Below are 56055 nucleotides of genomic sequence, written 5' to 3'. Positions count from 1 at the left end.
AAAAGGCCCAGGTTGACCGGGTAGAGGGAGTCGTCGTTGAGCATGACCAGGGCGCCGAAGAAGTTGTTCCAGCTTCCGGTGAAGGAGAACAGGAAGATGGTCATGAAGCCGGGGGCGAGCATCGGCAGCGAGATCCTGCTGAACATACGGAGCTCGCCGGCTCCGTCCACCCGCGCCGCCTCGAGGACCTCGTCGGGTACGTACCCCTCGGAGAAGACCCGGGCGAGATACACACCGAACGGGTTGACCAGGGCGGGCAGCAGGATCGCCCAGTAGGTGTTGACGACGCCGACCTTGGAGGCCAGCAGATACATCGGCAGCTGGATCACCGTGGCGGGCACCAGGACACCGCCGAGCACCAGACCGAACAGCTTCTCCTTGCCACGGAAGTCGTACTTGTCGAAGGCGTAGCCCGTGGCGGTGCACAGCAGCGCGGAGGCGGCCGAGCCGACCACCGAGTACAGCAGGCTGTTGCCGAACCAGCGCAGGTAGATGCCGTCGTTGAAGGTCAGGACGTCATGGATGTTCACGAACAGGTTGAAGTCCCCGAAGGAGAAGCCACCGGTGGCGAACAGGTCACGGTGGTTCTTGGTGGCCGCGAAGAGCAGCCAGCTGACCGGCATCAGCATGTAGAACGCGGCGAGGAGCAGTACCCCGTTGACCACGCCCTTGGAGAGCAGCACATGCGTCGGGCCGCGCCGCCGGCCGGCTGCGGCGGGTCTGCGCTCGGAGGGAGCGGCCGGCGCCTGGGCGGGGACGGATTCCTTGGTGACCGTGTGAGTGCTCATGCGGACTTCCACCGGTTTCCGAGCTTGGTGACGACGTACGAGAGCAGCACGCCGAGGGTGGCGAGCATCAGGGAAGCGGCGGCGGCGAGTCCGTAGTCGTGCTGGACGAAGCCGGCCTTCCAGATGAACAGGGTCGGCGACCACTCGGTGTCCACCGATGAGGTGCCCCGCTGGTTGAAGAGCTTGGGCTCGGTGAAGAGCTGGATGGCGCCGACGCAGGTGAAGAGCACGGTCATGACGACCGCGGAGGCGATCATCGGCACCTTGATCTGCAAGGCGGTACGGATGGCTCCGGCGCCGTCGACGACGGCGGCCTCGACGAGCTCACGCGGTACGGCCTGCAGCGCCGCGTAGAAGATCACCATGTTGTAGCCGATCCACTGCCATGCGGTGAGGTTCACCATGGAGGAGAGCACATTGTCGTCGCTGAAGAAGTTCCACGAACCGCCGAGGGCGCCGATCCAGTCGAGCACCGGGCTGAGACCGGGCGTGTAGAGGTAGATCCACAGGATCGAGGCGATCAGACCCGGCACGGCGTGCGGCAGGAAGAGTGCCAGCTGGAAGAACTTCCTGGCCCTGGCGACCGCGGAGTCCACGAGCAGCGCGAGTCCGAGCGCGGCGCCGATCATGACCGGGATGTACAGCGCGCAGTAGACCGCGATGTGCAGGAAGGACTCCCGGAAGCCCTGGTCGGACAGGGCGTTGGTGAAGTTGGCGAAGCCGGCGAACACCCGCTCGGTGCCGCCGAATCCCAGCCCGGAGGAGGCGCGCTCCTGGAACAGGCTCATCCACACGGCATAGATGATCGGAGCCGCCATCACGGCGGCGAACAGCACGAAGAACGGAACGATGAACAGGGCCGCGGCACCGCGCTGTTTGCGCTTCAGCCGGGACGTGCTCGCGCGGGGTGTGCCGGCTCGTGACGGTCGCACGGCCTTGGCGAGTGGTGCTGCCACGGTGGGCTCCTTGGCGGATGGACGCTGCGGGGGAGGGTGGTCGACGGGGTCCGGCCGCGGTCAGGCGCGGCCGGACCCCGACGGGTCACTTGGCGAGCTTGAGCCCGCGGTCCTCGATGCCCGACTTGGCCTTCTGCTGGCCGGCCTCGACGCCGGCTGCGAAGCCGCCCTTGGCGGACGCGTCCTGCACCGCCGTGTAGACGTCCATCTGGTTCGGACCCCAGGTCCAGCCGGGGACGATGGTGTCGACCTGCTCGGAGGCGAGCTTGTAGATGTCCTGGTCCTTGAAGTACGCGGTGTCGAACTGGGACGCGGCGACCTCACGCATCTCCGGGTTGGCCGGCAGCGCGCTGCTGGGGGACTTCTTGTCGCTCAGACGGGCCTTGACGGCGTCGCCGTTGGTGGTGACCCACTTGATGAACTCGGCGGCGGCCTCGGTGTGCTTGCTGCCCTTGAGTACTCCGTAGGAGGTGCCGCCGTAGTTGCCGATGGCGGGGGTGCCCCAGTTCGGCATGGGCCCCGCGGCCCACTTGCCCGCGAGGTCGGGGAGCGAGGTCTTCATGCCACCCGCGGACCAGGAGGCGCCGAGGAAGCTGAGCGTCTTGCCCTCGACCCGCGCCTTGGTCTCCTCGGGGCTCCAGCCGGTGAAGGTCTGCACGAGGTCGTCCTTGATCAGACCGTCCCAGTAGCCTGCGGCCTTCCTGGAGCCGGCGTCGTCGACGGCGGGCTTCCAGGCGTCACCCTCGGTGGAGAACCACTTTCCACCGGCCTGCCAGGAGAGCGCGGCGAACAGCGCCGGGTCCGACTTGGGCATCGAGGCCAGACGGACGCTCTTGTCCTTCTTCTTGACCTTCGCGGCGGCGGTCCTGAACTCGTCCCAGGTCTTGGGGACTTCGATGCCGTACTTCTTGAACAGGTCCGTGCGGTAGTAGTACAGCTGCGGTGCGGCGTCGAACGGGACCGTCCAGGTCTTGCCGCCGAAGTTCACCAGGTTCTGGATGGGTTCGGGGAACTTCTCCTTGACCGTGTCACCGGCGAGGTCGGTGAGGTCGACCAGATTTCCCTGGCTCGCGAACTCGGGGACCATCTGGTACTCGATGGTGGCGACGTCGGGGGCGTTGCCCGCCTTCACCGCGTTGGCCAGCTTGCTGTATCCCTCGGTCGAGCTCGGGATCTCGGTGAACTTGACCTGGATGTCCTTGTGGGTCCTGTTGAACTCGTCGGCAGTCGCCTTGGCGCCCAGCGTCCAGGTCCAGTAGTTGATGGTGACCGGCTTGCCGTTCGACTTGGCGTCGGTCGAGCCGCCGTCGCCGCCGCAGGCAGTGGCGAGCAGCCCCAGAGCTGCGACGGACGAGACGGCGGCTATACGGAACGAACGTGAAGTGCGCGACATTGCACGGCTCCTACGGGACCTCGTACGGAAAGAGAGGCGAACGAGGGACATCATTTGCGCGACGTCGATCACAGTCAAGAGCAAACGCACACAACAATCAAAACGATCGAGACACGATCAGTTGCTGCTCACTTCGCCGGCCCCGCACGACGCCCGTACCCGGAGCTCCGGCAGCAGTTCGAGGTGCTGGCGCGGCGTCGGAGTCCGGCCCGAGGCGCGCTCCGCCAGCCGCTGCAGCATCAGTTTCGCCGCCAGCTCGCCCACCGCCCGCTTCGGTGGCGCGACGGCCGTGAGCGGCACGTCGGACAGGCCCGCCACCTCGTCGTCGTACGCGATGAGGGCCAGGTCGGAGGGCACGCTGATGCCGCGCTCCTGCAGCCTGGGCACCAGCACGATCGCGTCCTCGTCGCTGTGCACGAGCGCTGCCGTGACCCCCCGTTCCCTGACCGCGTCCACCAGGTACTGCACTGTCTCGTCGTACTCGCCATGTCCCCTGATCGCCGGCGATCCCGGCACGGGCGTCAGCCCGAGCGACTCCGTCGCGGCCAGATATCCCGCGGCGATCTGTGCGGCGTGCGGTCCTTCCTGCAGTACCGCCGCCACCGCCCGGTGTCCGAGTTTCGCGAAGTGACCGACCGCCACCGCGGCGCCGTGCGCCCGGTCCGTGCGCACCCGGTCGAGCCCTGCGGCCGGATTGCCAGCCGGCGCCGTGCGCTCGACGAGCACGGCCGGGACCGGGCATTCCAGCAGCCATTTCTCCTGGCCGTCGGCGGGTACCCCGCCGAACCAGCTGGGCGCGATCAACAGCCCTTCGGCCCCTCCCGCCAGCAGGTGTTCCGCCTGTACGGGGTCCTCCGTGTCGACATAGCCGGACATCCCGAGCACCAGTCGGCCGCCCTGGGCCTCCACGGTCTCGCGCGCCCCGCGTACGATGTCGGCGAAGATGAAGTTGGTGGTCGGCACGATCATTCCGATCACGGCGCCCTCGGCGGCCGGCGCCTGGACCGGGTCCTCCGAGGCCTGACCACCCGGCCACACCACGGCCCCGTGCAGCCGCTGGACCCTCCCCTGGGCCGCCAGCGCCTCCACATCGCGCCTCAACGTCACTGCTGAGACACCGAGTTCGGACGCCAGCTCGGCGACGCGGAGGCTGCCGCGCTCCCTGACGAGCTCGAGCACGCGCTCATGGCGCTGGTCGACATGCAGTCGCATGGGCTCCCCCTGTGGCAAGGCTGGAAGGACGGACGCGGAGAGTGACTCCTCGCAGGTCACTGTACGCCCAATAGCGTATCGAGCGTCTGTGTTCAATACGATCGCCGGGGGCTCAGGGTGATCCGCCGGCTCTTCCTGGATCCGTCCTCCGCGGGGACCCGCGTACGCCCTTGCCCTCGCTGCGGCCGGCGCCCGGAATCCGGTCGTCGCGACTCGTGGAGTCGCAGATCAGGGGCCGTACCGGATCCGGTACGGCCCCTGATCTGCGAATGCGGCCAGGCGGTCAGGCCACGTACAGCGTGCGAAGGAACGCGGCGAGGTTGGCCCGGGTGCGTGCCACCTGCTCCTCCAGGGTCAGTGTCTCCTTGAATCGCCCGCCGGAGGCCGGGACCTTCCTGCCGCGGACGTAGAGCGAGCAGGCGAGGTCGGTGCAGATGTACACGCCGACCGAATTCCCCTCCCGCCCCGCCGGCCCCGTCTTGCGGGCGGTCATCAGTGAGACGCCGCTGCCCGGGTGCGTGGTCAGGCAGAGCGAACACATGCTGCGGTGGAGAAAGCCCCGTTGCTGGGAGGGGAACCGGAGGGTGATGCCGATCAGCTCACCGTCGTGCTCGGTGACGACATAGCTGCGCCCCGGTGCGGCGAGATCGCGCCAGCCCAGGAAATCCAGGTCGTCCCAGGGCTGCTCGGCAAGATCGCGCGGCATCGGCAGGCGCTTGGCTTCCCCCTTCGAGCAATTGACGAACGATGCGCGGATGTCCTGCTCACTCACGGCCTTCATACCGAGGACGCTAGTGATACCTATGAGTCCTAGGCAAACGATTAATCGCCCTAGGTTACGAGTCGGCTCCGGCGGGGACGGCCGTGACCTTCAGGCAGTGGGCGGGGGGATGCTTCACAGGCAGCTCCGGGCGCCAGGCGGCGAGGATCTGGGCCGACGGATCGAAGAGCGGTTCCGGCAGGTCGCCGAGGCCGGTCCACTGCCACGCGCTGATCAGATGGGGTTCGGTGACCTGAGGGTTCTCCGCCTGCACGGTCACGACGGCCGCCATGGTCACGCGGTTGATACCGGCGACCACGTCGTGAAGCATCGCGAAGACCGTCACCCGGTCCTCGGTGACGTCCAGGCCGGTCTCCTCACGCAGCTCACGCACGGCAGCCGCGGCGATCGACTCGTTCGTCGGGTCGACCTTGCCGCCCGGCAGCTCCCAGGTGCCGCCATGGTGTCTGCCGAGCAGGATGCGTCCTCGCTCGTCCTGCACGACGACGCCCACCCCGAGCGCCGCTTGGGCGACGGGCGGACGGCTGTTGCGTGCGGGGTGTTCGGTGGGTCGGGAATCCATGGTGCTCCTCGTCGGCCGGGATCGTCGCGTCCGGTGCGAGCGGGCGCGACGATCCCCCTGCACGGTCGTCGGTCGGTGCGGTCGTCGGTTCAGCGGTCCTGCGACAGGGCGTACAACTCGGCGAAGAGGCCGTCTCCGTGAGCCAGTTGGTGGAAAGTCCCTTCTTCCCGGATCCGGCCCCGGTCGAGGACGAGAATCCGGTCGGCCATCCTCACATTGTCGAGGCGGTGCGTGACGACCAGGGTGATCCGGCCCGGGGCCATCTCCCGCAGCGCGGTGAAGATCTGGTGCTCGCCCCGGGCGTCCATCTCGCTGGTGGGCTCGTCCAGAATGAGGAGACCCGGCCCGCGGTACATGGCCCGTGCACAGGCGAGACGCTGCCACTGGCCACCGGACAGCTCGTGTCCGCCCCACAGGGAACGGGCGAGCAGTGTGTCCATCCCGTCCGGAAGGCCCCGGATCGGCCCGTCCATGCCGACGCGCGCCGCCGCCTCCCACACCAGGTCGTCACCGTGCTCCCGGGGTTGGCCCAGGTCGATGTTCTCGCGCGCGGCCAGCGGCCAGTGACCGCTCTGCTGCGGTACGAGTCCCACGTGCCGCCATACCGCTTCGGCGTCCGCCATCGCCAGATCGGTGTCGTCCCAGTGCACGGTGCCGCTGGTGGGAAGGGTCAGTCCGGTCAGCAGGCGTACGAGAGTGGACTTGCCCGCCCCGTTCTCGCCGACCAGTGCGACGATCTCGCCCCGGCGCAGGGTGAGAGACACCGGGTGCAGCGCCGGCGTGTCCTTCTTCGGGTAGCTGAATCCGGCCCCGGTCAGCCGGATCTCGGTCGGGGCCTGCGGTACGGCTGCGCCCCGATGCGTGGTCAGATCGCGGGCCCGGGCGAGAAAGCGGTGGTAGTCGTCGAGGTAGAGACCATGGTGGAACATGGCAGCGCCGTACCGGATCACTGAGTTGAGCGACCGACCCGCGGTCTGCGAGGCCATGACGGCCGTACCGGCGATCGCCAGAGTCATCCGCCCGGACACGACCAGCCCGGCCAGCGAGGCCCACATCCCGACGGTGAACACCCCGCTCAGTGCCGCGGCGACGGCGTTGACCCGCAGATACAACGGCGCCGCTGCCAGCGCCCGCCCCTCGACCCGGTCGCACATCGTGCGATACCAGAAATGCAGGTACGGGCGCATGGTGTTGGCGCGCAGTTCGTCGGCGAGCGTCGGTGTCGTCAGGAACCAGCGCATCATGCCCCTCGTGTTGCGTGCCGAGACCGACGCGTCGAACACCCGGTAGTCGATCCTGGCGGCGATCACCCCGCCGAGACCACGGGGGACGACGGAGAGCAGCAGGACCACGAGCAGCAGCGGGTGCAGCACCGTCAGTACGGAAGCGGCGGTCATGAGCTGGACGAGCCCGTTGGTCATGCTCTTGGCGTCCTCCGCGAGATCGACCGCCCGCATCGCTCCGATCTCCGCGGCCTGGCTGCGGTCGCTGAACCCCTCCTGGTCGTACGCGGACAGCTCGACCCGCATATGCGTGTCCACCATGGTCAGATCGGCGGCCGACGCCACCTGGGGATTGAGCCTGCGCGTCGCCCAGTCGGCCACCAGCCAGGCCGTTGAGCCGACCCCCAGCGCGACGCCCGCGACCGTCAGCGCGGGCCACGCGCGGTGAAGGCCGGCCGCGGCGTCCGTCGAGCCGAACAGCGGCCCCATCGCGTCCGCCACCGACGCGAGCATCACGGCCGTCCCGACGCCGGAGAGCAACTGGCAGAGCAGCACGGTCACCACCATGTGCCGGTCGACCGACCAGGCAAGCCGGAACGTACGGCCGAGCGCGGCCGGGATACGGCGCGCCATGTCCCACAGGGTCGCGTCCTGCATCGCGTTGGCGTGCGCCCGCCCGGTGAAACTCAGCTCCGGGGGTGCGGCGGGCCGTGGCGCACCGGGTTTCGTCCTGCCCTCCTGGTGGGGGACGGCGGCTGCGGGCCCGGTCGGCAGCGGTTTCTCCAGGCTCATGCCCACCACCCCGAGACCGGGCTGCCCTGGGTCAGGAGAGCAACTGATGCGGCGTCAATCCGATGTCGAGGAGGCAGGAGGTGAACCGGAAGCTCATCGAACATGAGATGAACACGCTGAAGGGCGCGTACGGAATTCATCGTTCCTCCTGAAGTCGCTGCGATCGGGACAAGCGACCGGAGAACGCGGCTGATCAAGAGGTCGTCACGGAGGTACGAGAGCGAATCATCGGCCTGATGTTCGAGCCGGATACGCGTTCCGGAGTACGGCTGGGCGAGCGGCCGTAATCGGGCGTTCGATTCACCCGTGCGGTGGGAAGTCGCTCGATCGAGGCATTGACCGGGATGCGGCCGGGCTCCGGCATCCCTTGTCCAGCCGACCCGCGACGGCCGCTCATACGGTCAGTCGCAGCGATGTCGCCGAAATGCCGAGCCGCACGGTCTGACTCCATGTCAGTTCCAGTGCGTCGCCCTCCATCCCGTCACCGAAGACCACCACCCGGTCGGACTCGACCGTGAGACGCAGCCGCTGGTCACGCCTGAGTTCGCCCGCCACCAGCGAGGTGCCGGTCGTGGGTGACGGTCAGGCCTCGCGTACGAACCAGACCAGCCGGGGATCGGTCGGGCCGGGCAGCGCCAGGGTGCTCCCGCGCTCCTGCCACAGCGAACGCAACCAGCCGGTCGAGCCGGTGCCCGTGCCGACCAGGACGCCGGACGACGCCTGCGGTTCGGCGGGGGAGCCGTCGGCGTCGGGACCGAGCCGGTACCGGGCCGTCTGGTGACCTGGCGGGCCCAGGTAGATCTCATTGAGTGCGAGGAGGGTCTGGGTGTCGTCGGCGACGGCCTCGACCATGGTGAGATCGTCCGTCGTGCCGCCGGGGGACGCGGCCGCCCGGAAGAGGGCAGCCGCATCCCCGGGACGGTGGCGCACCAGTACGCCGGGGTTGCGGCCGGGGTCGGTGTCGATGCCCACAACGGGCTGGCCGGACAGGTATTTGGCGACGTTGGCGACCAGTCCGTCCTGCCCGACGACGACCACCACGTCCTCGGGCCCGAAGAGGAAACGGTCGAGGTCCGCGCGCTCCACCCGGGACTGGCGCCACTGCAGCGGCACGGCTGCCGCCACATCGGCGAGCGCCTGCCGGGTCCGCCCGTGCCGCCGCGCCACCTCCTCGACGGAACGGCCGCGGGAGGACAGGAAGAACTCCGCCTGGCCGTGCGTGCCGTGTCGGGCGAGCAGTTCCTCGTACTCGGTCGTCCGGTGTACGAGCACCGCTCGCGGGGCGAGGCTCACGCGCGCACCTCCGGGTCGGGCCGGCCGAGCCGGGTGAGCAGACCGGTGAGGACATCGGGGGAGAGGGTGACGCTGTCGATGCGCGGCAGGTTCTCGGCGAGCCGGGTGGCGGCAAGGGCGTGCAATGTCCCGGTGTCCACCTCCGCGTGCACCCGCAACCAGGCCGCCTGTGACTCGGCGCGTGCCGCGCCGACGTCGCGGGCGGCTGCCGCCTCGGCTCGGGCCAGGCGCACCTTGCGCGCCGCTTCGGCCGCGGCGCGCACCCCGTCGGCCGCCGCGTTCTCCTCGGCCTCGCGGCGAGTGTTGGTGCCTCGCTGCTCGACCAACTGCTCCTCACGGCGGGCGAGTTCGATCTTACTGGCGAGCTCGTTCTCGGCGATGGTCCGTTCGCGCTCGACCGCCACGGCCCGGCGTTCGTACGTGGCCCGGTCGGCCTCCTGCTGGATCTGCTCGCGGGCGGGAGTGCGCAGGGCGCGCTCCACCTCGGCCTCGGGGCGGATCGCGACGACGCGTACGGCGACCACGTCGATGCCGGTGGCGGGCAGCCGGGGCTCGGCGGCAAGCCCCTCGGCGACCCGGTTCCGTACCGACGCGACTCCGTCGACCAGCGCCCCGGCCAGCGGGGTGCGCGCCAGCACGTCCAGGGTGTGCTGCTGGGCCGTCTCGGTGAGGAGCGTGGCGATCTGCTCCAGCGGCGCACCGCGCCAGACGCCGGTGTCCGGGTCGACGGAGAAGTCGAGCCGGGCGGCGGCCTCGGCCGGGTCGCTGATCCGGTACGTCACGGTGGCCTGCACGGTGACGTCCTGGAAGTCGGATGTACGGGCGTGGAAGGCCATCGCCAACTCCCGGTCGTTTACCGGAACTTCGGAGAGAGCGGCGCTCAGTGACCGGTACCAGAAGCTCAGCCCCGGCCCGTCGTGCGCCAGGCGGCCGCGCTTGTGGTGGCGGATGTGGGCGGTGGGTGCGGAGCGCAGGTGGCGCCAGCCGAACCTCTTGGTGATGTCGGCCATGTCGGATCCCCCTCGATTCTCGTCATGACGACGATAAGAGGGCTGGGTCGATATCGTCAAGAGGACGAGAACGGTTCGGGATGCGTGTCCAGGCGTCGGCCGCCCTTCGCGGCGAGGAACCTGGCCGGTACCTCGCCACCCCCGTGTACCGCCAGATCGGTGCCGTTGACGTACGGAGCGAGGTCGCCGGCCAGAAAGAGGCAGGCGCGCGCGACATCGTCCGGCACGGCCATCCGTCCCATCGGGATGACGCCCGCCACCGCCGCACCACCGTCCTCGCCGTACACCGACACCGCGCTCTCGGTACGGATCAGTCCGGTCGTGATGTGATTGACGCGCACCTTCGGCGCCCACTCCAGGGCCAGCGCCCGGGTCAGGGCCAGCAGCCCGGCCTTCGCCGCCGTGTAGGCGGCGGTGCCCGGCTGCGGGGTGTGGGCGGAGACGCTGCCGATGTTGACGATCGAGCCGCCGTCCTGCTGGCCCTGCATGATCCGGTTCGCCGCCTGCGCCACATAGAACGGGGCCAGCAGATTGAGTGCGACGACCTTCTCGACGAACCGCGGCGACACGGTCGCCGCAGCGGCCTCGGGGGAGCCGCCCGCATTGTTGACCAGTACGTCCAGTCGTCCGAACCGCTCCACGGCGGCGTCGACGAGACCGGCGGCCGCGGCCGGGTCCCGGACGTCGACCGACCGGAAGTGAGCCGTCCGTCCACCCGCTCCGGGCGCTGACGGCGGCTCGTTGCGCCCGCACACCATGACCTCGGCGCCCGCGGCGAGGAACATCTCGGCGATCGCGGCGCCGATGCCCTTGGTGCCGCCGGTGACGACGACCGTGCGCCCCGTGAAGTCGACGGGATTGCCGATGTCCATGCTCCACCCCTGCCGTTGCCGAAGTGCGTGCCGTTCGTCGAACCGACAGCAATCTACCAATCGTTTGTTTGATAGATACTGGCCGGGACCGGGCGGCTGGTGAGGAAGCCGGACATGCGAAACGCGGGCGGCCGGTGACTCCCGAAGAAGTCACCGGCCGACCGGACGGTGCGCCGCCCCCGTCCCCACGGTGCGGCGCAGGCGGGCCCTCGTCATCCGCTCGGACGACGGCCCACGTTCATCAGGACCCGGTCGTGGCCGGATCCAGTCCGAGCGACGGGAAAACCGCGCTCTCCACGAAGCGGGTGAGATATGCCTCATCCGCGATCTTCGCCTCCAGTAGCGGCCTGGCGCGCATCACGCCCAGCAGCTGCGCGGAGACGAACTCCGCGCCCGCGTTGTCCGCGGTGATCTCGCCGCGCTCCATGCCACGCCGGACCATCGCGTCGATCGCCGCCAACTCCGGCAGGATCAGCGCTTCGCGCAGTGCGCAGAGCAGCTCAGGACTCTGCAGCGCGGCATGGCTCAGCGCATGCATCAGCGGCGTGTCACGCCCGGAGCGCGCGCCGATGACCCGCGCCGCCTCGCGCAGATCACCGGCGAGTGTGCCCGTGTCGATGTGCGACAGCAGCATCTGCCGGGTGCTGTGCAGTGCTGCGACGACCAGCTCCGGCTTGGAGCCCCACTGCCGGTAGAGAGTGGACTTCCCGCACCGGGTGCGGGACGCGACCCCTTCCATGGTGAGGGACTCGTAGCCGCTCTCCCGGAGCAGTTCGAGCACGGCCGTATAGAACTCTTGCGCCCGCTCCGGCGTGATCTTCGAGCGGCGCGGCGTGTGAGCCGGTTCCTGCACGGAATCGTGCGACGACATGTGCTGTTCCCTCTCTGCGACTGTGCGACGAGGTCCATCGATACGCCAGTGTACCGAAACGCCGCTGTACCGAAACGTTCGCGTATCGGTACACTGGCGTATCGATGCGTCATGGACTGGACCATGCCGCCGTAATACCGCTTCGTCAGCAAAGGGGCACCGGGTGATGTACGCCGCCCGTAGTGAGCCCGCAGATCGGGAGCCGGACACTTCTGCCCGACCGCCCCTCGTCCGCGAGCTCCTTCTCGTCGTAGGACTCTTCGCGATCTACAAGATCGGCCGCCAGGCCGCGAGCGGTCACGTCGAGGAGGCGTACCGCAACGCCGGACATGTCTGGGACCTGGAACGGGCGGTGCACCTGCCGGGCGAGGGTGCCGTCCAGGGCATGCTGCTGCACAGCGAGACGCTGATCCACCTTGCGAACACCTACTACGCGATCGTGCACTTCCCGGCCACGCTCTTCTTCCTGGCCTGGCTCTACTGGCGCCGGCCCCTCCACTACGTATGGTCGCGCCGGATCCTCGCGGCGCTCACCGGGGCCGCGCTCGCCCTGCACCTGCTGTTCCCGCTCGCCCCGCCGCGGATGCTGGCCGCCGCCGGCCTCGTCGACACGGGCCAGGTATACGGGCCGACGGTGTACGGAGACACCCCGGCCACCGACTCGATGGCGAACCAGTTCGCCGCGATGCCCTCGCTGCACTTCGGCTGGGCGCTGATGGTCGCTGTCGGGCTGATCGTCGCCACACGTTCACGGTGGCGTTGGCTGTGGTTGCTGCACCCGCTGGTCACACTGCTGGTGATAGTCGGCACCGCCAATCACTACTGGCTCGACTCGATCGTGGTCAGCGTGTTGCTCGCCGTCGCGTTCGCGGCGCTGCGGCTGGAGCGGACCGTGCCGGTCCGTGTCCACACTCCGTGGCCGACCGTCGCCGGTACGGCCGAGCTCTCCGTCGCCCGGACCGGGCTGCCGATGCCCCGTACACCCGATCCGGCCGTCTCCGAGGTGTACGCCTCGTCGTCCGGAGGCCGACCATGAACGCCACGCTGACAGCCGTCGCGCTGTCCTTGGTCTCCGCCGTCGCGTATGCCTCGGCCGCCGTGGCCCAGGCCCGGCTCGCGGGGCGCAGCGAGTCGGGCGCCGGAGTGTTCCGGATGCTCGGGCGCGCGGCCTGGTGGTCAGCGGTGGCACTGAACGCCGGTGGAGCGCTGCTGCATGTCGCGGCGCTGAAGTACGGCCCGCTCACCCTCGTCCAGCCGCTCGGCGCACTCACCCTGGTCGCCGCCGTTCCGCTGGGCGCACGTGCCGCCGGACGCCGGGTCACCGGCACCGAATGGCACGGCACGATCCTCACCCTGCTCGGCCTGGGCGCGCTGCTCCTGACGGCGGGCGGCACGGCCCCGCACGAGACGTTGAGCCTGGGCGAGGCGCTGGCGGTCGGTGCGGCGACCATGGCGGTCGTCGCCGGACTCAGCCGCCCCGGGGCCCGCCCCGGACTGCGGCATGCGGCGGCGTCCGGCATCACGTCCGGCGTGGCCTCGGCGCTCACCCAGACGCTGACGGTCGCGGTGACGGACCACTCGGGCCCACTGTTCAGCTGGCGCCTGGTGACCGTGGCGCTGCTCGTCTCGGCCTTCGCGATGGGCGGCCTGCTCCTTGCCCAGACTGCGTACCAGGGCGGTCTCGGCGCGCCGCTCGCCGTGGTCACCCTCGCCAACCCGATCGCCGCCGCGGTCATCGGCCTGGCTCTGCTCGGCGAACGACTCCAGGGCGGGACGATCGCGCTGATCCCGGCCCTGCTGGGTTCGGCCGCGGCGGTACGCGGGGTCATTCTGCTCAGCCGCGCCCAGGGCGAGACGATGTCGCCGGTGGACCGGGCAAGAACGGAACCGGCGCCGAGCGCGCAGTCCCGGGTCGTGATCGGCAGCCCCCGGACGAGGGAGGACCGACTGGTCCTCAGCCCGGAACCGGGAGGTACCCGGGTCGGCGGGCCGTGACGCGGGTGCGACGAGGCGGGGTGGCGGCCCGGTGCGACCGGCCCGCCACCCCGCCCTCATCGGCAGCCTTCGCCGACCGTGCTCAGCGACCGAGCAGATCGGACGTCCTCAGGGCGGCCCTCATGGGCCGGACGGGCCCGCCGGGGTGGCTGAACCGGTGTCCTGCGCCAGAGCCCGGGTCAGCCAGCCGATCCAGAAGTTCTCCAGATCGATTCCGCCGCGCAGCACCAGATGCCGCAGCCGGTCCCCCTCGGAGTCCCGACCGGGTGGGAAGTCCCGCTTCTCGATCGCCAGATACTCGGCCAGCTGCTTCTCGTGCAACGCCAAGTGGCGGCGCAGCTCCCCGGTGAGGCCCGGTGCGCCGACCACCGCCGCCGCTCGCATCCGAAGCAGCAGCGGATCGCGGATCTGCTTCGGGTCCTCCGGGAGTGCCACCCAGGCCGCCAGCGCCTCGCGGCCGGCGGGCAGTACCTCGTACTCCTTCTTCCGGCCACGGGCCGGCTGGGTCGACGGCAGGGCACGGATCTGTCCGGCCTCCTCCAGCTTCCCGAGTTCGCGATAGATCTGCTGGTGCGTGGACGACCAGAAGTAGCCGATCGACCGGTCGAACCTGCGGGTCAGCTCCAGCCCCGAGGACGGCTTCTCGAGCAGGGCGGTGAGGATCGCGTGCGGGAGTGACATGGGACGCATCCTAAGGACGGCGCCGCGCCCGGAGCCGTGGGCCCCGGGCGCAGCGGGCCGTTGTCACAGCGCGGCGGCGAGCTCCGTGCCCTGGCGGATCGCCCGCTTGGCGTCCAGCTCGGCGGCCACGTCGGCGCCGCCGATCAGGTGCGCCGTACGGCCTGCGGCGAGCAGCTCCTCGTACAGTTCGCGTCGCGGTTCCTGTCCGGCGCAGAGCACCACCGTGTCGACCGGCAGGAGGTGCTGTTCGCCGTCGACCGTCAGGTGCAGACCGTCGTCGTCGATGCGGTCGTACGCGACGCCCGCGATCATGGTCACGCCGCGGTGCCGCAGCTCCGTGCGGTGGATCCACCCGGTCGTCTTCCCGAGTCCCGCGCCGACCTTGCTCGCCTTGCGCTGCAGCAGGTGGACGGTGCGCGGCGGCTTGGGGCGCTCGGGGAGGCGCAGACCGCCGCGCTCCCGGTACCCGGTGTCGACCCCCCACTGCCGGAAGAACACCTCCGGGTCGAGGCTCGCCGCGTCGCCGCCGTCCGTCAGGAACTCGGCGACGTCGAATCCGATCCCGCCCGCACCGATGATCGCGACTCGCTCACCGACCGGTGCCCCGTCCCGCAGGACATCCAGGTAGCTGACCACGCTGGGGTGGTCGAGACCTTCGATCGCCGGGGAGCGGGGCGTGACACCGGTGGCGAGAACGATCTCGTCGAAGCCGTCGAGGGTGCCCGGCGTGGCCTTCGTCCCGAGCCGGAGCTCGACCTGCTGCTCCGCGAGCCGGGTACGGAAGTAGCGCAGTGTCTCGTTGAACTCCTCCTTGCCCGGGATCCGGCGTGCCACATCGAGCTGGCCGCCGATCTCGTCGGCCGCATCGAAGAGCGTCACCGCGTGCCCGCGCTCGGACGCCGAGACGGCGCACGCGAGACCCGCGGGACCGGCGCCGACGACCGCGACGCGCTTGCGGGTCCGGGTCGGCGACAGGGTGAGTTCGGCCTCGGTCTCGTGGCAGGCGCGCGGATTGACCAGACAGGAGGTGATCTTGCCGCTGAACGTGTGGTCCAGGCAGGCCTGGTTGCAGCCGATACAGGTGTTGATCGCGTCGGCGCGGCCCGCACCCGCCTTGGCCACGAAGTCCGGGTCGGCGAGGAACGGCCGGGCCATCGACACCATGTCCGCACGGCCCGACGCGAGAATCTCCTCGGCGACCTCGGGGGTGTTGATCCGGTTGCTGGTCACCAACGGGACGGAGACGGCCCCGCGCACCTTCTCGGTGACCCAGGTGTAGGCCCCGCGCGGCACCGACGTCGCGATGGTGGGGATACGGGCCTCGTGCCAGCCGATCCCGGTGTTGATGATGGTGGCCCCGGCCGCCTCGATGGCCCGGGCGAGCTGTACGACCTCCTCCAGCGAGGAGCCGCCGGGCACCAGGTCCAGCATCGAGAGCCGGTAGATCAGGATGAAGTCGCTGCCGACCCGCTCGCGGACCCGGCGCACGATCTCCACCGGGAACCGGATGCGGTTCTCGTACGAACCGCCCCAGCGGTCGGTGCGGTGATTGGTTCCGGCGGCGATGAACTCATTGATCAGATAGCCCTCGGAGCCCATGATCTCGACACCGTCGTAGCCCGCCCGTCGCGCCAGCTCCGCGGTCCGCACGAAGTCCTCGACAGTCTCCTCGACCTCGTCGTCGGTCAGGGCGTGCGGTGTGAACGGGCTGATCGGGGCCTGGATCGCACTCGGCGCCACCAGGTCCGGATGGTGCGCGTACCGGCCGAAGTGCAGGATCTGCATGGCGATCCGGCCGCCCGCCGCGTGCACCGCGGCGGTGACCTGAGCATGCTGTTCGGCCTCCGCCTCGGTGGTCAGTTTGGCGCCGCCGGGATACGGGCGGGCGCGGTCGTTCGGCGCGATGCCACCGGTGACCATGAGGCCCACACCGCCGCGGGCGCGGGCCGCATAGAACGCCGCCATCCGCTCGAAGCCGCGCTCCGCCTCCTCCAGGCCGACATGCATCGATCCCATCAGGACCCGGTTGGGGAGGGTGGTGAACCCGAGGTCGAGCGGGCTCAGCAGGTTCGGGTACGGGGTCATCCGGCGGCTCCTCACACAGTGTCGTTGCGCCAGTTGTAGACCACCGAATCGTCATTGTGCAACAAGTTGCACAATGACCTGCGTCGCATTTGCTCACCAGCGGACGGCGGCCCCCGGACGGAGTAGTACCGGGGCGCGTTCGCCCGTCGCGGCGCGGAGTGTGGATCCGTAACCCGGCACACACCCGAACCCCCACGGAGACCCCCATGGCCTGCCTCAACCGGTATGACCTCGGTCTGCTCGTCCTGCGCGTAGGCACCGGCGCGGTCCTGGCCGCGCACGGCAGTCAGAAGCTGTTCGGCTGGTTCGGCGGCGGAGGCATCGAGGGAACCGCCGCGGGCATGCGAGCCATGGGCTTCCACCCGCCCAGGCACAGCGCGGTCGCCGCCGGAGTCGGTGAGGCCGGCAGCGGCGCTCTGCTGGCCCTCGGCCTCGCCACCCCCGCCGCCGGAGCGGCCGCGGCGGGCGCCATGTCGGCCGCCGTCGCCGTCCATGCGCCGGCGGGCTTCTTCGCGCAGGGCGGCGGTTACGAATACCCGGCCTTCCTGGGCTTCACCGCCGCCGCGCTCGGCCTGACCGGCCCAGGCCGGTACTCCCTCGACCATGCGACCTATCACCTCCTCGACCGACCGTGGATCGTCGCCCTCGCCTTCGTGGGCAGTGCGGCCGGGGTCGTGGCCGTCGTCGGGGAGCGGTCCAAGGGGCTGAGGAGGAGAGCGGCCGAGAACTGAGCCGACGGTGCGTCAGGGCCGCCCTGACGCACCGTCGCCCCCATGGCCGCGTTCTCGGCCGTCGGGTGGCCGCAGGACGTTCCCCCTTTCGAGTGACTCCGCCGCCCAGTGATGACGGAGCCCGCCGGGTGTGTCCGAGGCTTGCAGGCGGCCGGACCCGCTCCGGCCGGGAGCCGCAGAGCCGCAGAACCTCAGAGCCGCTGGGAGTCCGCCGTGCACATCCTGCTCGTCGCGAGTGCGTTCAACAGCCTTACTCAGCGCGTTCATGCGGAGCTGCGGGACCGGGGCCACACCGTGGCGGTCGGACTCGCACTCTCCGACGGCCATATGCGGGACGCGGTCCGAGAGTTCGCACCGGACCTGATCGTGGCTCCGATGCTCAGGACCGCCATTCCACGCGACGTGTGGTCGGCGCACACCTGCCTCATCGTCCATCCCGGACCCGTCGGCGACCGCGGACCGTCCTCGCTCGACTGGGCGATCCATGAGGGCGTCACCCGTTGGGGCGTAACGGTTCTGCAGGCCGACGAGGAGATGGATGCCGGAGACGTCTGGGCGTCGGTGGAATTCTCCGTACCGCCGGTGGGCAAGAGCGACCTCTACCGCAACGAGGTCTCCGACGCCGCGCTGACGGCGGTGCTGCGGGCCGTCGACCGGTTCGCCTCGGGGATGTACACCCCCCGGCCCCAGGACAGCGCACGTGCCACGGACGGCACCCGGCCGTATTTCCGTCAGGAACTCCGTCGGATCGACTGGCGGTCCGACTCCACCGAGACCGTGCTGCGGAAGCTGCGTGCGGCCGACTCGCAACCGGGTGTCCTGGACGAACTGCTGGGCCGCGAGTGGTTCCTGCACGGGGGGCACCCCGAGGACCGGCTGCGCGGCCGCCCCGGAGAGCTGCTGGCCACGCGGGCCGGCGGAGTCTGCCGGGCCACCGTCGACGGCGCCGTATGGATCCCGGAGCTGCGCGCCAGGCGGCAGCCGGGACAGCCCGCCCGGTTCAGGCTCCCCGCCGTCCTCGCACTCGGCGACCGGCTGCCTCCGCTGCCTGCGGACCCGGTCCCGCCGGACGCATCCGGGCGCCGCGGAACCTGGGCCGACATCCGCTACGAGGAGACCGGAGCCGTCGGGCACCTCACGTTCTCGTTCCCCGGCGGGGCCATGAGCACCACTCAGTGCACGCGCCTCCTGGACGCCTACCGGACCGCCTGCTCCCGGCCCACCTCGGTCCTGGTGCTGGGCGGCGGCCGGGACTTCTTCTCCAACGGCATCCACCTGAACGTCATCGAGGCGGCGGCCGACCCCGCCGAGGAGTCCTGGGCCAATATCAACGCGATGAACGACCTGGTGGAGGCCGTGCTGACCACCACCAACCGACTGGTGGTCGCTGCCGTGGGCGGCAACGCCGCCGCCGGCGGAGCGATGCTCGCCCTGGCCGCCGACGAGGTCTGGTGCCGCAGGGGCTCGGTGCTCAACCCGCACTACCGGCTGATGGGACTGTCCGGCTCGGAGTACTGGACCCGCACCCTGCCGAGCAGGGTGGGGCCCGAGACGGCCGAGCGGGTCTCCCGCGAAGCGCTGCCGCTCGGCGCCGAAGCCGCCGAGCGGCTCGGCCTGGTGGACCGGACCATCGCCTGCCGGCCCGAGGACTTCCCGGCCGAGGCCGTTCGACTGGCCGTCCGGCTTGCCTCGTCGACCGCCGCACAGGCACGGATCGCTCGTAAGAAGACGGCGCTCGAGCGCCAGGAGGCGATCAAGCCACTGGCCGCCTACCGGCGGGAGGAACTGGCCGCGATGCGGTCCATCTTCTTCGACCCGGACGCGCCGTACCACCACCTGCGCCGTGCCTTCGTACGCAAGGAACCCCCGACCCGGACGCCGCCTCACCTCGGCGTCGGCGTGCCCGGAAGGCGCACGGCACATCCGTCCGCCACCCGGGACGGCGCCGTCACCGCAACGGCGGCACTCACCGATGTACCCGGACCGACTGACGGTTAGCTGGACATGAAGGCCGAAAAGCGGGCTTTCGGCGCAGAGCTCCCCAAGGAGACATCCCCATGGATGCAGCAACAGCGAACACGGTCGGCGACCGGGCAGACGGTGCGGGCGCCGACGAGGAGTCCCCGATCCACATCCTCTGGATCAACGCGGGGCTGAGCTGTGACGGCGACTCGGTGTCGCTGACTGCGGCGATGCAGCCGAGCATCGAGGAAATCGTCCTCGGTGTGCTGCCGGGCCTGCCGAAGATCCAGGTCCACTGGCCCCTGATCGACTTCGAGTCCGGTCCGGTGGGCGGTGCGGACACCTTCATCGAGTGGTTCTTCAAGGGCGAACGTGGCGAGATCGACCCCTTCGTGCTGGTCGTCGAGGGCTCCATCCCCAACGAGTCGATCAAGCAGGAGGGGTACTGGTGCGGCTTCGGCGACAACCCGGAGACCGGCCAGCCGATCACGACCAGTGAATGGATCGACCGGCTGGCGCCCAAGGCGCTGGCGGTCGTCGCCATCGGAACCTGCGCCACCTACGGCGGCATCCATGCGATGGCCGGCAACCCGACGGGCGCCATGGGTGTGCCCGACTACCTGGGCTGGGACTGGACCTCGAAGGCCGGCATTCCGATCGTGTGCGTGCCGGGCTGCCCGATCCAGCCGGACAACTTCTCGGAGACCCTCACCTACCTGCTCTACCAGGCAGTGGGCTCCGCTCCGATGATTCCGCTGGACGACAAGCTGCGCCCGACCTGGCTCTTCGGCGCCACCGTGCACGAGGGGTGCGACCGGGCCGGTTACTACGAGCAGGGCCAGTTCGCCACCACGTACGACTCGCCCAAGTGCCTGGTCAAGCTCGGCTGCTGGGGCCCCGTCGTCAAGTGCAACGTCCCCAAGCGCGGCTGGATGAACGGCATCGGAGGCTGTCCGAACGTCGGCGGCATCTGTATCGCCTGCACCATGCCGGGCTTCCCCGACAAGTTCATGCCGTTCATGGACGAACCGCCCGGCGGCAAGATCTCCAGCAGCGCCAGCGGGGCGTACGGGGCGGTGGTCCGCAGACTCCGGTCGGTCACGGCCAGGACCGTGGACAGGGAACCGAAGTGGCGTCACACGGGCAGGAAGCTGACCACCGGGTACCGCCCGCCCTGGTGACCGACCGCCCGGCGCCACCGCCCCGCGATCGACGGACGGCCCGCCTCGCCCCCGCTCCCCATCCCTCAACTCCCGCTTCCCAGAAGGGTTATGGCACACACAATGGCATCCACGACGAAGGCGGCCGGTGACGGCAGTGGCCTCGTCGAGATGGCCTGGGATCCGATCACCCGGATCGTAGGCAGTCTCGGCATCCACACGAAGATCGACTTCAAACAGAAGCGGGTCGCGGAGTGCTACAGCACTTCGTCGGTCTTCCGTGGCTACAGCGTCTTCATGCGGGGCAAGGATCCCCGGGACGCCCACTTCATCACCAGCCGCATCTGCGGGATCTGCGGCGACAACCACGCCACATGTTCCGTGTACACGCAGAACATGGCCTACGGGGTGAAGCCGCCGCATCTCGGTGAGTGGATCATCAACCTGGGTGAGTCGGCGGAGTACATGTTCGACCACAACATCTTCCAGGAGAACCTGGTCGGGGTCGACTACTGCGAGAAGATGGTCCGCGAGACCAACCCCGGAGTCCTGGAGCTCGCCGAGCGCACCGAGGCGCCGCACGCCGGGGAGCACGGCTACCGCACGATCGCCGACATCATGCGCTCCCTCAACCCCATCGAGGGAGAGTTCTACCGCGAGGCTCTTCAAGTGAGCCGCTACACGCGGGAGATGTTCTGCCTGATGGAAGGGCGCCATGTGCACCCCTCCACGCTCTACCCGGGCGGTGTGGGAACGGTCGCGTCCGTCCAGCTCTTCACGGACTACCTCAGCCGCCTCATGCGGTACGTGGAGTTCATGAAGCGGGTCGTTCCCCTGCACGACGACCTGTTCGATTTCTTCTACGAGGCGTTGCCCGGGTACGAGGAGGTCGGCCGCCGGCGGGTGCTGCTCGGCTGCTGGGGAGCGCTCAACGACCCCGAGTACTGCGACTTCACGTACGCCAACATGACGGACTGGGGACGGAAGATGTTCGTCACCCCCGGCGTGATCGTGGACGGCAAACTGGTCACCGACGACCTCACCGAGATCAACCTCGGTATCCGGATCCTGCTCGGCAGTTCGTACTACGACGACTGGCAGGGCAGGGAACAGTTCGTCACCCACGACCCGCTGGGCAACCCGGTGGACCCCCGCCACCCGTGGAACCAGCACACCATCCCCGCCCCGCAGAAGCGGAACTTCGACGACAAGTACAGCTGGGTGATGTCGCCCCGCTGGTTCGACGGCAAGGACCACCTGGCACTGGACACCGGCGGCGGCCCCATCGCCCGCCTCTGGTCCACCGCCCTGTCCGGGCTCGTCGACGTCGGCTATGTGAAGGCCACCGGGCACAGCGTCGTCATCAACCTGCCTCGCACGATGACCAAGCCCGAGACCACCTTCGAGTGGAAGATCCCGAAGTGGAGCAACGCGCTGGAACGCAACCGCGCCCGCACCTACTTCCAGGCGTACGCCGCCGCGATCGCGCTGCACTGTGCCGAGAAGGGGCTCGAAGAGGTCCGCGCCGGACGTACCCAGACCTGGGAGAAGTTCGACGTGCCGGACGAGAGCATCGGCGTCGGCTTCACGGAGGCCGTACGGGGCGTGCTCTCCCACCACATGGTGATCAGGGACGGCAAGATCGCCAACTACCATCCCTATCCGCCCACTCCGTGGAACGCCAGCACCCGGGACACGTTCGGCACCCCCGGCCCGTACGAGGACGCGGTGCAGAACACACCGATCTTCGAGGAGAACACCCCGGAGAACTTCAAGGGCATCGACATCATGCGGGCAGTCCGCAGCTTCGACCCCTGCCTGCCGTGCGGCGTCCACATGTTCGTGGGCGACGGCAGGACGGTCAAGCAGATGCATGTGCCCACCGGACTGAGCGGACTGGCCGGATGAGCGCCGCAGCCCCGTCGGCCGTCGCACCGCGGCGAGCCGTGGACGCCGTGGAGGCCGGACAGCGGGTCGAAGAACTGCTCGACCGCCTGACCGCCACCGGAGACCAGGAAGTGGGTGCCGCGGCCGAGGATCTGGTGCGGGTCCTGATGGACTTCTACGGCGCCGGCCTCGCTCGTATCGTCGACCGCCTCAGCACCCCCGCGGACCACGGAACCGGCGGCGGACCGCTCGCCGCACTGCTCGACGACGAGCTCGTGTCGAGCCTGCTGGCCCTGCACGACCTGCACCCGGAGGACATCGGCACGCGCATCGCGCGCGCCCTCGACTCCGTCCGTGACCCCGTCGAGGTCGTCGGCTTCGACGAGGAGACCGGCATTCTGCGGCTGCGCTCCTCGTCCGAAGCCGGTGACGGGGGTGGCTGCGGCTGCCCGAGCACGGGCGCGGCGGCCCGGCGCAGCGTCGAGGACGCGCTGGCCTGCTTCGTACCGGAGGTGAACCAGGTGGAGATGGAGTCCTCGGCCACCGACCGGGAGCCACCGCTGCTCCAGATCGCCACCCGTCCGCCGACCGGAACTTCCGTGGCCGGGAAGGCCGTTGAGGCGAAGGCGCCATGATCGCGCCCCAGGCGCCCGCCGGACGCCCGGCGGGCGTTGCCCGCCCCGCAGGCCTGCGCAGGTTCACCATGCCGCCGGAGCCCCGGCAGGAGGGCTGCGAGCTGTGCGGCGTGCCCGTGGCCGAGGGTGGCCATAGGCATCTCGTGGACACCGAGAAGCGGGCGCTGGCCTGCGCATGCACACCGTGCGCCCTGCTCTTCGAGCAGCCGGGCGCAGCGCACGGACGCTTCAGAACGGTCCCGGACCGCTATCTGTCCGATCCGGACCACCGTCTCGACGACGGCGCGTGGGAACTCCTGCAGATTCCGGTCGGCGTCGCGTTCTTCTTCCGCAACGCCGCTCTGGACCGGCTGGTCGCGCTCTACCCGAGCCCGGCCGGAGCCACCGAGAGCGAACTCGACCCGCAGACCTGGCAGACCGTGCTCGGCACCACCCGCCTCGCCGCACTGCTCGAACCCGACGTCGAGGCGCTGCTGATGCGCCGCACGGAGGGCCGGGCCGAGTGCTACCTCGTACCGATCGACATCTGCTACGAACTGGTGGGACGCATGCGCCTCCTCTGGCAGGGCTTCGACGGAGGGGCCGAGGCGAGGGCCGACCTCCAGGCGTTCTTCGCGCACGTCGGCGGACGCGCCGCCCGGACCCAGGAGAAGGGGCAGCCGCAGTGACGGAATTCGCCTTCACCTGCACCGGAGTCCGCGCCGATCCGTACGCGGCGGGTCCCACGTTGGTCTTCCGGCTGCGCATCACCGCGTCCCCGGAAGCCCGGGTGCATGCCCTCGCGCTTCGCTGTCAGATCCGGATCGAACCCGGCCGACGCGGCTACGAGCAGACCGAGGCGGACGGACTGCACGATCTCTTCGGTGACCGCTCCCGCTGGGGAAACACCCTCCAGCCGCTGCAGTTCGCCCAGGTCTCCCTCATGGTCCCGTCATTCACCACGGAGACCGAGGTGGACCTCGTCGTGCCCTGCACCTACGACCTGGATGTCGCCGCGACGCGCTACTTCGACGCGCTCCAGGACGGCGAGGTGCCGCTCCTCCTGCTCTTCTCCGGCACCGCCTTCACCGGGGACGGCGGCTTCCACGTCGAGCCGGTGCCCTGGGACCGCGAGGCTTCCTGCCGCATGCCGGTGGCGGTGTGGAAGGACATGATCGAGCAGCACTTCCCGGGCTCCGGCTGGATCCGGCTGCCGCGCGACACCATGAACGCGCTGCTCGCCTTCCGCTCGCGGCAGGCCCTGCCGTCCTGGGAGGCGACCGTCCAGGCACTGATCGACCTGGCCGGGGCCTCCGGGGCTCCGAGCCCTGAGCGCCCGGCGCGCCGGCCCGTGCTGCCCCGCGTCACCGAGAGGACGGCGCCGTGACCGCGTCCCTGCTCACGCCCGCACTGGAGTCCCGGTTCGCCACCGCCCGGCAGGTCGCCGACACCGTCCTCTTCGAGGGATATGTGCTGTACCCGTACCGGGCGTCCGCGGCCAAGAACCGGCTGCGCTGGCAGTTCGGGGTGCTCGTACCGCCCGGTTGGGGCTCCGACCGCGAGGAGCACGACTTCCAGCACACCGAGTGCCTGATGGAACCGAAGCCCGGCGCCACGCTCGCCGTCGAGGCACGCTTCCTGCACGCCCAGCGACGGACGGTGCAACAGGTCCTCGACGACGGCACGTTCGAGACCGTGGACCGACTCGACCTGGCCGACCGGGTACTGGTCCCGTGGGACGAAGGCGCCCAGGAACGCGTCGAAGTGGTCGTGGACGTCGCCGAACTGACCGGGGACGGGGTCACCGTCCCCTTCACCCGGCCCGCCCGCGAGGAGACCGAACCAGTCCTGGACGCGGACGGGCGGACGGTGGGCCGTCTGGTCCGCCGCTGCGAGGAGATCAGCGGTGCTGTGCGGCTGTCCGCCCGCGAACTCGACGGCCCCTACCGGGTCATGAGGCTCACCGCCGTGGTGGAGAACACCAGCGCCTGGACGCCCGACTCCACCGAGGCCGACCGGGAGGCCGCGCTCCCACGGTCGCTGGTCGCCGCGCACCTGCTGCTGGGCCTCAGCGCGGGATCGTTCCTGTCGATGACGGACCCGCCCGAGTGGGCCAAGGGCGCGGTCGCGGCCTGCCGCAACCTGCACACCTGGCCGGTGCTCGCCGGGGAACCCGCGCGCGCGGACCTGATGCTGTCGTCCCCGATCATCCTGGAGGACCATCCGGCCATCGCCCCCGAGAGTCCGGGCACGCTCTACGACGCCACCGAGATCGACGAGATCCTCGCCCTGCGCACGGCGGCCCTGACCGACCAGGAGAAGCGCGAGGCACGCGGCACCGATCCCCGGGCGGCAGCCGTCATCGACCTGGCCGAGTCGATGCCCCCCGAGGTCCTGGAGCGGCTGCACGGCGCGGTTCGGGCCCTGCGGGAGATCACCGGACCCGACACGCCCCCGCCCGCCGCGCAGGACCCCGTCCCGGACGGCGTGGACCTGATCGACACCCGCGGCGTACTCCGGCCCGACACCCCGTGGTGGGACCCGGCGAGCGACGACACCGCAGACCCGGCCCGGGACAGGATCCTGATCGACGGCCGGTCCGTGGGCGTGGGCAGCCGTGTCCTCCTACGACCCGGACTCCGGCGGAGCGACGCCCAGGACCTTTTCCTCAAGGGCCGCAGCGCACAGGTCGAAGCAGTGCTCCACGACGTCGACGGCGGAGTGCACCTCGCAGTCACCGTGGAAGGCGACCCGGGCGCGGACATCCGCCGCGAGCAGGGGCGCTTCCTGTACTTCCAGCCGGACGAGATCGCCCTCCTGGAGGACGCGTGAACGACCTTGCGCAGAAGCACGCGAGAACCCTCATCGCCGGGATCGGGAACATCTTCCTCGGCGACGACGGCTTCGGCGTCGAGACGGTGCGCGCACTGTCCTCGCACCGGCTCCCCGACGACGTCGAGATTGTCGACATCGGCGTGAGGGGCGTCCATCTCGCCTATCAGCTCCTCGACGGATACGACACCCTCGTCCTGATCGACGCCACCGCACGCGGGGGCCGCCCGGGGACCCTGTATCTGATCGAGGCCGACGAACCCGGAGCCGTCGAACCGCAGAACGCGCTGCTCGACGGCCACCGGATGTCCCCCGACGCCGTCCTGGCACTGCTCCGCACCCTGTGCGCGGGCACCGGAGCCGTACCGCCGAGGCGCACGCTCGTCGTCGGCTGCGAACCCGACAGTGTCGACGAAGGGATCGGGCTGAGCGCCCCCGTGGCCGCAGCGGTGCCCCATGCCGCACAGATGGTCCTGGACCTCGTACAAGCACCCGGCCGTCCGGCCGACGCCCGGCGGAGGGCCGCCGGACCCGTCATGAACTGAGCAGAAGGAACCCACCACGATGAAGAAGATCCTTGTCTGCGGCCTGAGCGCCGTCGCTGTCGCCGCCGTCGTCGCGCAGATCCTGCCCGACGTGAGGCGCTATCTGCGGATGCGCAGCATGTGACGGGGCTCCCGCCGTCCGGGCCCGGCCCATGGCTGCACCGAATGGTGCATGTGCCGCACGGGTACCGGCGAGCCGGTCCGCCGGCCCCCGTGAGCGGCCGCTGTAATGACGCAGTGCAGGACGGAGAACCAATGCACGAGATGTCGATCGCCATGGCCGTCGTCGACCAGGTGGCAGAGGCGGCTCAGGCAGGCGGAGCCACCTCGGTCGGGTCCGTCCGGCTGCAGGTCGGGGAACTGGCCGGAGTCGTCCCCGACGCCCTGTCCTTCTGCTTCGGACTCGCCTGCGCCGGGACCGTCCTGGAAGGAGCCGAACTCGTCGTCGAGGCCGTGGCGGCCCGCGCCCGGTGCGTGCCCTGCGCGGACGAATGGGCGGTCGGTATGCCGCCGCAGCTGTGCTGTCCGGTCTGCGGCGAGGCGACCGCCGAACTCCTGTCGGGCCGCGAACTGCAGATCCTCAGCGTGCACTGGCAGGACGGCCCCGCACCCGAACGCACCCGCGAACCGATCTCCCAGGAGCACTGAACGATGTGCCGTGAAGTCGACCTGCAGCAGGCGGTACTCGCCAAGAACGACGCGACGGCGCACAGCCTGCGAGCCGGTCTCACGGCCCGCGGCACCACCGTCGTCAACCTGCTCTCCAGCCCCGGCAGCGGCAAGACCGAACTGCTGGAACGCGAACTCGCCCGGGCCTGCGAAAGAGGGGTGCCGGTCGCCGCACTCACCGCAGACCTCGCCACCGAGAACGACGCAGTACGCCTGGCCCGGTCCGGGGCCCCCGTCAAGCAGGTGCTCACCGACGGACTCTGCCACCTGGAGGCCGGCATGCTCGGCCGCCACCTCGACGACTGGCTGCCCTACGGGACCCGCATCCTCTTCGTGGAGAACGTGGGCAACCTGGTCTGCCCCGCCTCGTACGACCTGGGGGAGACGCTCAGGGTCGTCCTCGCCTCCGTGACGGAAGGCGAGGACAAACCGCTGAAGTACCCCACCGCATTCGGGCTGGCCCAGCTCGTCGTGGTCACCAAGACCGACATCGCAGAGGCCGTCGACTTCGACGAGGCCGCGTTCCGTGCCCATGTCCAGCAGGTCAACCCCGGTGTGGAGGTGGTGCTCACCGCCGCCCGTCGCGGTGAGGGGGTGGGCACGCTGCTGGACCGGGCGCTGGCCGCCGGTGAAGGCGCCCCAATCCACACACCGGTGATGGCCCGGCAGCACCCGTACCAGCAGCACACCCACACGCCCGGCGAGATGGGCACGCACGACGACACCCACACCCATCGCGATCACGGCGCGCACGGCGGCTCGCACACCCACACCCACGCGCACACCGGCATGCATACGCACACCCATCCGGACCTGGGTACCCACGAACACCCGCACACCGGCCCGCACGCACACGCGCACCCCGACGAGCCGCTCGTGATGACGACAGCACCCGACTCCACGACGCAGTACAGCTCGTGACGACCCCGCAGCCCGGCGCAGCCGCCCTCGCGGGAGCCGTGGAGCGCCGACGGGTCGTGGTCCGCGGCGTCGTGCAGGGTGTCGGATTCCGGCCCTACCTGTACGCCCGGGCCACCGGGCTGGGCCTGGCCGGACACGTCACCAACACCACCGAAGGCGTCGTTGCCGAGGTCGAGGGCACCCCGGCCGCCGTGGCCCTGTTCTGCGACCGGATCGCAGCGGACGCACCCCCGCTCGCCCGGGTGGACTCCGTCGACCACACGCAGGTCCCGGCCGCGGGCGGATCCCACTTCCGCATCGTGGACTCCCACACCGGCGGACCGGCCCGCACATTGGTGTCCCCGGACGTGGCCACCTGCGCCGACTGTCTCACCGAACTGGCCGATCCGGCCGACCGGCGCCACCGCCACCCGTTCATCACCTGTACGCACTGCGGGCCCCGGTTCACGATCGTCACCGCGGTGCCCTACGACCGCGCGCACACGACAATGGCCCGCTTCCCGATGTGCGCCGACTGCGCCCGTGAGTACGCCGACCCCGCCGACCGGCGCTTTCACGCCCAGCCGGTCGCCTGCCCCGCCTGCGGCCCGCAGCTGCGACTGCTCGTCGGGCGGCCGGACGGCACCGCACCCGAGCAGTGCGCGGCCGGACGCGACCCGGTCGCGGAGGCACGCCGGCTGCTGTCGGACGGTGCGGTCGTCGCGGTCAAGGGGCTCGGCGGCCACCACCTCGCCTGCGATGCCGAGAACCCCGTCGCGGTCTCCCTGCTGCGCCGCCGGAAGGCCCGAGGCGACAAGCCGTTCGCCATCATGGCGCGGGACATCGACGACGTCGCGCACCTCGTGCATGTGGGCGAGGAGGAGCGGGCCCTGCTCACCGGTGGCGTCCGGCCCGTCGTGCTGCTGCGGCGGCGCGCCGATGCCCGCCCGGGCCCTCGCACCCCTTGGCCGTCCGATGCCGTTGCCCCGCGCAGCCCCGACCTCGGCGTCATGCTTCCGTACACCCCGCTGCACCACCTGCTGCTCGGCCTGCCCGGTGACCCGCCGGGACCGCGCCTGCTCGTCATGACCAGCGGCAACGTGGCCGGTGAGCCGATCGTCACGGACGACGACGAGGCGCTGGAGCGGCTCGCCCACCTGGCCGACGCCTGGCTCACGCACGACCGCCCGATCCATGTGCCGTGCGACGACTCCGTGGTGCGCGTCTGCGACGGCGAGCGGCTGACCGTACGCCGCTCACGCGGCTACGCCCCGCTGCCGCTCGCCCTGCCCCACCCGGTGCCTGCGACCCTCGCCACCGGGGGCGACCTGAAGAACACCTTCTGCCTCGCCGAGGAGCGCAGGGCCTGGCTGTCCGCCCATGTCGGCGACATGGACGACCTGGACACGCAGCACGCCTTCGCCCGCGCCGAACAGCACATGGAGACCCTCAGCGGCGTGCGGCCCGGCATCCTGGCCACCGACCGGCATCCCGGCTACCGGACCGGCCAGTGGGCGCTGCGCCGGGCCGACGGCCGACCGGTCGTGCGCGTACAGCACCACCACGCCCATATCGCCGCCGCGATGGCCGAGCACGGCCGGGACGGCAGCCGCCGAGTGATCGGCGTCGCGTTCGACGGCACCGGATACGGGGACGACGGAGCGGTGTGGGGCGGCGAGATCATGCTGGCCGACTACGACACCTGTCTCCGCTTCGCACACCTCGCGTACGCGCCGCTGCCCGGCGGCGATGCCGCCGTACACCGGCCCTACCGGATGGCGCTGGCCCATCTGTATGCGGCGGGCATCGGCTGGACCGACGATCTGCCCTGCGCGGCAGCCTGTCCGCCGGACGAACGACAGGTCCTGCTACGCCAGTTGGAGCGCAACCTCAACTGCGTCCCCACCTCCAGCATGGGCCGGCTGTTCGATGCGGTCTCCTCGCTGGCAGGCGTCTGCCACCGCGCCGGGTACGAAGCCCAGGCCGCCGTCGAACTGGAGGCCGCCGCGGTCGGCGCCGCGGCGGACACCGGACCCGGTTACGGTTTCGCGCTGCGCCCGGCGGACCCGGTCGACGGACAGCCGCTGGTCATGGATCCCTCGCCGGTACTCGCAGCCGCCGTCGACGACGTGCGCGCAGGTGCGGCGCCGGCGCTGGTCGCCGCACGCTTCCACGCGGCCGTCGCGGACGTCGTGCTGCAGGTGTGCGTCGCCGCCCGCGAACAGCACGGCCTGCAGGAAGTGGCCCTGACCGGCGGCGTGTTCGCCAACACCCTGCTCTCCTCCATGTGCGCCCGGACGCTGGACGAGAACGGCTTCACCGTCCTGCGCCACCGTGAGGTCCCGCCGAACGACGGCGGACTGGCGCTCGGCCAGCTCATGGTGGCCACCCACAACGCAGCGGCGCCACCGGCGCAGCTGCCGACTGAGTCCGGCCCGGCAGAGCCGGGCGACGCCCCCACAGCAAGGAGCAGTCATGTGCCTGGCGGTACCCGGCAGAGTGATGGACATCGAGGAGCGTGACGGTACCCGGATGGCCACCGTCGACTTCGGCGGTGTGGTCAAAGAAGTGTGCCTGGAGTATCTGCCGGATCTCCAGGTCGGTGAATACGCCATCGTCCATGTGGGGTTCGCCCTGCAGCGGCTGGACGAGGAGTCGGCCAGGAAGACGCTCGAGCTGTTCGCCGAACTAGGCCTGCTGCAGGAGGAGTTCGGGGACCCGTGGGAAAGGGCCGCGGAGGCCGGGGACTCGTCCAGGTCCAGCGGTGCCGACGCACCCGAGGAGGTGCAGCAGTGAAGTACATCGAAGAGTTCCAGAACCCGGACCTGGCGCGTCGGCTGCTCGACGACATCCACTCCGTGGTGACCCGGCCCTGGGCGCTGATGGAGGTCTGCGGCGGACAGACGCACACCATCATCCGGCACGGCATCGATCAACTGCTGCCGGAACAGGTCGAACTGATCCATGGTCCGGGCTGCCCCGTCTGCGTCACGCCGCTGGAGGTCATCGACAAGGCGCTGGCCATCGCCTCCCGCCCCGAGGTGATCTTCTGCTCGTTCGGGGACATGCTCCGGGTCCCAGGAACCGGCCGTGACCTGTTCCGGGTCCGCAGCGAGGGCGGGGACGTAAGGGTTGTCTACTCGCCACTCGATGCCCTGAGGATCGCCCAGCAGAATCCCGACCGCGAGGTGGTCTTCTTCGGGATCGGATTCGAGACCACCGCACCTCCCAACGCCATGACGGTGTATCAGGCACGCAGGCTCGGCATCACGAACTTCAGCCTTCTCGTGTCCCATGTGCGGGTCCCCCCGGCCATCGAGGCGATCATGCAGTCGCCGAGCTGCCGGGTGCAGGGCTTCCTCGCCGCCGGTCACGTCTGCAGCGTGATGGGCATGCGGGAGTACCCGGAGCTGGCCGAACGGTTCCAGGTGCCCATCGTGGTCACCGGTTTCGAACCGCTGGACATCCTCGAAGGCGTACGGCGCACCGTCCTGCAACTGGAGCGCGGCGAGCACACCGTGGAAAACGCTTACCCACGCGCCGTGCACCCGGACGGGAACCCCGCGGCGCTCGCCATGCTGGACGACGTCTTCGAAGTCACCGACCGGGCCTGGCGCGGCATCGGCACCATCCCCGACAGCGGCTGGCGGCTCTCCACACGCTACCGGGACTACGACGCCGAGTACCGCTTCTCCGTCACCGGCATCGAGACCGAGGAACCCGCCGCCTGCCGCAGCGGTGAGGTCCTGCAGGGACTGCTGAAGCCCCACGAGTGCGAGGCGTTCGGCACCACCTGCACTCCGCGCAACCCGCTCGGGGCCACCATGGTCTCCAGCGAGGGCGCCTGCGCCGCGTACTACCTCTACCGGCGACTGGACATCACCACCGCAGCCAGGGAGACGAGCCCCGTTGCCTGAGACGACCGAATCACTGAACACGACCATCGCCGGCACGGCGACCGCCGCTCCCGGCGAGCCGGCCGTACTCGACCTCACGGCATGGACCTGCCCGGCACCGCTGCGCGACCAGCCGCGGGTGGTGATGGGCCACGGCGGCGGCGGGGCACTCTCGGCCGAACTGGTCCAGCACGTCTTCGCGCCCGGCTACGGGGGCGACGTACTTGCGCAACTGACCGACTCGGCCGTGGTGTCGCTGGGCGGCGCCCGGCTGGCCTTCTCCACCGACTCGTACGTCGTGCGGCCCCTGTTCTTCCCCGGCGGCAGCATCGGCGACCTCGCGGTCAACGGCACGGTCAACGACCTGGCCATGAGCGGCGCCCGGGCCGCCTACCTCTCCTGCGGCTTCATCCTGGAGGAAGGCGTGGAGGTCTCGGTCGTCGCACGCGTGGCCGACGCGCTGGGCGCAGCCGCGCGGGCGGCGGGCGTCGAGGTGGCGACCGGCGACACCAAGGTCGTGGACGCCGGTCACGGCGACGGCATCTTCATCAACACCGCCGGGATCGGCCTCGTCCCGGCCGGCGTCGACCTCCGTCCTCAGCGGGTGGTGCCCGGCGACGTCGTGATCGTCAGCGGTGCGATCGGCGCGCACGGCGTGGCGATCATGAGTGTGCGCGAGGGCCTGGAGTTCGGCGTGGAGATCGAGAGCGACTGTGCGGCTCTGGGCGGGCTGGTGGAGACCATGCTCGCGGTCACCCCCGACCTCCACGTCCTGCGTGATCCCACCCGAGGGGGGCTGGCCGCTGTGCTCAACGAGATCGCGACGGCCTCCGGCACCGGTGTCGTCCTCCAGGAACGCGACATCCCGGTCCCGCCGGCCGTGGCCAACGCCTGCGCCATCCTGGGCCTGGACCCGATGTACGTGGCCAACGAGGGAAAACTCGTCGCGTTCGTCCCCCGTGAGCACGCCGAAGCCGTGCTGGAGTCGATGCGGGCGCATCCGCTGGGAGCGGAGGCGGCGGTCGTCGGCGAGACCGTCGAGGCGCATCCCGGCATGGTCGTGGCCCGCACCGGGCTCGGTGGGACGCGTGTGGTCGACCTGCCGATCGGGGAGCAGTTGCCCCGGATCTGCTGAGCCGTCGCCCTCCGGGTGCGCGCGAGGTGTGGCGGAACCGGGGGCGAAGAGGGCCGGCTCGCATGGCGATACCCACTTCCCGTCGACCATGCGAACGAGCCGTGCGCCGGCACCGGCTCAGGGGGCGAGGACGCCGGATCGGGCTCGCACGAGCCCGATCCCGCGCGTCATCAACCCGCCGGACGGCGCGTGAAGCCGGTGGTCGGGCGTTCCAGGAGCTCTCCGTCCACGATGATGTCGACGGCTTCGTTGTAGAAGGCGATGAGGTCCTTGACCGCCCCTGCGGCGGGGACGGGATCGGGGTAGCTCCACGCCACATTCGCCGGAGCGCGGCTGTCCGTACCGGCCACCGACCAGTACTCGGCCGTTCCTTTGTACGGGCATCCGGTACGCAGACCGGTCGGGGCGAACAGGTCGAGGCGGACGTCCTCGCGGGGGATGTAGTAGCGCACAGGCAGGCGTGTCTCGAAGAGCAGGACGGGGCTGCTGGTGTCCGCGACCAGGGTGCCGTCGATCTCGATCTGCACATGCCGCGAGCTGCGGAGTGCATCGACGCGTGCGTACGGGTCACGGGGGTGGACGAAGATCTCTTCCTCCTCCTCGTACCAGTGGTCGGGGCCCACGCCGGCGCGCCCGAACCACTCGAAGGCGATGTGTCCGGCGAGTTCGGCGACGGGGAAGGTCCATGCGGCGTTGGGCTCCGTGACGCCGTCCACGACGAGGTCGTAGAAGAGTGTGGAGCCGGAGTGCGCTCCCGTGTCGGGGGTGACCGCGGGACGGAGCAGACCGGTGCGGACGTCGTCCCGGGGAAAGACGTAGAGCGGCACGGCGCGGCCGGGTTCCCATACGAGAACGGGCCGCCGGCTGTCGACGACGAGGGTCTCGCCCTTCTTCCCGCGTACACGGCGCTCGCTGGGCTCCCAGGTGAGAGCGTCGTCCCGCACCGGGTGACGGCGCTCGACGGCAAGGGCGGGTGGAGTGGTCACCAAGTCTCCTTGAAGAGGTCCGAGCCGATCGGAGGCCGTGGCAGGACCCGGCCGGGCAGGCGGCACCTGGTGGCCGTCGGGGATCAGCGACACCACGATCCGCGGGCGGCGGTCTGCGGATCAGCTGGTTCCGTGGTGGAGAGGACGCTTTCAAGGCGACCGTCGCTTCGAGCCGTGCCGAGAGGTGCCTGGGCAGACGTGCACGCCATGCCCGAAGGCCGAGGTGCTCCTCGGCAGCGCGCGAGACGTCGAACGTGTCGGTGCTCGCCCCGTGCCGGCCCTGTCGACGAGCTCGAGCGGGTTCTCGACCACACAGCACGGTGGTGGACCGGACCTCCGACCGCCCCTGCCTGCTCACGTCATGGGCAGGCGAGGCGGCAGCGGCCTATTGACGGTGCAATGGCCTGGTGAGGGTCAGGTCTGCGGCGGCTGGTCCTGGCCGCGGTCCGAACCGAGCTGGCCCTTGAGCCTGTCCTGAGCGGTGTCGACCTGGCCGGTGTACTTGCCCTGGGTCCTGTCGTCGATGGTGTCACCCGCCTTGTCGATGCCCTTGCCCGCCTGGTCCTCGTGGCCCTTCAGCATGTGCTTGATCTTGTCCATCATGGACATGGGTCCTCCTCGGTGAGTTCACCCTGACTCTTCCAGCGTCGCCACATGTGCCGCACTTCGCATCCGCATGGGACGGCGCGCACGCCACGACGGCCGCCCGTGCACGTTTCGCACCGTCCCGGATGCGGCGTGAGTGCCTTCCATGGAGCGTGGGGGAGTGGCGCAGCAGAGCAGAAACCTCTGGATCCCCGTCGGTGTCATCGTGCTGGCGGTGGTGATCCACGTGGCGGCACCGACCGATGTGACCGACCCGCTCCTGATGGCAGCGCCGGTCTCGGCCGCTCCCCTCATGCTGCCCGGGGGTGTGATCGTGGTGGGACTGGTGTCGATGGCGGTCCACGTCACGCTGGCGTGGATGGACGGCACCTTCGGCTGGCACCGCGGCGTCGCCAATCAGGCCGCGCTGCGCAGAGCGAACGGGATCAGGGCCGGGATGATCAGGCTGGCGCCCGTCCGCACGCGCACGGGCGCCGCGAGTCAGTCCGCCAACTCCCGGGTGCTCAGCGGCATGTGCCAGGAAATCCGGCGGTGGACGGCGGCGATGTCGTCCTGCAACGGAGAGGGTGGTACGGCGAGCACGGGGCAGGTCGCGTGCGCGAGACAGTACCGGGCCACCGAAGGGTGCAGAGCCCTCCGCAGCCCCCCGCGTGCCCCGGCCCCGACCACCAGCAGGTCCTCGGGGCCGTTCGTCGCAGCGACCAGCGCGACGCCCGGTGTGCCCCGTACGACCAGAGTCTCCATCGGCACCCCGGGGCCGGCCGGACCGAAGGCGGTGTCCACCGCCCGGAGCAGCCGGTCGCCCGCCACCCGGCGGCACTCGGTCAGCAGCTCGGGCCACGGCTGACTGCGCTGCCCGAGCTCGCCGCCGGGAGGTGACCACGCCAGTACGACCCGCAGTACGGCATCGGTGCGTCGGGCCTCGGTCGCGGCCCGGTGCAGGGCTGTCAGACTGCCCAGCGTGCCGCTCACACCGGCCACCACGCGCCGTTCGTCCGCTTGCTCCATTTCGTCACCACTCCTTGCCGACCTCAGGTCCTGAACTCATCGAAGGCCCAAGGTTCGTGGCGATCATGGTGCGTTGGCGAATCCCTGACGCGGGGGCAGCAGACCCTGACGGACCCATGACGGCGTCACGCGCGAGGGTCGGGCACCGTTTCGTCGTGCGGGGCCGGAACGGGTGTCGCGACATCGCTGCCCGTCCCGAACTGGCGAGCGGCCCGATCGAAATACCGCAGCAGTTCCACCGGGAACGGCATGACCAGCGTGGAGTTCTTCTCGGCTGCGACCTCGACGACCGTCTGCAACAGCCTCAGCTGCATCGCCTCCGGCGTGTCGGCCATGATTCGCGAAGCGTTGGCGAGCTGCTGTGCCGCCTGGAACTCACCGTCCGCGGTGATCACCCGGGCGCGCCGCTCCCGCTCGGCCTCTGCCTGCCGCGACATGGAACGCTTCAGCGACTCCGGCAGCTGCACGTCCTTGATCTCGACCCGGTCGATGTGCACACCCCAGCCGGCCGCCGGGCTGTCGATCATCAAGGCCAGCCCTTCGTGCAGGCGTTCGCGGTCCGAGAGCAGATCGTCCAAGTCGCTCTTGCCGATGATGGAGCGCAGGGAGGACTGGGCGACCTGGCCGACCGCGAAGATGTAGTCCTGCACCTCGATCGTGGCCCGCACCGGATCGACGACCTTGAAGTAGACGACGGCATCGACCTTCACCGACACGTTGTCCCGGGTTATGCCCTCCTGCGTCGGCACGGGCAGCGTCACCACCTGTACGTTCACCTTCCGCATCCGGTCGGCGAACGGGATGAGGAAGGTGATGCCGGGCTGGCGATGGCCGGGCAGCGCCTTACCGAAGCGGAAGACCACTCCTCGGTCCACCTGATTGACGACACGCATCCCGCTGCGCAGCACCAGCAGCACGCAGACGACGACGATCACAGCTCCGACGACAGCGCCATCCATGACAGCGGACTCCTTCACGAGGGGCAGGTGCGACACCACTGAGGACAGCGCCGGAGCAGCCGTGGATGCGGTCCTGGACGTCAAGGGATCGTCAACTTCCCGGGCACGGGGCATCCGGGTCGGGGACCGGTGCGGGGCGCCGGGCCGTCGCCGTCCGGTCCGCGTTCCGTGGGACCCGCCATGAGTGCCGAGAACCCCGGGAGACCTGACCGGACATGTGGCGCGTGTCGGGACGGTCGGCGGGAGGCGTTTCCGCCGTGCTGGAATCGGCGGCATGCTGCCGACAGGGTGAGCGGGCCGCGGTATGTCGCCCGGAAAGCCCAACGGGGCGCCAGACAGGCCCGTTTTCCTGCGCTTTCACGACCCGTCAGATGATGCGTCGGTCCAGGGAATCTGCCGTTCGTACACCCGGTCGGCCTCTTCGAGTCACACCATCGGTATTTCCGATATGACAGCTAAAGGGACTATTAGTACGTTCATCGCAGGTCGGCTTCCCGGCCGACGTCTCTGAGACAGGGAGAAGTGACATGACGACGCGTACCGTCGCTGTGACTGCCGCCGTGGTCGGCGCTGCAGTCCTCGCGACAACCGGCATTACTTATGCCTCGGCAGCTGGATCAGCTCCGGCCGCCCCATCCGTCCAACAGGCAGCCCCCGCCCCGGGCCCCGCTGCCGGCGACGGGAACGGAAACGGAAACGGAAACGGAAACGGAGGACGTGGCGGCGACGGCGGTGGCTTCGGCGGTGGCGGTGGCGGCGGTCGTGGTGGCGACGGCGGCGGCTACGGCGGTGGCGGTGGCGGCGGTCGTGGTGGCGACGGCGGCGGCTACGGCGGTGGCGGTGGCGGCGGTCGTGGTGGCGGCGGCGGCGGTGGCTACGGCGGCGGCGGTGGCGGCCGTGGTGGCGACGGCGGTGGCTACGACGACTACGACAAGGGCGGCCGGATCCAGATCAACGAGCGGTCGTACTCCGCCCACTCGGAGGAGGGCTGCATCACCGTGGTCAGCGGTCTGGGCTCGCGGAGCTTCAACGTCCGCAACGACAGCCGTCGGACCGTAGAGCTCTTCCGCGGGGCGACCTGCGACAACGGCTCGCCGGTCGCCACGGTCGGCCCCTGGAGCACCAGCAACGGCGTCTTCACCCGCCAGGTTCGCGGTGGCGTGTGGGTCAGGAACGGCGTCGTGGGCAGCTTCCGAGTGGTCAGGGACCACGGCAAGTGGTAACAGCTCCACCCGCATGACATGGAAACCCCGGCCCGTCGGAATCGGGCCGGGGCTTCCGGCATGTGGACGCCTCTCGGCGCATGCCCGGATCCGGGGGCCGCACGCGCGTACGTGCGGCGCGGGCCCGGTATCCTATACATCTGCTACGCCATACTAGGTGTTGGACGAGGCGGTCGGCCGCGGACTTCGGGACCCGGACAGCGGCGCCGACCGGCGCACCGTCAGTTCGGCTGCCTGGTGAGTTCGCTGGTCACGCCTTGGTCATGCCATCGGCGTACCGAGCGGGAACTTGCCGGGCGGCCTTGGGGCGTTGAGCCCGGGGCTGTGCAGGACCTGTCCTTGAAAGTGCCTCCGGTCCACCAACGGTGGTCGCCGCGTCGGTGTCGCTGACGCGGACTTCCGGAGATCGACTCTCCTGAAGACTTCCCGTAATCCCTCGTGGATCAGCACGCGGCGTCAGACGCGGACCATCGCAAGCGGAGGGGCGTCCCCGGTCGGCCGGGTGCCGGGCGCGGCGTCACGGTTCGGGCGGCCCGGTCTGTACGGAGCGCCGCCTGTCGCCGACGAGGGCGGCTTCCGTGCTGAACGCTGACGATCATCCCGCTCGTCGACCTCCGCGATCCGTCGAGGGGGGCCTTCGCCGGGGCCCTTGTTTCACCCGTCTGGGCGGGCTGGCGTGCCGACGGGTTTCCCTGTCCGCACTCTAGAGTCCATCAAAGGCGCAGGGTAGTGGTCCACGTCGGACCGCCGGTACCTGCAGGGCTTGTGTTGCGACCGGATTGTCCGCTGTCCAGCCTGGCGGACGAGCCTGTCCGAGGGCACGGTGTCGGGGGGCGGCCTGCACTTCACAGGAGAGAGGCACGGCATGTCGCACGGCTGCGGCAGGACGCGGTGGAAGCGTTTCGCCCTTGTCCTGGTTCCGAGCACGGCGGCTGCCGCGGCGCTGGGTATCGGCATGGCGCAAGGAGCACTGGCCGCGTCGTTCTTCATCTCCGGCGAGCGGTTCCAGTTCGCTGCGGACACTCTGACCACTCGCGGTACGAGTATCTACGGCATGGTCGACGTGACCCGAGAGGGCCGGCATGTGCCCGTCGTGGTCACAGGCGCCAGGCATGCGACGATCGAGAGACTGTGCGAGTCCGTAGCGGTCGAGATCCCGGTTCTGGGCCTGTACACACTGCGGATCACCGGCGGCGACCGGGCCGAGGCGCGGGACATCTTCATCGACGCGACAACTCTGACGGCCGGTCGGGCGACCTTGAACGACCTGGACGTAGGTGTCGCCGCAGGCTCGGTCACCAAGGGCCCGATCGCCCCGGGCGACCGGAACTCGGGGCTCTTCGATCCCAACGGTTTCGCCCAGCAGGCCACGTCGGCCACCCTGACCGACGTGCGCGTGAACGCGGTCGCGATCTCGGCTGCCACCCTCAGCGTCCCTGACCTCCAAGTGACCGTCAGGCAGGGCAGCCACCGCTGCTTCTGACTCCGTGCACACCGCTACGGCCCCGGACACCATGCGGACGCGGTCATGGACCGGCCCATCCGTACTCGTTCGGCCTGGAGACGACCCGCACCGACTCCACGTACCGCATCGTCACAGGCGCTACCCGCCCCTTCACCCTGGAAGCCGCACGTGATCAACGAGCCTTTCGGCACCCTCCCAGGAGTACGCGACAGGATCGACGGCACACGACGCAGATTCAGAATCTGGCGTGGTGGGCGCCCGTTCTGGGCCGGCGTGTTCACGCTCTTGGCGGGGGCGCCCATCATCTACTTCCCCTACGTCCACATCACGCTGAAGGGCGTCGCTGTCGCCCTGGCCACCACGGCCGGTGCCGCGTCACTGATCATCGGGATCCTGCTCATGACCCTGGGCGTCACGCTCTGGTTCCATCAGCAGGTGCGCGTCTTCGCCGGGGTTGCGGGCCTGCTGCTCAGCCTCGTCTCCTTCCCCCTCGCCAACTTCGGGGGCCTCTTCTTCGGACTGTTCTTCGGCCTCGTCGGCGGATCCCTGGCCTGCGCCTGGGACCCCCCGTCGCCGGGGGCCGAGGAGCAGCACACAGCAGCCGCGCCATCTGTGACGGTTCCTGGGAACGAGGGAAACCCGACAGCTGACGACCTGGCGCGTCAGGTCTGGGGTCAACCGGATGCCGGACCTTGTCGCCGGGACGTGAACGCGCCCGATGCCCGCGGCGCACCCTGAGCGCTCACCGTACTGCGGGCTGTCAGCCGTCCGGGCGGCCTCCAGTGCGCGCGGCCGCTCACCGTGGACGGTGCTCACGGTCCTGGTCTCCCTGGGCAAGTCGAATGCTGCTGGGCCCGCCGGATGCCGTTTCCCGCAGGCTGCTGGGCTCCAACTACTGATCGACAACCGGACCGCGAGGATAAACAGCCGGGTCAGCGACCACATACGGACAACGCGCCCGGCGGGCGGGCCGAGCCCTTACCCAGAGCGCCGTGTCCGCTGGCGCAACCACAACACCCCCGCCAGCGCCCACAGTTCGCGGGACAGCTGCCCGGGCATTGAGGTCACGAATCGATGGCGTCCGCAAGCAGTCGGTTGATCTGTCGGTGGGCGATGAGACAACGGGCCGGTTCGAGCGAGGCGTCGTAGACGTCGGCTCGGCGTCGGCCTGCCTCTCTCCACAGAGCCCCGATACGGCAGCAGGGCCCGGACCGTGCGTCGCGGTCCGGGCCCTGCCCTGTGCGGTGCCGCCCTGTGGCGGCAGTGCGTCAGCTCTGCGCGGTGTCGTCGCCCGTCTGCCCGACGCCCTCAGCTGCTGCCTTCTCGCGCATCTTGCGCACCAGCTCCGCCTTCTGGTCGGCGGCACCCTGGCGGTCGAGGTTGCGGTGCGGGCCGTTGTTCTGCCGTTCGGTGCGGGACAGCTTCTTGCGCTGGCCGCCGCCCATGCCCACGGGGTTGTTGATGTTCTTGCTCACGGGTTCTCCCGGAATGATGTGAAGTGGTCTACGGATTCATCGGTGGGGGACGGGCGCGGCTACGTCGAAGGACGTCAGCAGAGGCCCGTCACGCTCTCACTCGCAAATCGACGTCTGGAAGAACATGACAAAGACGTTACCCGGTTCCGTCGGCCCCGCACACCAAGCATCTCGCCGCCCCGGCGTCGGCCGGGCCTTCAGCGCCGCCACGGTGCGGGACACCTACCGGCGGATCCTGGGCCCGGCCGTCCCCGAGCCCGTCGCCCGGGGCCGCGTGGTCCCGGCCCTGCTTCTCGAACGTCCCACCGGCGGACTAACGGCTCGGTCGCACGCGGTTCGCCGTCCTTCCCGCCGAGGGAGGAACCACTGCCGACAACCGCTCGCCCCACCGCTGAAACGGCATCACCGCCGCAGCACCCTGGCGGGGCTGATCCTCGTGATGGCGACAGCGGCGTACGTGTGCCGGCGCTCGACGCGGCCGGGAGACTACTTCCCGCTCCAGGAGGCGCGGCGCTCCCCGTCGCCGGAGCCGTCACCCGCCCCCGCCCTCAGCACTCCAGGAACTGATCGACACCGTCGGCAGCGGCAGACCTATTGACCTCTACCGCCCGGTTTAACAAACCACCGCTGGAGCTGCAGATCACCGAACGGGCCTCGCGCCAGGTCGCACCTGGCAAGGAAGGCCAGGTAATCGACGCGGCGTCTCCTCGTGCGCGACCAGCTCTCGGACGACATCCACGACGGTCTGCCCGCACCCGGCGCCGAAGGCGGCGGACCCCAAGGGCGGGAAGGAGATGAGCGCGGCACGGAGCGCGGTGTCGACCTCGACGCTGATCGGATAGAGCCGGGCCCGCCGCGGAAGGTCGGTGAGAAATATCGCCACGTCCCATTCGGCGCCGTTCAGGTGCAGACCGGGGTCGGCCACCAGTACGACGCGCACGGATCTGCCGGGGGACGTCTCGGGCACGTCAGCCGTCATGACCACACCTTCGTGTGCGCCTCGCGCCATGGCGGCCGGGAGGGACCGGCGATCCGCGGGCGTCACCCCCACCGTGCCCCGGCGCACACGCAGCGTCCAAGTCGCCGGCGCCGTGACGCGGGCGCCGTGCCGAAGGCCCCGGGGTCACCCGGCGGATTCGAGGGCCTGGGAGAAGTCCGTTCCGAGCTGCGACATCAGGTCGTTGAACTCCTTCTCGCTGATCGCCTCCCGCAGCACGGCCAGTACGGTCCGCACACCCCGGTCGGCTTCCTCCTCCTTGAGCATGGTGCGTTCGGCCACGCGCCGCACGCTGTCGTAATGGCCGAAGCGCTCGATGCGGTCCGTGGTTCCCCGGCGCACCGCCTCCGCGAGGCCCTCGGGGAGCTCGGTGATCAGGTCCCTGGCCTCCCCGAGGCTGAGCCTGTGGGCCAGCGTCTCGAGCGTGGCCCAGGTCAGGTCCGCCGCCTCCTGCCGGCTCAGTCCGGTGCGCTCGGCGACGGTACGGACGAAGTTCTGCTTATCCATGCGTCGTCCTCCTTCGCTGCTGTGTTGCGACGAACGGCGCGGACCCCCCTGCAAGCGTGCCACACCGACCCGGCCCGCGCCCGCGCACGGACGGCGGTGACCGCGACCACCCACAGCTTCACGCCTCCGTGCACCGTGGTGTGCAGGGCCTGAGCTCGTCGTGTTGCACACAGGCGAAGAGCCACACCATGAGAGCGCCGACGTAGCCGAACTCGGGCCGCGACCGGTGGGGCAGCCCCAGCTGCGGGCCCTGAGCCGAGTACAAGGCCATGAAGAAGGTGCCGATCACGGTGCCCACCATGATGGCGATGAGGGACCGGACGAGGGTGCCACCGTCGGTGAGGCCGATCAGCCCCACTGCCGGTGTGGCTCTCTGTGCGTTCGACGTGAACCACAGAGGACCCGGGTGCCACAGTTTGCCGTGGCATGGGACGAATCAGCACGTGTGAGCGGGCCGGGCGTGGAAACCCGAGGTGCCCCGACTCCACGGAGGCGTCATGGACGCCCATGTCACTGCCCAGGGAAGCCCCATCGCCACGGTCAACCCGTATACCGGTGAAAGGCTTCGTGAGTTCCCGGCGCTGAGCGCGGAGGACGTAGGGCGCGCGATCGACGCGGCGCACTGTAGCTTTCCAAACTGGCGTGCCCGGTCGACGGCCGACCCGGGGGGCCCTCGTGCAACGCGCCGGCCGGCTCATGTGGGAGCGCAAGGAGGAACTGGCGCACCTCCTGACCCTTGAGGTCGGCAAGCTGATCAACTCGAGCCGTGCAGAGGTCGACCTCGCGTCCGACATCCTCACCTACTACGGCGACCACGGCCCCGACCTGCTGGAAGGACGACCCCTGCCGGTGCCCGAGGGCGCGGCCGTGCTGGTGAACGAGCCGCTCGGCGTCCTTCTCGGTGTGATGCCATGGAACTCCCCCCTGTATCAGGTCGTCCGACTCGCGGGTCCGAACCTCGCCCTCGGCAACACGATCCTGCTCAAGCACGCGAGTAGATGCCCCCAGTCCGCACTGGCACTCGAGCAGCTGTTCACGGATGCGGGTGTGCCGACCGGGGTCTACACCAATCTCTTTTCGTGCGGGGCAGAGACGTCGGGAAGATCATCGATGACTCTCGTGTGCAGGGAGCGTCACTGACCGGAAGCGAGCGGGCGGGCGTGAGCTTGGGCGAGATCGCCGACCGCAATGTCAAAAAGTCCGTCCTCGAGCTGGGTGGCAGTGATCCCTTCGTCGTGCTGGACGGTCACAACCTCGAGCGCACCGTGTACGCCGCGTTCCTCCGGATGGGCAACACCGGGCAGTGCTGCGTGGCGGCCAAGCGCTTCTTGCCGACGTCTACGACGCCTTCCTCCCCGGGCTGCGTGACCGGATGAGCGAGGTGCAACCGGGAGACCCGGTCGACCCCGCCACCACGCTCGGCCCGCTGTCCTCCGAGGCCGCGGCCGAACTCCTGATGGAGCAGGTTTCGTGACGCGGCGGACAAGGGAGCCACGGTGGTGCTGGGCGGCGGGCGGCCCGACCTGCCGGGCGCCTTCGTCGAGCCGACCCTTCTCACCGACGTCACACCGGACATGCGGGCCTACCGGGAAGAGCTCTTCGGCCCCGTCGCCACGGTCTACCGGGTCGCCGACGAGGACGAGGACGAGGCCGTGGCACTGGCCAACACCTCCCCCCCCACCGCCTGGGAGGCGCGGTCTTCGCCGCCGACCCGGAACTGCTCGCGGAGTCGCGGACCGGCTGGAGGCGGGCATGGTGTGGATCAATTGTCTGCTGGAGACGCATCAAGAAGGCCAACACATGAGCCCGGTTCTTGCAGCCTGGGGCTTCGAGCGACAAGATCGTGGGCGCATACCCGCTCACGGGCCGGCTTACCCGAGATGTGTGGATCCTTTCTCTCGTACTCGTGGGGCGACTGGACCTGTGCTTTCCTGACTCGCCAGACGCAGGCACGGAGCCACCCGGGTCGTCACCCTGGGGAGTGCTCGAGACTCTCCGTGCGCACCGGTAGGAACCCGGCGTGGGCCACTTGGTGCGGCTCCCGCCGCATGGTCAGCCCCGCGCCCTCGGACAGGTCGCCCGCGACCTCGCCGAAAGGATCAAGCTCGTCAAGGTCGACATGAACAAAATCCACGGGTCAGTCGGCGGCTTCGAGGTGCAGGCGGTGCCGACCCTCCTCGCCCGTTTGGACCAGGGCGAGACGCTCGCCGCCAAGGACGTGCGCGGCACCCGCGCACGTCCTGCGTTCGTGGGTCGAGCAGGCGATGGCGGCCGGCAAACCACTGCAGGAGGGTGAACACGATGGACCACCGCGGAAACCCTCCGGAAGCGCAGAACAGAACTGCACGTTCCCAGGTGCGAACCATGAGCCCCTCTACCGAAGCAGGCACCTTCGCCCGGCCGGTCCGCCGCGCCGGGTGAAGAAGGCGGCATGCCGCGAACCCACGAGAAGACGGAGATGAAGGGCGATGGTCAATGCCCCTGCGGAGCCACCGCAGTGGCGGAACAACGGAGCGGCGCCTCGGGTGGGCCCGCAATCCGGTGACTGAATTCGACGAACTGCTTACTCAGATGAGCGGATTGCTCGAGTCCACGGTGGGCGGCGCCGCGTCCGCAGCCGCGTGGACCCCCACTCGCGGACGTCACAGAGACCGACGACGCCTTCGAGGCCGAGATCTAACTCCCTGGTGTCAAGAGCAAGGACATCGACGTCGAGGCCAACGGACAGGACCTGGTGGACACCGGAGAGATCAAGGAAAAGGAGCGCAAGGGCGTCCTGCGCCACGGCACCCGCCGGACCGGTGCCTTCGAGTACCGGCTGAGACTGCCCGGAGAGGTGGACGCCGAGAAGGTCACAGCGGATGTCGGCCGGTGTGCTCACGGTCACCGTCCCCAAGGCGGAGGTCACCAAGCCCCGTCACATCCGGATCACCGAGATCAACGAGAGCGGCGGTCATTGAGCCGAGGAGCCCGGCGGTGCGGGACAACGGTCCAGAACCGTCGGGCGCTCCGGGAACGAAAGGAGCCATGAGATGACCGAAGCGGGTTTCTCCTCTTTCGACACCATGGTGGACAAGGCCAACCGGCTCCTCAAGGAAATCGAGGAGGCCAACGGCTGGCCCAAGGAACGCCGGAAGCACTCGTACGCCGCACTGCGGCATCGAACGAGTCGTGCGCACCGTGCTGGAGGCTCTGGAACGCCACGCCAGCGAAGGCGAGTGGGACCACCTCAAATCCGGTCTGCCGAACTCGCTGGCCTCCGTATTGCCGTAGCCGTTCGGCGGCGCCCGAACCGCCGACCAGGAAAGAGGGTGTGCCACGGGGCGCAAGAAAGTTCGCTGGCGACATCCTCCGGTGGGTCCAGGGGCGGGGCGATCTCGGCGGGCAGGACGTCGGCCAAGTGCCTGGCCTCGCCGCCGGTGATCCGCTCGGCCAACGTCAGCATCGTGGCCCGGGTCAGCTCCCTAGATGCTCCTCGGGCACGTGGACCCGCCGGCTGACGAGCCGGACGAACTCGTCGCTGTCCATGGCGCCTCCAATCCTGCAACCCGTCACAGGTACCGCGCTTGCACTGCCCCAAACGGCGATCGAAATGCCGACGCGGACCTCGCGGGCGGGTGCCGAAAGCGCCGGTCACTGCCCACCCTCTTCACCTTCCTCGGTAAAGGGGCGCACCGCATCCAGCAGGACTCTCAACGCACCGGTGAGCATCCCGGCCTCGGCGACGCGCTGGGCGTACGGGTCCTGCGGGTACTGCCGCTCGGCCCGCTCGGCGGCGTTCGCCAGGATCTGCTCGGCGGCCTGAGCCGCGGCGCGCAGGGCGGCACGTTCGATATTGCCGGGCATGTGATCTCCCCTGGATTCGGGCGTCGGGCACAGGATTCCCCGGAATGCTTCGACATCGCCAGCAGCCGGTTTTGCCGGGAATGTCACAGGTGGGGCACGAGTATGAAGTGCCCCGGGACAAAAACTGAGGAGGAGATATGTCTTCCACAAGCGTACGGGACGTGCTGGACGCACTGCAGGACGTCGACTTCCCTGCGGGCAAGGAGGAACAGGTCCAGGCCGCCGAGAACGCCGGAGCGCCCGAGGAAGTGGTCAAGGCGCTTCGCGCCATTCCCCCGGACGAGTACGGCAACCGGGATGAGGTGGCCAGGTCGGTGCGCGTCGACCCGGCATCCGACCTGGACCTGAGCGCGGCGCAGCGCGCGGAGCAGGCCCGGCGCGGCGGCCGCCCCGGCCAACTGCAGCGCCTGCGTGACGTCCCCAAGCCGTCGGTCCAGGACGAACTCGACCAGTCCTGATCCGCCCCGCACGGCATGCAGACACCGGAACGCCCCATGGACAGCGAATCGAACACATTCGCCGCCGCCTGACTTCCCGCCCGGAGGTGTGTGAGCAACCTCCCGCCGGGTACACCGATACATCCACAATGCCGGAGATATAACTCGTGGAGGTGAGTTCTGATGACGCTACCCGCACGCCGACAGCGAGTCGGCGCCCTGGCGGAGCCCGTGGTCACCGCGTGGACACGCAACCCTCTCGCCGAGTTTGACGATCTGTTTCAACTGGTGCCGGCGCCTCCGCCCGCCATGTGACGGCCTGGCTGGAGGAGGCGCGGCAACTGGATCACCAGACCGCCGATGTGGACGCGGCCCTGGCCAGGGCCGAGGAGAGCCTGCGCCTGAATCCGCCGGGACGTCCGGCACCCGGCACCCGGCTGGTCCTGCGCAGCGGTCTGAACGAGGACTGCGCCGCCGGCCTGCGCTCCTTTTGCCGGACCTTCGCCGACCTACGACTCATGAACCGACTGGACATCGACAGACGCCTGCGCGTCTCGCACACCGAGGACCGCCCGGGAGCCCGGCGTCGACGCGACCGGACCACCCTGGGTGGTCTGCTGCGTTCGCTGCGGTCCGGCGAACTGCGGCGGTGGTGGGGCGGTCGCGTGGATCCGAGCAGGAGCTGGTCGTTCGGCCGCTCGGGACGATGAAGAACACATCGCGAGCTGGGAGGAACAATGAGGAACCGGACACTGAGCAAGATCGGCACACAGCTGTTGCGTCTGCGCCACGACTCGTCACAGAGCTCACAGGACCGGGCGGCGCCGGCCGACTACGGACTGGACCACAGGCAGGTCGCCGAATTCGTCGCCGGCACCCTGGACGCGGAGGGCGAGGCGGCGCTCGCCCATCAGGTGGCGCGGCTGCTGCCCTTCCACTGGACCTGGCCCAACCGGGTCGCGGAGGAGATGTCGCAGATCATGGACCACGTCGGTGATCAGCGCGAGCTGATGGCCTGGCTGGATCGGCACCCCGGCCTGCCACGGCTGGTGGCCCGCCTGTACGTCTTCATGGGCCTCCTCGACAGGTACAGCGCGGTGCCCGCGGTCGTGACCGCGATGCGTGAGTACCGGGAGCGGACACCGTATCCGCCGGGCCTGGAGCCCTACTTGGTGCCTGCCACCGATGACGACACGCTCGCGAGCATTGCTTTCAAGGTCGAGAAACTGCTCGGCGAGGAGCGGACCCGGGAGGCCGTCGAACTGGCCCTGGCCACTGCGGCATGGCTGCAGCAGATCGCGCCGCGCGCGCGGGAACTCACTCCTGAGGTCGGCGACTTGAACGAGCTGATGGGGCAGGCTCGACAGGATGTCCGGGCGGCAGCAGCCGACATCTGAACACGACTGTCGATGGGGCGGTAAACGGCATGACGGTGAAACTGAACGCGATGGCGTTCAACCACGCAAAGAAACTGACCGAAGAGGGCCGGATCGTCCTGGACGACCGGGACGAGTGGAGCGAGCACCGGCCTTCGGCAGCGGACGAGAACGCCTACCTCGAGGAGCACGGATTCCACGAGTACGCCAGGTGGTACCTGGGCGTCGATGACGAGATGGGAGAGGAGACCAAGGGCCGGTACAAGTTCCCTTACGGCGATTTCGAGCGCGTCCACCGCTGCGGTGTGCTCTCTGCCGAGGTACGCGCCGGACAGCAGAAATACGCGGACATCCAGAACGCCGCCGCGCACCTGCACGGACTGCTGGACGGCAGGCGTGCCGGAAACCGGTGACAGCGCCGGAAAAACGTGCACCCTCACGGCCCCCGGCGACGGGTCGTCCAGTGGCGCTAGTAATGCAACGGTGTTTGTGCTGATGGGTGGCCAGTTTCTATGGGCGGTGTCCGCGTCGTTTGTAGTGACTGATGCGGGCTTGGTGTTGTCGTCGGCGGCGCCAGTGTGACCAGTGCAGGATGTGGTCGACTGGGGTGGGGGCACGGTCGGTCAGGCGGGTGATCAGGCGTCTGACCTCGGCGAGGCTGAGGTGGACGAGCCCGAACTGACGATGCGACGGATCGCCGATCTTTACCCCGGCGAGGCGAAAACAGACGCCCGCGACGCATTCATCATCGCGGACGCCGCCAGAGCGATGCCTCACACCCTGCGGACCATCGATCCCACGTACGAGACCGTCGCCGAGCTTGCCATGATCGCCGGGTTCGACGACGACCTCGCGGGTGAGTCAACCCGGATCGCCAACCGGCTTCGGGGCCTGCTCACCCAGATCCACCCCTCCCTGAAACGGGTCTTGGGCCCGCGCATCCAGCACCCGGCCGTGCTCAAGCTGCTGGACCAGTTCGGCTCCCCGGCTCAGATCCGCAAGGCCGGACGCCGTCGCCTCGTGACCTTGATACGTCCCAAGGCAGCGCGGATGGCCGAGCGGCTGGTCGAGGACATCTTCACCGCACTCGACGAACAGACCGTCATCGTCGCGGGCACCGACGCGGCAGCTTTGATCGTCCCCAGTCTCGCCGGCTCGCTCCAGTGCGCTCTTGACCAGCGCAAACTCCTGGCCGCGAGGATCGAAGAACTCCTGGAGGCCCACCCTCTATCCCAGGTCCTGATCCCGATGCCGGGCATCGGGATCAGGACTGCGGCCCGTATCCTCATCGACGTCGGCGACGGCACCGCCTTTGCCACCGCCGGCCACCTCGCCGCCTACGCCGGCCTCTCGCCTGTCACCCGGAACTCCGGCTCCTCCATCCGCGGCGAACATCCTTCGCGACGCGGCAACAAGCAACTCAAGCGGGCCTTTTACCTCGCCGCGTTCGCCTCGCTCTCCCAGCCCGAGTCACGCGCCTACTACGACCGCAAGCGACGACAAGGAAAACACCACATCGCCGCCCTCATCGCGCTCGCCCGACGACGCATCGACGTCCTCTACGCCATGCTCCGCGACGGCACCTTCTACCAACCACCCACAGCGGCTACGGCTTGACGAAACCCATAGAGGCACTTTTTGGTCCTGGCGGACAGGCCGCGCCAGAGCGCTCCCCCCTTGCACTGGCGTGGCCCCTCAGCACTTCAGCGGCCCCTACCGCTAGATGATCGATTCCAAGGGATCGCCTGCGCGTATAGGAGGAGGGAGTCCAACGTCAGTGTGTGAAGACAGAGTTGGACTCCCTCGCGACCGCACTCTATGTGAAGACCGACGACCTGTTGAAGGATGCGCCACAGTTTGCTCCGTGGCGGCCGGCCGTGGGCATTGCGCCGCAGCTGAGCGATGCCGAGCTGGTGACTTTGGCGATGATGCAGGCCATGCTCGGCTTCACCTCCGAGGCCCGGTGGATGCGGCACGCCCGCGCCCATCTGCGGCACCTGTTCCCGTACCTGCCCCAGCAGCCCGGCTACAACAAGTGGCTGCGCAAGGCCGCCGAACTCGTCCGGCGCGTCACCCGCGCGCTGGCGGTCGACACCACGCTGTGGAGCGACGATGTGTGGGTGGTGGACTCCACGCCCCTCGAGTCCGGGCGCTCCCGCGAGACCGTCAAACGCTCCGACCTGGCCGGATGGGCCCAGTACGGTTACTGCGCCAGCCAGAGCCGGTTCTTGTGGGGACTGCGGCTGCACCTGGTGTGCACCCTGCGCGCCTGCCCGTCGCCTTCGCCCTGACCGGCGCCAAGGCCGACGAACGCGAGACCCTGCTGGACCTGCTCGCCGTCGAGCCGCAGCTCATCGACGAGCGTCCCGGCCAGACACTGATCGGCGACAAGAACTACTTCGGCCGCGAGTTCGAGCAGCAGCTGGCCGAGCTGGACATCCGGCTGCTGCGGCCGGCGCGCAAGGGCGAAGTCGAGCGGGCCGGATCACAGCTGTTCAAGCCGCTGCTGCAAGTCATCGAGTCGATCAACGAGACCTTCAAGGGGCAACTCGACCTCGAACGCCACCGTGGTCGCACACCCGCAGGTGTGGCGGTCCGCGTCCTGCAGCGCATACTCGCGCTCACGGCCGCCATCTGGCACAACGACCACACCGGTCAGCCGGTCATGCGGGCACTGACCGCGTACGACCACTAAAGCCCTTGGAATCGATCATCTAGACTCGCACGCCCTTCACCTCGGTGAGGACGTACCGTGCCGACTCATTGCTCCCGCCGCGGCGGATGTCGATGGCGTCGATCTCGCCGTCGGGGTTGTGGCCGCCGTCGTACGGGGAGCCCACGTATGGGACACCGCGCCTCGTGTGCCCGGTGCGCGCCAGGGCGTTCTTCAGCAAGTCCAGCTTGTCCCGGGCCTCCTCGACGTGCCCCTTCTCCAACATCGGCTCGACGTGCCCGAAGGCGTAGCCGATCGACTGGTGCTCGCAGGGTGTACCGCTCGGCGCGGCGATGTCCCTCAGCTTGCGGAACACCGTGTCGGCCTCGCTGCGCTGCGCCTTTTAAAGCGCCCGGGTGTGAGTCATTACCCGCACCCGGGCGAGGGCGGAGTGCGGTCAGCCGCCGGCTGCGGCGCGCACCGCCTCCTCGACCGGGGTGGACCCGCTGATCAGCTCGAGGATGCGCCCGGCGGTCCTGGGCTCGTGGAGCAGGGCGGCGAGCACCGCAGCCACGTCATCGCGCGGCACCTGGCCGCGGTCGGTGTGCTCGGCGAGCGTGACGCGGCCGCTACCGGGGTCGTCGGTCAGCCTCCCCGGGCGCAGAATCGTCCAGTCCAGTCCCGGACGGGAGGCGATGTCGGCGTCCGCCTCGCCCTTGGCCTTCAGGTAGGCGGCGAACACGGGGTCGGTGCCGGGTGGCGGCGGGCTGTCCACGCCCATCGAGGAGATCACCAGGAAGCGGCGCATCCCGGCGCGCTCGGCCGCGTCGGCGAGGAGGATGGCCGCGTTCCGGTCCACCGTCTGCTTGCGGGCCGCACCGCTGCCCGGTCCGGCGCCTGCGGCGAACAGTGCCGCGTCGGCGCCGCCAAGGTGGCCGGCCACCTCGTCCACCGAGGCGTGCTCCAGATCGCACACCACCGGTTCCGCGCCGTCCGCGCGCAGGTCGTCGGCGTGGTCTGGGTTGCGGATCAGGCCTGTGACGTTGTCGCCGCGCGCCGAGAGCAGCCGGGTCAGCCGGCGCGCGATCTTTCCGTGTCCACCCGCGATCACAATGTGCATGGGGTCATTCTTGCCACACACGACCGCTCACGCCGGGTTGCGGGACTGCCGCGGCAGATCGGGTCCCGCGGTTGCCGTAATGTCGCCGTACTCGCGCACCGCGCTGGTGCGCGAGACCACCCGGCCACCGGGTCGCGCCGCAGGTGCTCGGGGATTCGCGATCGCGGTTTCAGCGCGGCTGGTCGCCTGGCCAGGAAAATCACCCCCTTGCCTTGACAACGGCGCCTGACTCGGAAGGTCATTTCGAGGGTCCGTCTCGTCCCGCGCTGCTCTGACACGCCGAGGGAAGACTCATGGAAGCTGTCGTCTGCGAGGGATCGCGCGGCGTGAGCGTGAAGAACGTCCCCGATACGCATGCCGAAAGGCCCAAGAAGGGCCTGCCTGACCGCGTTCTGTCTGACCACTCCCGACAAATCCGAGGACCGCGTACGGTTTCGCCGACGTGGGTCCCTACAACGGCGGGCGGGCCGAACTGCTGCGCGTTACCTGCGGCGACCGCAACTGCCTGGTGTTGCCGGAAGAGGCCAGGGAGTGGCGGACCGACTGCGTGATGCTTTCCGGCGTCTTACCCACCGTCTGGCGGGCCACCGAAATCGCCTGGCGGCCTGGTCCGGGCCGGGAAGGCCGATCAAGGCAGCAGTCGGATACACGGATACCAGCATTTCGGTGCCCGCGACGACGGCTGGACCGAAGTCGTCCTCCACCCGGACGGCAGCTCCGGCTGATCGCGCGCACGTACATGCTCGGGGCACCCTCGGCCGCGCCTTGCAGTCCCGGTCCGGAAAAGGGATCCGGACGGGCCCTGCCGGGTGTCCCTGCCGCTCGCGTCGTACAACCAGCGACTCGTGAAGGGAGCCGTACCATGACACAGGAACTGCGGGGGATGCGGGTGGGGATTCTGGCCGCCGACGGCGTCGCGCGCGTGGAACTCGACCAGCCGCGCGGTGCGCTGCGGGGCGCAGGGGCGAAGACCGAGATCGTCTCGCTCCATCCCGGCGAGATCCAGGCCCGCCAGTTCGACCTCGACGCGGCAGGAACCTTCCCCGTGGACCGCCTGGTCGCCGACGCCTCCGTCGACGACTACCACGCCCTGCTCCTGCCCGGCGGCACCATGAACTCCGACGAGCTGCGCATGGACCGCGACGCGGTGCAGTTCGTCAGGGACTTCATGGCCAGCGGGAAACCGGTCGCCTCCGTACGGCCGCCGGTCCGTAGCGTCGCGCAGCCGCGTCGAATGTCGCCACGCCCAGGGACAGGATCGCCGCGGTGCGCCGTACCAGCCTGGAGAGGAGGAAGGAGTCCGGCGTCCCGGGTGGGAACCAGGACGACACCGCCAGGCGCGGATGGCCCCGGGAGAATATCCGGCGCGGTACGGCCCGAGGGCAGCGACCTGCGCAGGGCAAGACCGAGGATCTCGCGCTCGTCCGCGCCGTCGAAGGTGTGTGGCACAGTGCCGTCAGCCCGTGAGGGTGCGCCCCGAGCGGGGCGGCCGTTCGGGTGGGGCCGTGCCGCTGCTCGTCCGCGGGCACGGTGGTGTCCCGGGTGCCGCCCGCCTCTTGAGCGTCGAAGCGGGGAGAAAGTCCCTTGCGTCGGAACATCCGTGAGCCCCGCTACCTCATGCCGGGCCGAACCCTGAGGTACCCCGCCGCGAACCCGAATCGTCGTCCCGCCTCCTGTCCTCGCAGACCGACCGCCGGTGCCACTCTTCGACCCGCTGGGCGCAGGCGCGGTGACCGGGCGAAGAGCCACTCTGGGGGCTGTCGGGACCGCTCAGCGATCCGTCGGCGGAAGGAGTGGCCATGATCGAGCAGGCCCGCAGGGCCGTTGACTCGTACTCGACGTACCAGGAAGCCGAACGTGCCGTCGATCACCTCGCCGACCAGGGCTTTCCCGTTCAGAAGGTGGCGATCATCGGTCGGGATATACGCTTGGTCGAACAGGTGATCGGTCGAATGGGGTACGGCGAGGCCGCCCTCCACGGCGCAGCCACCGGAGCGCTGCCCGGCGTACTCGTCGGCTGGATCTTCGGGCTGCTGAACTGGCTGAATCCGATCGTCTCCGGTCTGCTCCTCGCCCTTTACGGGCTGATCTTCGGAGCGGTCGTCGGTGCGCTGCTCGGCGTGCTGTTGCACGCGGCGCAGGGCGGCCGCCGGCACTTCGCCTCGGTCCGCTCGATGGAGCCCAGCCGGTACGACGTCGTGGCGGACGAGGACGTCGCCGATGAGGCAGTCCGGCTGGTTGCCGGGCTGGACAGCAGGAACGGCGCGCACACGGAGAGCGCCTCCTCGAAGGGCGGCCGCCCGCGCAGCGACCCCACCCGTAGCTGAACGACGACGACTTCACCGAGGTCGCTGAGCGGTGGCCGACGTCCCCGTCCTGGTCGACCTGTGGGCCACCTGGTGCGGCCCCTGCCGCATGGTCAGCCCCGAGCTGGAGAAGGTCGCCACCGATCTTGCCGGCCGAATCAAACTCGTCAAGGTCGACGTCGACAAGAACCCGCGACTGTCGCAGCGTTTCGAGGTTCAGGCGGTACCCACACTGCTCGTCCTCGACCAGGGCGAGACGGTCGCCCGGCAGGCGGGGGCGGCGCCCGCCCCCGCTCTGCGCCAGTGGGTGGAACAGTCGATCACGGCCCGGGAAAGGTGATCCGGATGACCATGCATGCAGACCCCCACCTCGCGCTTGTCCGGCCGGTCCAGCCGCTGACGCCAGAAGGGTGTCAGGAGTGTCTGCTGCTCGGATCCCCGTGGGTCCACCTGAGGCTCTGTCTGACCTGCGGGCACGTCGGCTGCTGTGACTCCTCGCCGAACAAGCACGCGCGTAGGCATGCAGCTGCTGACGCTCATCCGATCGTGCAGTCGTTCCAGCCCGGCGAGGACTGGCGCTGGTGCTACGTTCACGAGGCGTTCGTCTGATGTCCGGCGACCAGTCGCTGCCGGTCGAAGAACCGGTGCCGGAGGAAGCGGACGAGGCCGCCTTCTGGGAGACCCCGGACATCTACGGGGCGTATCCGCGCCTTACGGAGGACCAGATAGCGCGTCTGGCGGAGCACGGGCAACGCCGGAGCATGGCTTCGAGCGACGTGCTGATCCGGGAGGGGGAGCGCTGCGAGACGTTCTTCGTCGTCCTCAGCGGTACCGTCGCCGTCGTCGAGGACTACGGCACTCCCGAGGAGCACGTGCTGCGCGTGCACGGCCCCGGTCGCTTCATCGGCGAACTCGGCCTGCTGCACGGACAGGTGGCCTGCTACACCGCTGTCGCCAGGGAGCCGGGCGAGGTCCTCGTCGTGTCCTTGGACCAGTTGCGTCACCTGGTGTCCCAGGACTCCACCATCGGGGACGTCGTGCTGCGCGCCTGTCTGGGCCGTCGCGCGCTGCTCGTCGGGCAGGGCGCCGGCTTCCGCATCATCGGCTCGCGCTACTCGCCCGACACCAGGCGGCTGCGCGAGTTCGCCATCCGCAACCGGCTGCCGCACCGGTGGACCGACCTGGAGACCGACGAGGAGGCCGATGAACTGCTGCGCCGCTTCGGCGTCGGCCCGGCGGAGACACCACTCGTCATTTGGCGGGACACCACCTTGTTGCGCAACCCCAGCAACGCGGAACTGGCCCGGCTCATCGGCCTGCCATCACTGCCTGCCGGAAACCGTCACGGCGACGTCCTCATCGTCGGCTCCGGACCCGCCGGCCTCGCTGCCGCGGTGTACGCCGCCTCCGAGGGCCTGAGCACCACCGTGGTGGAGGCGTTGGCCATCGGCGGCCAGGCCGGCAAGTCGTCCCGCATCGAGAATCTGCTCGGCTTCCCCTCCGGCATCTCCGGCGCCGAACTCAGCGAACGCGCCGTGCTCCAGGCCGACAAGTTCGGCGCCAGGATCGGCATTCCGGCGGAGGCGACCGGTCTTTATCCCAAGGACGAGGACCACTACGTGGTGGCGTTCGCCGACGGCAGCGAGATCACCGCCCGCGCCGTCGTCCTGGCCACGGGTGCCCGCTACCGCCGGCTCCAGGTGCCCGGCATCGAACGCCTGGAGGGAACGAGCGTCCACTACTCGGCGACCGTCTACGAGGCCCAGCAGTGCCGCACCGACCCGGTGGCCGTCGTCGGCGGAGGCAACTCGGCGGGCCAGGCGGTGCTGTTCCTCGCCGGGTACGCGCCGAAGGTGCACCTGCTGGTCCGAGGACCCAGCCTTGAGGCCAACATGTCCCGCTACCTGGTCGACCAGGTCGAGCGCCATCCGCGGGTGGAGGTCATGCTGCACACCGAGGTCACCGAGGTCATCGGCCAGGAGGTGCTGGAGGAACTCGACCTGGTCGACAACCGCACGGGCGGGCACCGCCGACTCGCGGGACGGGCCCTGTTCGTCTTCACCGGCGCCGACCCCCACACCGAGTGGCTCGCCGGCGTCATCGCCCTCGACTCCCGCGGCTTCGTCCTCACTGGCCCGGAGGCCCAGGAAGCCTGCGCCTACCCCGAGGTGTGGCACGGCCGCGGGCGCTCGTGCATGACCCTGGAGACCAGCCTGCCCGGGGTCTTCGCGGTAGGGGACGTCCGT

General features: G+C 69.7%; 56 protein-coding genes and 7 pseudogenes (2 of these 63 cut by a window edge). 38 read left to right on the top strand and 25 right to left on the bottom strand.

Annotated elements, in window-relative coordinates:
• From ACFYP5_RS12585 to ACFYP5_RS12535, 11 genes and pseudogenes are all read right to left on the bottom strand, one after another.
• Positions 1–788 carry the 5' portion of a carbohydrate ABC transporter permease gene (locus ACFYP5_RS12585; protein ID WP_389034151.1) on the bottom strand. Its footprint begins 148 nt before the window's first position, so only the first 788 of its 936 coding nucleotides appear in the window; the start codon lies at positions 786–788; its stop codon lies off the left edge, out of view.
• Positions 785–1744 carry a carbohydrate ABC transporter permease gene (locus ACFYP5_RS12580; RefSeq protein WP_389034148.1) on the bottom strand — a complete coding sequence of 320 codons (960 nt, stop codon included), beginning with the start codon at positions 1742–1744 and terminating at the stop codon, positions 785–787. Before ACFYP5_RS12580 ends, ACFYP5_RS12585 begins: the two co-directional genes overlap by 4 nt.
• Positions 1745–1829: 85 nt before the next feature.
• Positions 1830–3137 carry an ABC transporter substrate-binding protein gene (locus ACFYP5_RS12575; RefSeq protein ID WP_389034145.1) on the bottom strand — a complete coding sequence of 436 codons (1308 nt, stop codon included), beginning with the start codon at positions 3135–3137 and terminating at the stop codon, positions 1830–1832.
• Positions 3138–3254: 117 nt separating this feature from the next.
• Positions 3255–4349 (bottom strand): substrate-binding domain-containing protein, encoded by a 1095-nt coding sequence (locus ACFYP5_RS12570; protein WP_389034142.1) that lies wholly within the window; start codon positions 4347–4349, stop codon positions 3255–3257.
• 283 nt (positions 4350–4632) lie between these two features.
• Entirely contained in the window at positions 4633–5130 is a 498-nt protein-coding gene (locus ACFYP5_RS12565) for an FBP domain-containing protein (protein WP_389034139.1), read from the bottom strand.
• A 55-nt stretch (positions 5131–5185) separates the two neighbouring features.
• Positions 5186–5692 carry an NUDIX hydrolase gene (locus ACFYP5_RS12560; RefSeq protein ID WP_389034136.1) on the bottom strand — a complete coding sequence of 169 codons (507 nt, stop codon included), beginning with the start codon at positions 5690–5692 and terminating at the stop codon, positions 5186–5188.
• An 89-nt stretch (positions 5693–5781) separates the two neighbouring features.
• Positions 5782–7707, bottom strand: coding sequence for an ABC transporter ATP-binding protein (locus ACFYP5_RS12555; RefSeq protein ID WP_389034134.1), 1926 nt, complete (start codon positions 7705–7707; stop codon positions 5782–5784).
• 393 nt (positions 7708–8100) lie between these two features.
• Positions 8101–9000: pseudogene (locus tag ACFYP5_RS12550) on the bottom strand (hypothetical protein).
• Entirely contained in the window at positions 8997–10010 is a 1014-nt protein-coding gene (locus ACFYP5_RS12545) for an SPFH domain-containing protein (RefSeq protein WP_389034131.1), read from the bottom strand. The pseudogene ACFYP5_RS12550 and the gene ACFYP5_RS12545 overlap by 4 nt, the downstream one beginning before the upstream one ends.
• 56 nt (positions 10011–10066) lie before the next feature.
• The gene (locus ACFYP5_RS12540; protein WP_389034129.1) at positions 10067–10882 is read right to left on the bottom strand and encodes an SDR family oxidoreductase; all 816 of its coding nucleotides are present in this window, start codon (positions 10880–10882) and stop codon (positions 10067–10069) included.
• A 241-nt stretch (positions 10883–11123) separates the two neighbouring features.
• Positions 11124–11753: a TetR/AcrR family transcriptional regulator gene (locus ACFYP5_RS12535; RefSeq protein ID WP_376513574.1), complete on the bottom strand. Its 630-nt coding sequence runs from the start codon at positions 11751–11753 to the stop codon at positions 11124–11126.
• A 166-nt stretch (positions 11754–11919) separates the two neighbouring features.
• On the opposite strand from ACFYP5_RS12535, the gene ACFYP5_RS12530 reads away from it, so the two are divergent.
• Entirely contained in the window at positions 11920–12789 is an 870-nt protein-coding gene (locus ACFYP5_RS12530; RefSeq protein WP_389034126.1) for a phosphatase PAP2 family protein, read from the top strand.
• A complete protein-coding gene (locus ACFYP5_RS12525; RefSeq protein WP_389034124.1) occupies positions 12786–13748 on the top strand; it encodes a hypothetical protein in 963 nt (320 codons plus the stop codon). The genes ACFYP5_RS12530 and ACFYP5_RS12525 overlap by 4 nt, the downstream gene beginning before the upstream one ends.
• A 120-nt stretch (positions 13749–13868) precedes the next feature.
• Here the strand turns inward: ACFYP5_RS12525 and ACFYP5_RS12520 are convergent, their stop codons facing one another.
• Both ACFYP5_RS12520 and ACFYP5_RS12515 read right to left on the bottom strand, forming a co-directional pair.
• A complete protein-coding gene (locus ACFYP5_RS12520; protein WP_389034121.1) occupies positions 13869–14429 on the bottom strand; it encodes a PadR family transcriptional regulator in 561 nt (186 codons plus the stop codon).
• A gap of 63 nt (positions 14430–14492) precedes the next feature.
• Positions 14493–16514, bottom strand: a complete 2022-nt coding sequence (locus tag ACFYP5_RS12515) for an FAD-dependent oxidoreductase (RefSeq protein ID WP_389034118.1) — start codon at positions 16512–16514, stop codon at positions 14493–14495.
• A gap of 206 nt (positions 16515–16720) precedes the next feature.
• On the opposite strand from ACFYP5_RS12515, the gene ACFYP5_RS12510 reads away from it, so the two are divergent.
• From ACFYP5_RS12510 to hypE, 16 genes are all read left to right on the top strand, one after another.
• A complete protein-coding gene (locus ACFYP5_RS12510; RefSeq protein WP_389034115.1) occupies positions 16721–17245 on the top strand; it encodes a DoxX family protein in 525 nt (174 codons plus the stop codon).
• Positions 17246–17458: 213 nt separating this feature from the next.
• A complete protein-coding gene (locus ACFYP5_RS12505; RefSeq protein WP_389034112.1) occupies positions 17459–19243 on the top strand; it encodes a hydrogenase maturation protein in 1785 nt (594 codons plus the stop codon).
• 59 nt (positions 19244–19302) lie between these two features.
• Positions 19303–20388 carry a hydrogenase expression protein HypE gene (locus tag ACFYP5_RS12500; protein WP_389034110.1) on the top strand — a complete coding sequence of 362 codons (1086 nt, stop codon included), beginning with the start codon at positions 19303–19305 and terminating at the stop codon, positions 20386–20388.
• Between the two features lie 102 nt (positions 20389–20490).
• On the top strand, positions 20491–22275 hold the full coding sequence (locus ACFYP5_RS12495) for a nickel-dependent hydrogenase large subunit (RefSeq protein ID WP_389034107.1): 1785 nt from the start codon (positions 20491–20493) through the stop codon (positions 22273–22275).
• The gene (locus tag ACFYP5_RS12490; protein ID WP_389034105.1) at positions 22272–22889 is read left to right on the top strand and encodes a hypothetical protein; all 618 of its coding nucleotides are present in this window, start codon (positions 22272–22274) and stop codon (positions 22887–22889) included. The genes ACFYP5_RS12495 and ACFYP5_RS12490 overlap by 4 nt, the downstream gene beginning before the upstream one ends.
• Positions 22886–23557: a DUF5947 family protein gene (locus ACFYP5_RS12485; RefSeq protein WP_389034103.1), complete on the top strand. Its 672-nt coding sequence runs from the start codon at positions 22886–22888 to the stop codon at positions 23555–23557. The genes ACFYP5_RS12490 and ACFYP5_RS12485 overlap by 4 nt, the downstream gene beginning before the upstream one ends.
• A complete protein-coding gene (locus ACFYP5_RS12480) occupies positions 23554–24255 on the top strand; it encodes a DUF6084 family protein (protein ID WP_389034100.1) in 702 nt (233 codons plus the stop codon). Before ACFYP5_RS12485 ends, ACFYP5_RS12480 begins: the two co-directional genes overlap by 4 nt.
• A complete protein-coding gene (locus ACFYP5_RS12475; RefSeq protein ID WP_389034098.1) occupies positions 24252–25700 on the top strand; it encodes a hypothetical protein in 1449 nt (482 codons plus the stop codon). Before ACFYP5_RS12480 ends, ACFYP5_RS12475 begins: the two co-directional genes overlap by 4 nt.
• Positions 25697–26245, top strand: a complete 549-nt coding sequence (locus ACFYP5_RS12470) for a hydrogenase maturation protease (protein WP_389034095.1) — start codon at positions 25697–25699, stop codon at positions 26243–26245. The genes ACFYP5_RS12475 and ACFYP5_RS12470 overlap by 4 nt, the downstream gene beginning before the upstream one ends.
• Positions 26246–26264: 19 nt before the next feature.
• The gene (locus ACFYP5_RS12465) at positions 26265–26369 is read left to right on the top strand and encodes a DUF6893 family small protein (RefSeq protein ID WP_389034092.1); all 105 of its coding nucleotides are present in this window, start codon (positions 26265–26267) and stop codon (positions 26367–26369) included.
• A gap of 131 nt (positions 26370–26500) precedes the next feature.
• The gene (locus ACFYP5_RS12460) at positions 26501–26893 is read left to right on the top strand and encodes a hydrogenase maturation nickel metallochaperone HypA (protein WP_389034090.1); all 393 of its coding nucleotides are present in this window, start codon (positions 26501–26503) and stop codon (positions 26891–26893) included.
• A gap of 3 nt (positions 26894–26896) precedes the next feature.
• Positions 26897–27835, top strand: a complete 939-nt coding sequence (gene hypB / locus ACFYP5_RS12455) for a hydrogenase nickel incorporation protein HypB (RefSeq protein ID WP_389034088.1) — start codon at positions 26897–26899, stop codon at positions 27833–27835.
• On the top strand, positions 27832–30336 hold the full coding sequence (gene hypF / locus ACFYP5_RS12450; RefSeq protein ID WP_389034085.1) for a carbamoyltransferase HypF: 2505 nt from the start codon (positions 27832–27834) through the stop codon (positions 30334–30336). Before hypB ends, hypF begins: the two co-directional genes overlap by 4 nt.
• The gene (locus ACFYP5_RS12445) at positions 30290–30610 is read left to right on the top strand and encodes a HypC/HybG/HupF family hydrogenase formation chaperone (RefSeq protein WP_389034082.1); all 321 of its coding nucleotides are present in this window, start codon (positions 30290–30292) and stop codon (positions 30608–30610) included. Before hypF ends, ACFYP5_RS12445 begins: the two co-directional genes overlap by 47 nt.
• Positions 30607–31731, top strand: a complete 1125-nt coding sequence (gene hypD, locus ACFYP5_RS12440; RefSeq protein ID WP_389034079.1) for a hydrogenase formation protein HypD — start codon at positions 30607–30609, stop codon at positions 31729–31731. Before ACFYP5_RS12445 ends, hypD begins: the two co-directional genes overlap by 4 nt.
• A 124-nt stretch (positions 31732–31855) precedes the next feature.
• Positions 31856–32845, top strand: coding sequence for a hydrogenase expression/formation protein HypE (gene hypE, locus ACFYP5_RS12435; protein ID WP_389034477.1), 990 nt, complete (start codon positions 31856–31858; stop codon positions 32843–32845).
• Positions 32846–33015: 170 nt separating this feature from the next.
• Here the strand turns inward: hypE and ACFYP5_RS12430 are convergent, their stop codons facing one another.
• From ACFYP5_RS12430 to ACFYP5_RS12415, 4 genes are all read right to left on the bottom strand, one after another.
• A complete protein-coding gene (locus ACFYP5_RS12430) occupies positions 33016–33831 on the bottom strand; it encodes a DUF427 domain-containing protein (RefSeq protein WP_389034077.1) in 816 nt (271 codons plus the stop codon).
• 414 nt (positions 33832–34245) lie between these two features.
• The gene (locus ACFYP5_RS12425) at positions 34246–34440 is read right to left on the bottom strand and encodes an antitoxin (protein ID WP_313940371.1); all 195 of its coding nucleotides are present in this window, start codon (positions 34438–34440) and stop codon (positions 34246–34248) included.
• Between the two features lie 477 nt (positions 34441–34917).
• On the bottom strand, positions 34918–35445 hold the full coding sequence (locus ACFYP5_RS12420) for a universal stress protein (protein WP_389034075.1): 528 nt from the start codon (positions 35443–35445) through the stop codon (positions 34918–34920).
• A 125-nt stretch (positions 35446–35570) separates the two neighbouring features.
• Positions 35571–36404 (bottom strand): slipin family protein, encoded by an 834-nt coding sequence (locus tag ACFYP5_RS12415; RefSeq protein ID WP_389034073.1) that lies wholly within the window; start codon positions 36402–36404, stop codon positions 35571–35573.
• A gap of 527 nt (positions 36405–36931) precedes the next feature.
• Between ACFYP5_RS12415 and ACFYP5_RS12410 the strand changes: the two genes are divergently transcribed.
• From ACFYP5_RS12410 to ACFYP5_RS12400, 3 genes are all read left to right on the top strand, one after another.
• Entirely contained in the window at positions 36932–37627 is a 696-nt protein-coding gene (locus ACFYP5_RS12410; RefSeq protein ID WP_389034070.1) for a hypothetical protein, read from the top strand.
• Between the two features lie 865 nt (positions 37628–38492).
• A complete protein-coding gene (locus ACFYP5_RS12405) occupies positions 38493–39110 on the top strand; it encodes a DUF6230 family protein (RefSeq protein WP_389034068.1) in 618 nt (205 codons plus the stop codon).
• A 150-nt stretch (positions 39111–39260) separates the two neighbouring features.
• On the top strand, positions 39261–39830 hold the full coding sequence (locus ACFYP5_RS12400) for a DUF6114 domain-containing protein (protein WP_389034065.1): 570 nt from the start codon (positions 39261–39263) through the stop codon (positions 39828–39830).
• Positions 39831–40360: 530 nt separating this feature from the next.
• On the opposite strand, the gene ACFYP5_RS12395 is transcribed toward ACFYP5_RS12400, so the two are convergent.
• The 4 genes from ACFYP5_RS12395 to ACFYP5_RS12380 form a co-directional block, all read right to left on the bottom strand.
• Positions 40361–40567: a DUF6243 family protein gene (locus tag ACFYP5_RS12395; protein ID WP_389034063.1), complete on the bottom strand. Its 207-nt coding sequence runs from the start codon at positions 40565–40567 to the stop codon at positions 40361–40363.
• A gap of 640 nt (positions 40568–41207) precedes the next feature.
• Positions 41208–41546: a hypothetical protein gene (locus ACFYP5_RS12390; RefSeq protein WP_389034060.1), complete on the bottom strand. Its 339-nt coding sequence runs from the start codon at positions 41544–41546 to the stop codon at positions 41208–41210.
• Positions 41547–41690: 144 nt separating this feature from the next.
• Positions 41691–42071, bottom strand: coding sequence for a DUF2267 domain-containing protein (locus ACFYP5_RS12385; RefSeq protein ID WP_389034057.1), 381 nt, complete (start codon positions 42069–42071; stop codon positions 41691–41693).
• Between the two features lie 118 nt (positions 42072–42189).
• Positions 42190–42429 carry a cytosine permease gene (locus tag ACFYP5_RS12380; RefSeq protein WP_389034054.1) on the bottom strand — a complete coding sequence of 80 codons (240 nt, stop codon included), beginning with the start codon at positions 42427–42429 and terminating at the stop codon, positions 42190–42192.
• Between the two features lie 139 nt (positions 42430–42568).
• Here ACFYP5_RS12380 and ACFYP5_RS12375 point away from each other — a divergent pair, with 139 nt between their 5' ends.
• From ACFYP5_RS12375 to ACFYP5_RS12350, 6 genes and pseudogenes are all read left to right on the top strand, one after another.
• Positions 42569–42811 (top strand): aldehyde dehydrogenase family protein, encoded by a 243-nt coding sequence (locus ACFYP5_RS12375; RefSeq protein ID WP_389034052.1) that lies wholly within the window; start codon positions 42569–42571, stop codon positions 42809–42811.
• Complete coding sequence (locus tag ACFYP5_RS12370; RefSeq protein ID WP_389034049.1) at positions 42747–43211, top strand: aldehyde dehydrogenase family protein; 465 nt, start codon at positions 42747–42749, stop codon at positions 43209–43211. Before ACFYP5_RS12375 ends, ACFYP5_RS12370 begins: the two co-directional genes overlap by 65 nt.
• A pseudogene (locus ACFYP5_RS12365) lies at positions 43151–43545 on the top strand (aldehyde dehydrogenase family protein). Before ACFYP5_RS12370 ends, ACFYP5_RS12365 begins: the two are co-directional and overlap by 61 nt.
• 22 nt (positions 43546–43567) lie before the next feature.
• Positions 43568–44194 (top strand): aldehyde dehydrogenase family protein, encoded by a 627-nt coding sequence (locus tag ACFYP5_RS12360; RefSeq protein ID WP_389034046.1) that lies wholly within the window; start codon positions 43568–43570, stop codon positions 44192–44194.
• The gene (locus ACFYP5_RS12355) at positions 44092–44367 is read left to right on the top strand and encodes a hypothetical protein (protein WP_389034500.1); all 276 of its coding nucleotides are present in this window, start codon (positions 44092–44094) and stop codon (positions 44365–44367) included. Before ACFYP5_RS12360 ends, ACFYP5_RS12355 begins: the two co-directional genes overlap by 103 nt.
• A 438-nt stretch (positions 44368–44805) precedes the next feature.
• Positions 44806–44877 (top strand): annotated as a pseudogene (locus tag ACFYP5_RS12350) (Hsp20/alpha crystallin family protein); the annotation flags it as partial.
• 423 nt (positions 44878–45300) lie between these two features.
• Here ACFYP5_RS12350 and ACFYP5_RS12345 read toward each other — a convergent pair.
• Both ACFYP5_RS12345 and ACFYP5_RS12340 read right to left on the bottom strand, forming a co-directional pair.
• Positions 45301–45516 carry a hypothetical protein gene (locus ACFYP5_RS12345; protein WP_389034043.1) on the bottom strand — a complete coding sequence of 72 codons (216 nt, stop codon included), beginning with the start codon at positions 45514–45516 and terminating at the stop codon, positions 45301–45303.
• A 188-nt stretch (positions 45517–45704) separates the two neighbouring features.
• Positions 45705–45917 (bottom strand): hypothetical protein, encoded by a 213-nt coding sequence (locus ACFYP5_RS12340; protein ID WP_389034040.1) that lies wholly within the window; start codon positions 45915–45917, stop codon positions 45705–45707.
• A gap of 137 nt (positions 45918–46054) precedes the next feature.
• Between ACFYP5_RS12340 and ACFYP5_RS12335 the strand changes: the two genes are divergently transcribed.
• The 6 genes and pseudogenes from ACFYP5_RS12335 (at position 46055) to ACFYP5_RS12310 (ending at position 50425) form a co-directional block, all read left to right on the top strand.
• Complete coding sequence (locus ACFYP5_RS12335) at positions 46055–46375, top strand: DUF2795 domain-containing protein (RefSeq protein ID WP_389034038.1); 321 nt, start codon at positions 46055–46057, stop codon at positions 46373–46375.
• A 290-nt stretch (positions 46376–46665) separates the two neighbouring features.
• Positions 46666–47064 (top strand): hypothetical protein, encoded by a 399-nt coding sequence (locus tag ACFYP5_RS12330; RefSeq protein WP_389034035.1) that lies wholly within the window; start codon positions 46666–46668, stop codon positions 47062–47064.
• A 27-nt stretch (positions 47065–47091) separates the two neighbouring features.
• Positions 47092–47751: a hypothetical protein gene (locus ACFYP5_RS12325; protein WP_389034033.1), complete on the top strand. Its 660-nt coding sequence runs from the start codon at positions 47092–47094 to the stop codon at positions 47749–47751.
• Positions 47752–47780: 29 nt separating this feature from the next.
• Positions 47781–48143: a hypothetical protein gene (locus tag ACFYP5_RS12320; protein ID WP_389034031.1), complete on the top strand. Its 363-nt coding sequence runs from the start codon at positions 47781–47783 to the stop codon at positions 48141–48143.
• 259 nt (positions 48144–48402) lie between these two features.
• A pseudogene (locus ACFYP5_RS12315) lies at positions 48403–49347 on the top strand (IS110 family transposase); the annotation flags it as partial.
• Between the two features lie 164 nt (positions 49348–49511).
• Positions 49512–50425: pseudogene (locus tag ACFYP5_RS12310) on the top strand (IS982 family transposase).
• A 19-nt stretch (positions 50426–50444) separates the two neighbouring features.
• Here ACFYP5_RS12310 and ACFYP5_RS12305 read toward each other — a convergent pair.
• Both ACFYP5_RS12305 and ACFYP5_RS12300 read right to left on the bottom strand, forming a co-directional pair.
• Entirely contained in the window at positions 50445–50759 is a 315-nt protein-coding gene (locus ACFYP5_RS12305) for a hypothetical protein (protein WP_389034028.1), read from the bottom strand.
• An 81-nt stretch (positions 50760–50840) separates the two neighbouring features.
• Complete coding sequence (locus ACFYP5_RS12300; protein ID WP_389034025.1) at positions 50841–51503, bottom strand: SDR family oxidoreductase; 663 nt, start codon at positions 51501–51503, stop codon at positions 50841–50843.
• An 862-nt stretch (positions 51504–52365) separates the two neighbouring features.
• Between ACFYP5_RS12300 and ACFYP5_RS12295 the strand changes: the two are divergent.
• From ACFYP5_RS12295 to ACFYP5_RS12275, 5 genes and pseudogenes are all read left to right on the top strand, one after another.
• Positions 52366–52701: pseudogene (locus ACFYP5_RS12295) on the top strand (DJ-1/PfpI family protein); the annotation flags it as partial.
• 601 nt (positions 52702–53302) lie between these two features.
• A complete protein-coding gene (locus ACFYP5_RS12290; protein ID WP_389034023.1) occupies positions 53303–53830 on the top strand; it encodes a general stress protein in 528 nt (175 codons plus the stop codon).
• Between the two features lie 2 nt (positions 53831–53832).
• Positions 53833–54149, top strand: a pseudogene (gene trxA / locus ACFYP5_RS12285) (thioredoxin); the annotation flags it as partial.
• A gap of 5 nt (positions 54150–54154) precedes the next feature.
• Complete coding sequence (locus ACFYP5_RS12280) at positions 54155–54418, top strand: UBP-type zinc finger domain-containing protein (RefSeq protein WP_389034020.1); 264 nt, start codon at positions 54155–54157, stop codon at positions 54416–54418.
• A protein-coding gene (locus ACFYP5_RS12275) for an FAD-dependent oxidoreductase (RefSeq protein WP_389034017.1) crosses the window boundary here: on the top strand, positions 54418–56055 show its 5' portion. The gene runs 177 nt beyond the window's last position; 1638 of the gene's 1815 nt are visible here — the first part of the coding sequence; it begins with the start codon at positions 54418–54420; the stop codon falls past the right edge of the window. Before ACFYP5_RS12280 ends, ACFYP5_RS12275 begins: the two co-directional genes overlap by 1 nt.

It is taken from the genome of Streptomyces sp. NPDC005262 (genome assembly GCF_042872425.1).
GTDB lineage: Bacteria > Actinomycetota > Actinomycetes > Streptomycetales > Streptomycetaceae > Streptomyces.
Note: the sequence above shows the minus strand (reverse complement) of the source record. Positions and strands in the feature narration are given on the sequence as shown.

Excerpts from the sequence above, each read along its gene's own strand:
- ACFYP5_RS12570 (WP_389034142.1), bottom strand. The coding sequence starts at position 4,349 with ATGCGACTGCATGTCGACCAGCGCCATGAGCGCGTGCTCGAGCTCGTC.
- ACFYP5_RS12445 (WP_389034082.1), top strand. The coding sequence starts at position 30,290 with ATGTGCCTGGCGGTACCCGGCAGAGTGATGGACATCGAGGAGCGTGAC.
- ACFYP5_RS12375 (WP_389034052.1), top strand. The coding sequence starts at position 42,569 with ATGGACGCCCATGTCACTGCCCAGGGAAGCCCCATCGCCACGGTCAAC.
- ACFYP5_RS12530 (WP_389034126.1), top strand. The coding sequence starts at position 11,920 with ATGTACGCCGCCCGTAGTGAGCCCGCAGATCGGGAGCCGGACACTTCT.
- ACFYP5_RS12425 (WP_313940371.1), bottom strand. The coding sequence starts at position 34,440 with ATGTCCATGATGGACAAGATCAAGCACATGCTGAAGGGCCACGAGGAC.
- ACFYP5_RS12515 (WP_389034118.1), bottom strand. The coding sequence starts at position 16,514 with ATGACCCCGTACCCGAACCTGCTGAGCCCGCTCGACCTCGGGTTCACC.
- ACFYP5_RS12335 (WP_389034038.1), top strand. The coding sequence starts at position 46,055 with ATGTCTTCCACAAGCGTACGGGACGTGCTGGACGCACTGCAGGACGTC.
- ACFYP5_RS12465 (WP_389034092.1), top strand. The coding sequence starts at position 26,265 with ATGAAGAAGATCCTTGTCTGCGGCCTGAGCGCCGTCGCTGTCGCCGCC.
- ACFYP5_RS12320 (WP_389034031.1), top strand. The coding sequence starts at position 47,781 with ATGACGGTGAAACTGAACGCGATGGCGTTCAACCACGCAAAGAAACTG.
- ACFYP5_RS12405 (WP_389034068.1), top strand. The coding sequence starts at position 38,493 with ATGTCGCACGGCTGCGGCAGGACGCGGTGGAAGCGTTTCGCCCTTGTC.
- ACFYP5_RS12485 (WP_389034103.1), top strand. The coding sequence starts at position 22,886 with ATGATCGCGCCCCAGGCGCCCGCCGGACGCCCGGCGGGCGTTGCCCGC.
- ACFYP5_RS12535 (WP_376513574.1), bottom strand. The coding sequence starts at position 11,753 with ATGTCGTCGCACGATTCCGTGCAGGAACCGGCTCACACGCCGCGCCGC.
- ACFYP5_RS12545 (WP_389034131.1), bottom strand. The coding sequence starts at position 10,010 with ATGGCCGACATCACCAAGAGGTTCGGCTGGCGCCACCTGCGCTCCGCA.
- ACFYP5_RS12520 (WP_389034121.1), bottom strand. The coding sequence starts at position 14,429 with ATGTCACTCCCGCACGCGATCCTCACCGCCCTGCTCGAGAAGCCGTCC.
- ACFYP5_RS12345 (WP_389034043.1), bottom strand. The coding sequence starts at position 45,516 with ATGCTGACGTTGGCCGAGCGGATCACCGGCGGCGAGGCCAGGCACTTG.
- ACFYP5_RS12540 (WP_389034129.1), bottom strand. The coding sequence starts at position 10,882 with ATGGACATCGGCAATCCCGTCGACTTCACGGGGCGCACGGTCGTCGTC.
- ACFYP5_RS12415 (WP_389034073.1), bottom strand. The coding sequence starts at position 36,404 with ATGGATGGCGCTGTCGTCGGAGCTGTGATCGTCGTCGTCTGCGTGCTG.
- ACFYP5_RS12385 (WP_389034057.1), bottom strand. The coding sequence starts at position 42,071 with ATGGATAAGCAGAACTTCGTCCGTACCGTCGCCGAGCGCACCGGACTG.
- ACFYP5_RS12300 (WP_389034025.1), bottom strand. The coding sequence starts at position 51,503 with ATGCACATTGTGATCGCGGGTGGACACGGAAAGATCGCGCGCCGGCTG.
- ACFYP5_RS12495 (WP_389034107.1), top strand. The coding sequence starts at position 20,491 with ATGGCATCCACGACGAAGGCGGCCGGTGACGGCAGTGGCCTCGTCGAG.
- hypE (WP_389034477.1), top strand. The coding sequence starts at position 31,856 with ATGGGCCACGGCGGCGGCGGGGCACTCTCGGCCGAACTGGTCCAGCAC.
- ACFYP5_RS12555 (WP_389034134.1), bottom strand. The coding sequence starts at position 7,707 with ATGAGCCTGGAGAAACCGCTGCCGACCGGGCCCGCAGCCGCCGTCCCC.
- ACFYP5_RS12560 (WP_389034136.1), bottom strand. The coding sequence starts at position 5,692 with ATGGATTCCCGACCCACCGAACACCCCGCACGCAACAGCCGTCCGCCC.
- ACFYP5_RS12500 (WP_389034110.1), top strand. The coding sequence starts at position 19,303 with ATGGATGCAGCAACAGCGAACACGGTCGGCGACCGGGCAGACGGTGCG.
- ACFYP5_RS12575 (WP_389034145.1), bottom strand. The coding sequence starts at position 3,137 with ATGTCGCGCACTTCACGTTCGTTCCGTATAGCCGCCGTCTCGTCCGTC.
- ACFYP5_RS12490 (WP_389034105.1), top strand. The coding sequence starts at position 22,272 with ATGAGCGCCGCAGCCCCGTCGGCCGTCGCACCGCGGCGAGCCGTGGAC.
- ACFYP5_RS12525 (WP_389034124.1), top strand. The coding sequence starts at position 12,786 with ATGAACGCCACGCTGACAGCCGTCGCGCTGTCCTTGGTCTCCGCCGTC.
- ACFYP5_RS12420 (WP_389034075.1), bottom strand. The coding sequence starts at position 35,445 with ATGGAGCAAGCGGACGAACGGCGCGTGGTGGCCGGTGTGAGCGGCACG.
- ACFYP5_RS12290 (WP_389034023.1), top strand. The coding sequence starts at position 53,303 with ATGATCGAGCAGGCCCGCAGGGCCGTTGACTCGTACTCGACGTACCAG.
- ACFYP5_RS12390 (WP_389034060.1), bottom strand. The coding sequence starts at position 41,546 with ATGACGGCTGACGTGCCCGAGACGTCCCCCGGCAGATCCGTGCGCGTC.
- ACFYP5_RS12410 (WP_389034070.1), top strand. The coding sequence starts at position 36,932 with ATGACGACGCGTACCGTCGCTGTGACTGCCGCCGTGGTCGGCGCTGCA.
- ACFYP5_RS12460 (WP_389034090.1), top strand. The coding sequence starts at position 26,501 with ATGCACGAGATGTCGATCGCCATGGCCGTCGTCGACCAGGTGGCAGAG.
- ACFYP5_RS12280 (WP_389034020.1), top strand. The coding sequence starts at position 54,155 with ATGACCATGCATGCAGACCCCCACCTCGCGCTTGTCCGGCCGGTCCAG.
- ACFYP5_RS12325 (WP_389034033.1), top strand. The coding sequence starts at position 47,092 with ATGAGGAACCGGACACTGAGCAAGATCGGCACACAGCTGTTGCGTCTG.
- ACFYP5_RS12510 (WP_389034115.1), top strand. The coding sequence starts at position 16,721 with ATGGCCTGCCTCAACCGGTATGACCTCGGTCTGCTCGTCCTGCGCGTA.
- ACFYP5_RS12565 (WP_389034139.1), bottom strand. The coding sequence starts at position 5,130 with ATGAAGGCCGTGAGTGAGCAGGACATCCGCGCATCGTTCGTCAATTGC.
- hypB (WP_389034088.1), top strand. The coding sequence starts at position 26,897 with ATGTGCCGTGAAGTCGACCTGCAGCAGGCGGTACTCGCCAAGAACGAC.
- ACFYP5_RS12340 (WP_389034040.1), bottom strand. The coding sequence starts at position 45,917 with ATGCCCGGCAATATCGAACGTGCCGCCCTGCGCGCCGCGGCTCAGGCC.